At 57.6% G+C, this 57,671-nt stretch carries 45 protein-coding genes and 1 tRNA gene (1 of these 46 running past the window's edge); 26 read left to right on the top strand and 20 right to left on the bottom strand.

Annotation, left to right across the window (positions count from 1 at the left end):
- From LIO64_RS02925 to LIO64_RS02890, 8 genes are all read left to right on the top strand, one after another.
- Positions 1-2,020, top strand: partial view of a sulfatase-like hydrolase/transferase gene (locus LIO64_RS02925; RefSeq protein ID WP_290547955.1) — the 3' end only. The gene continues 2,333 nt to the left of window position 1, outside the view; only the last 2,020 of its 4,353 coding nucleotides appear in the window; its start codon lies beyond the left edge, outside the window; it ends in the stop codon at positions 2,018-2,020.
- Between the two features lie 112 nt (positions 2,021-2,132).
- A complete protein-coding gene (gene purC, locus LIO64_RS02920) occupies positions 2,133-2,843 on the top strand; it encodes a phosphoribosylaminoimidazolesuccinocarboxamide synthase (protein WP_290547954.1) in 711 nt (236 codons plus the stop codon).
- Positions 2,844-2,917: 74 nt separating this feature from the next.
- The gene (locus LIO64_RS02915) at positions 2,918-3,364 is read left to right on the top strand and encodes a hypothetical protein (RefSeq protein ID WP_290547953.1); all 447 of its coding nucleotides are present in this window, start codon (positions 2,918-2,920) and stop codon (positions 3,362-3,364) included.
- A 23-nt stretch (positions 3,365-3,387) separates the two neighbouring features.
- The gene (gene purL / locus LIO64_RS02910; RefSeq protein ID WP_290547952.1) at positions 3,388-5,790 is read left to right on the top strand and encodes a phosphoribosylformylglycinamidine synthase subunit PurL; all 2,403 of its coding nucleotides are present in this window, start codon (positions 3,388-3,390) and stop codon (positions 5,788-5,790) included.
- A gap of 48 nt (positions 5,791-5,838) precedes the next feature.
- Positions 5,839-6,546 (top strand): phosphoribosylformylglycinamidine synthase subunit PurQ, encoded by a 708-nt coding sequence (locus tag LIO64_RS02905; protein ID WP_290547951.1) that lies wholly within the window; start codon positions 5,839-5,841, stop codon positions 6,544-6,546.
- A 36-nt stretch (positions 6,547-6,582) separates the two neighbouring features.
- A complete protein-coding gene (locus LIO64_RS02900; protein ID WP_290547950.1) occupies positions 6,583-7,362 on the top strand; it encodes a hypothetical protein in 780 nt (259 codons plus the stop codon).
- A 367-nt stretch (positions 7,363-7,729) separates the two neighbouring features.
- The gene (locus LIO64_RS02895; RefSeq protein WP_290547949.1) at positions 7,730-8,374 is read left to right on the top strand and encodes a PEP-CTERM sorting domain-containing protein; all 645 of its coding nucleotides are present in this window, start codon (positions 7,730-7,732) and stop codon (positions 8,372-8,374) included.
- A gap of 140 nt (positions 8,375-8,514) precedes the next feature.
- The gene (locus LIO64_RS02890) at positions 8,515-9,594 is read left to right on the top strand and encodes a M42 family metallopeptidase (RefSeq protein WP_290547948.1); all 1,080 of its coding nucleotides are present in this window, start codon (positions 8,515-8,517) and stop codon (positions 9,592-9,594) included.
- A gap of 545 nt (positions 9,595-10,139) precedes the next feature.
- Here the strand turns inward: LIO64_RS02890 and LIO64_RS02885 are convergent.
- Entirely contained in the window at positions 10,140-10,610 is a 471-nt protein-coding gene (locus LIO64_RS02885) for a MauE/DoxX family redox-associated membrane protein (RefSeq protein ID WP_290547947.1), read from the bottom strand.
- Between the two features lie 15 nt (positions 10,611-10,625).
- Positions 10,626-13,364 carry a glycoside hydrolase family 2 TIM barrel-domain containing protein gene (locus LIO64_RS02880; protein WP_290547946.1) on the bottom strand — a complete coding sequence of 913 codons (2,739 nt, stop codon included), beginning with the start codon at positions 13,362-13,364 and terminating at the stop codon, positions 10,626-10,628.
- Positions 13,365-13,638: 274 nt separating this feature from the next.
- Between LIO64_RS02880 and LIO64_RS02875 the strand changes: the two genes are divergently transcribed.
- The 4 genes from LIO64_RS02875 (at position 13,639) to LIO64_RS02860 (ending at position 19,432) form a co-directional block, all read left to right on the top strand.
- A complete protein-coding gene (locus LIO64_RS02875) occupies positions 13,639-14,670 on the top strand; it encodes a rod shape-determining protein (RefSeq protein WP_012419593.1) in 1,032 nt (343 codons plus the stop codon).
- 194 nt (positions 14,671-14,864) lie between these two features.
- Complete coding sequence (locus tag LIO64_RS02870) at positions 14,865-16,460, top strand: Rne/Rng family ribonuclease (RefSeq protein WP_290547945.1); 1,596 nt, start codon at positions 14,865-14,867, stop codon at positions 16,458-16,460.
- Positions 16,461-16,519: 59 nt separating this feature from the next.
- A complete protein-coding gene (locus LIO64_RS02865; protein ID WP_290547944.1) occupies positions 16,520-17,641 on the top strand; it encodes an Lrp/AsnC family transcriptional regulator in 1,122 nt (373 codons plus the stop codon).
- A gap of 129 nt (positions 17,642-17,770) precedes the next feature.
- Complete coding sequence (locus LIO64_RS02860; protein WP_290547943.1) at positions 17,771-19,432, top strand: hypothetical protein; 1,662 nt, start codon at positions 17,771-17,773, stop codon at positions 19,430-19,432.
- A 784-nt stretch (positions 19,433-20,216) separates the two neighbouring features.
- Here LIO64_RS02860 and LIO64_RS02855 read toward each other — a convergent pair.
- From LIO64_RS02855 to LIO64_RS02825, 7 genes are all read right to left on the bottom strand, one after another.
- Positions 20,217-21,197, bottom strand: a complete 981-nt coding sequence (locus tag LIO64_RS02855; protein ID WP_290547942.1) for a hypothetical protein — start codon at positions 21,195-21,197, stop codon at positions 20,217-20,219.
- Positions 21,198-21,279: 82 nt separating this feature from the next.
- A complete protein-coding gene (locus LIO64_RS02850) occupies positions 21,280-24,513 on the bottom strand; it encodes a tetratricopeptide repeat protein (protein ID WP_290547941.1) in 3,234 nt (1,077 codons plus the stop codon).
- Between the two features lie 419 nt (positions 24,514-24,932).
- Positions 24,933-25,391: a biopolymer transporter ExbD gene (locus tag LIO64_RS02845; protein WP_290547940.1), complete on the bottom strand. Its 459-nt coding sequence runs from the start codon at positions 25,389-25,391 to the stop codon at positions 24,933-24,935.
- A gap of 12 nt (positions 25,392-25,403) precedes the next feature.
- Positions 25,404-25,910, bottom strand: a complete 507-nt coding sequence (locus tag LIO64_RS02840) for a biopolymer transporter ExbD (protein ID WP_290547939.1) — start codon at positions 25,908-25,910, stop codon at positions 25,404-25,406.
- Between the two features lie 78 nt (positions 25,911-25,988).
- Positions 25,989-26,780 carry a MotA/TolQ/ExbB proton channel family protein gene (locus LIO64_RS02835; RefSeq protein WP_290547938.1) on the bottom strand — a complete coding sequence of 264 codons (792 nt, stop codon included), beginning with the start codon at positions 26,778-26,780 and terminating at the stop codon, positions 25,989-25,991.
- Positions 26,781-26,873: 93 nt separating this feature from the next.
- Complete coding sequence (gene nth / locus LIO64_RS02830; RefSeq protein WP_290547937.1) at positions 26,874-27,512, bottom strand: endonuclease III; 639 nt, start codon at positions 27,510-27,512, stop codon at positions 26,874-26,876.
- Positions 27,513-27,610: 98 nt separating this feature from the next.
- On the bottom strand, positions 27,611-28,282 hold the full coding sequence (locus LIO64_RS02825; RefSeq protein WP_290547936.1) for a 3D domain-containing protein: 672 nt from the start codon (positions 28,280-28,282) through the stop codon (positions 27,611-27,613).
- 1,122 nt (positions 28,283-29,404) lie between these two features.
- Here LIO64_RS02825 and LIO64_RS02820 point away from each other — a divergent pair.
- The 3 genes from LIO64_RS02820 to LIO64_RS02810 all read left to right on the top strand — a co-directional run bounded on the left by LIO64_RS02820 (position 29,405) and on the right by LIO64_RS02810 (position 33,695).
- A complete protein-coding gene (locus LIO64_RS02820; RefSeq protein WP_290547935.1) occupies positions 29,405-30,379 on the top strand; it encodes a uracil-DNA glycosylase in 975 nt (324 codons plus the stop codon).
- A gap of 3 nt (positions 30,380-30,382) precedes the next feature.
- Positions 30,383-31,168 (top strand): glycerol-3-phosphate responsive antiterminator, encoded by a 786-nt coding sequence (locus tag LIO64_RS02815; RefSeq protein ID WP_290547934.1) that lies wholly within the window; start codon positions 30,383-30,385, stop codon positions 31,166-31,168.
- Positions 31,169-31,316: 148 nt separating this feature from the next.
- Complete coding sequence (locus tag LIO64_RS02810) at positions 31,317-33,695, top strand: heavy metal translocating P-type ATPase (protein WP_290547933.1); 2,379 nt, start codon at positions 31,317-31,319, stop codon at positions 33,693-33,695.
- Here the strand turns inward: LIO64_RS02810 and LIO64_RS02805 are convergent.
- From LIO64_RS02805 to rpsN, 5 genes are all read right to left on the bottom strand, one after another.
- Positions 33,690-34,115 (bottom strand): YraN family protein, encoded by a 426-nt coding sequence (locus LIO64_RS02805; protein WP_345779563.1) that lies wholly within the window; start codon positions 34,113-34,115, stop codon positions 33,690-33,692. The genes LIO64_RS02810 and LIO64_RS02805 overlap by 6 nt on opposite strands.
- Positions 34,075-34,713: a ribonuclease HII gene (locus tag LIO64_RS02800; protein WP_290547931.1), complete on the bottom strand. Its 639-nt coding sequence runs from the start codon at positions 34,711-34,713 to the stop codon at positions 34,075-34,077. The genes LIO64_RS02805 and LIO64_RS02800 overlap by 41 nt, the downstream gene beginning before the upstream one ends.
- A 3-nt stretch (positions 34,714-34,716) precedes the next feature.
- Positions 34,717-36,129, bottom strand: coding sequence for a hemolysin family protein (locus LIO64_RS02795; protein WP_290547930.1), 1,413 nt, complete (start codon positions 36,127-36,129; stop codon positions 34,717-34,719).
- Positions 36,130-36,183: 54 nt separating this feature from the next.
- Positions 36,184-36,444, bottom strand: a complete 261-nt coding sequence (locus LIO64_RS02790; protein ID WP_290547929.1) for a zinc ribbon domain-containing protein — start codon at positions 36,442-36,444, stop codon at positions 36,184-36,186.
- A gap of 72 nt (positions 36,445-36,516) precedes the next feature.
- Positions 36,517-36,786: a 30S ribosomal protein S14 gene (gene rpsN / locus LIO64_RS02785; RefSeq protein WP_290547928.1), complete on the bottom strand. Its 270-nt coding sequence runs from the start codon at positions 36,784-36,786 to the stop codon at positions 36,517-36,519.
- Between the two features lie 342 nt (positions 36,787-37,128).
- Here rpsN and LIO64_RS02780 point away from each other — a divergent pair, with 342 nt between their 5' ends.
- The 10 genes from LIO64_RS02780 to LIO64_RS02735 all read left to right on the top strand — a co-directional run bounded on the left by LIO64_RS02780 (position 37,129) and on the right by LIO64_RS02735 (position 47,629).
- On the top strand, positions 37,129-37,272 hold the full coding sequence (locus LIO64_RS02780; protein WP_290547927.1) for a hypothetical protein: 144 nt from the start codon (positions 37,129-37,131) through the stop codon (positions 37,270-37,272).
- An 80-nt stretch (positions 37,273-37,352) separates the two neighbouring features.
- Positions 37,353-37,508 (top strand): hypothetical protein, encoded by a 156-nt coding sequence (locus LIO64_RS02775; RefSeq protein ID WP_290547926.1) that lies wholly within the window; start codon positions 37,353-37,355, stop codon positions 37,506-37,508.
- Between the two features lie 150 nt (positions 37,509-37,658).
- Positions 37,659-38,951, top strand: coding sequence for an argininosuccinate synthase (locus tag LIO64_RS02770; RefSeq protein ID WP_290547925.1), 1,293 nt, complete (start codon positions 37,659-37,661; stop codon positions 38,949-38,951).
- Between the two features lie 100 nt (positions 38,952-39,051).
- Positions 39,052-40,617, top strand: a complete 1,566-nt coding sequence (locus LIO64_RS02765) for a sulfatase-like hydrolase/transferase (RefSeq protein WP_290547924.1) — start codon at positions 39,052-39,054, stop codon at positions 40,615-40,617.
- Positions 40,618-40,704: 87 nt separating this feature from the next.
- On the top strand, positions 40,705-41,943 hold the full coding sequence (locus LIO64_RS02760) for a transcription antitermination factor NusB (protein WP_290547923.1): 1,239 nt from the start codon (positions 40,705-40,707) through the stop codon (positions 41,941-41,943).
- Between the two features lie 52 nt (positions 41,944-41,995).
- Positions 41,996-42,760 (top strand): triose-phosphate isomerase, encoded by a 765-nt coding sequence (tpiA, locus tag LIO64_RS02755; RefSeq protein WP_290547922.1) that lies wholly within the window; start codon positions 41,996-41,998, stop codon positions 42,758-42,760.
- Positions 42,761-42,909: 149 nt separating this feature from the next.
- The gene (locus LIO64_RS02750; protein ID WP_290547921.1) at positions 42,910-43,593 is read left to right on the top strand and encodes a prepilin-type N-terminal cleavage/methylation domain-containing protein; all 684 of its coding nucleotides are present in this window, start codon (positions 42,910-42,912) and stop codon (positions 43,591-43,593) included.
- A 166-nt stretch (positions 43,594-43,759) separates the two neighbouring features.
- A complete protein-coding gene (locus tag LIO64_RS02745; RefSeq protein ID WP_290547920.1) occupies positions 43,760-44,332 on the top strand; it encodes a hypothetical protein in 573 nt (190 codons plus the stop codon).
- A 181-nt stretch (positions 44,333-44,513) separates the two neighbouring features.
- Positions 44,514-46,085, top strand: coding sequence for an arylsulfatase (locus tag LIO64_RS02740; protein WP_290547919.1), 1,572 nt, complete (start codon positions 44,514-44,516; stop codon positions 46,083-46,085).
- 653 nt (positions 46,086-46,738) lie between these two features.
- Complete coding sequence (locus tag LIO64_RS02735) at positions 46,739-47,629, top strand: hypothetical protein (protein WP_290547918.1); 891 nt, start codon at positions 46,739-46,741, stop codon at positions 47,627-47,629.
- A gap of 33 nt (positions 47,630-47,662) precedes the next feature.
- Here LIO64_RS02735 and LIO64_RS02730 read toward each other — a convergent pair whose 3' ends face one another.
- From LIO64_RS02730 to LIO64_RS02710, 5 genes are all read right to left on the bottom strand, one after another.
- Complete coding sequence (locus tag LIO64_RS02730; protein ID WP_290547917.1) at positions 47,663-48,562, bottom strand: hypothetical protein; 900 nt, start codon at positions 48,560-48,562, stop codon at positions 47,663-47,665.
- 206 nt (positions 48,563-48,768) lie between these two features.
- A tRNA-Lys gene (locus LIO64_RS02725) sits at positions 48,769-48,844 on the bottom strand.
- 85 nt (positions 48,845-48,929) lie between these two features.
- A complete protein-coding gene (locus LIO64_RS02720; RefSeq protein ID WP_290547916.1) occupies positions 48,930-49,352 on the bottom strand; it encodes a thioesterase family protein in 423 nt (140 codons plus the stop codon).
- Positions 49,353-49,399: 47 nt separating this feature from the next.
- Entirely contained in the window at positions 49,400-50,149 is a 750-nt protein-coding gene (locus tag LIO64_RS02715; protein ID WP_290547958.1) for a ComF family protein, read from the bottom strand.
- Between the two features lie 30 nt (positions 50,150-50,179).
- Positions 50,180-50,482, bottom strand: coding sequence for a hypothetical protein (locus LIO64_RS02710; RefSeq protein ID WP_290547915.1), 303 nt, complete (start codon positions 50,480-50,482; stop codon positions 50,180-50,182).
- Positions 50,483-50,568: 86 nt separating this feature from the next.
- On the opposite strand from LIO64_RS02710, the gene mazG reads away from it, so the two are divergent.
- Positions 50,569-51,378: a nucleoside triphosphate pyrophosphohydrolase gene (mazG, locus tag LIO64_RS02705; protein ID WP_290547914.1), complete on the top strand. Its 810-nt coding sequence runs from the start codon at positions 50,569-50,571 to the stop codon at positions 51,376-51,378.
- 107 nt (positions 51,379-51,485) lie between these two features.
- Here mazG and LIO64_RS02700 read toward each other — a convergent pair whose 3' ends face one another.
- The gene (locus LIO64_RS02700) at positions 51,486-57,392 is read right to left on the bottom strand and encodes an autotransporter-associated beta strand repeat-containing protein (RefSeq protein WP_290547913.1); all 5,907 of its coding nucleotides are present in this window, start codon (positions 57,390-57,392) and stop codon (positions 51,486-51,488) included.
- Positions 57,393-57,671 lie beyond the last annotated feature (279 nt).

The following is a 57,671-nucleotide window of genomic DNA, read 5'->3' as shown; positions in this document are numbered from 1 at the left end:
AGGCCTGACGGGGTCCTATGCCAAGGACAGCTATATTTACCCGGAACTTTCTTCCTATTCTGCCATAGAAAGCCGCCATGCCACCATGATACGCCGCGTGGACGACACCATTGCGGACGTGATCCAGACGCTCAAGGATCTGGGCATTGACGACAACACCATGATCGTCTTCACCTCCGACAACGGCCCCCACCACGAGGGAGGAGCCGATCCGAACCACAACCACGGCACGAAGAATCCCGCCTATTTCCAGGCTTACGGCATGATGGACGGCATTAAAAAGGATACGTGGGAAGGCGGCATGCGCATGCCCACCCTGGTGCGCTGGCCCAAATACATCAACAAGGGAGGCATTTCCCTGAACGCCTCCCAGTTCCAGGACTGGATGGCCACCTTTGCGGAGGCGGCCGGGGTGCCCGTGCCCGCCCGCTGCGACGGCGTTTCCCTGCTGCCCACGCTGGCAGGCGTTCCCGAACGGCAGAAGAAGAGCAACATCTACGTGGAGTACTTTGGAGACCTGGTCACTAGCGGATTCTCAGACTTCCTTCCCGCCCACCGGAATGCGGCCCAGGATACGGACATGCAGCAGGTGGTTTACGCGGAAGGCCTGAAAGGGGTGCGCCGCCAGGGAGGAGGAAACAATAACAACAGGATCCTTGATCCGTTAAAGGATTTCATGATTTTCAACACCCTGACGGACCCCCAGGAAGCCGCAGACCTGGCTTCCAGTCGTCCGGATCTTCAGGAAAAGCTGAAAATTCAGTCCGCCCGCACACGCCGTACCTCTCCCTTCCAAACCGTCCAGAAGCTGGATGACGCCATGGTGCAGCCGGTCGAAGCCCCCTCCGGCCTGAAAAGGGGAGGCCTGCGCTGGCGCGTATGGAAACGCGGATTTGACTGGGTGCCGGATTTCCGGCAGATGGAAGCGCCGGACGCCACGGGAAAAACTGCCGGAGTGACTGTGCAGACCATTCCCTCCCTGACACGGAAAGGAGTGGAGCTTTCAGGCTATCTGGAGGTACCGGAAGACGGAGAATACACATTCTACCTGAAAACGGACGCCGGAGAAGGCTCCAAGGCCTTCGTTCACTTGCACGGCATGCAGCTCGTGGATGCGGATTTCACGTATGTTCCCGGAACGGAAGCAGACTCCCGCGCCATAGACGGGGTGTCGGAGGAAGTGATTGCCAAGGCGGATAAAAACGCCCTTGCGGGACAGAAGGTGAAGCTGAAGGCGGGGCTGCACCCCATCCGCATCGGTTACGTGGGGAATACGGCCGCCTCCTCCCTCTCCCTGGAATGGGAGGGAACGGGAACCGGCGGCAGGGAAGCCGTTCCCTCCACGGCCCTGGCCTACGAGTATGTGAACCCGGTCAGCCTTGACAAGACGGAGGAAGCCGCCGGAAGCGCCGCCACCGCCACCACGCTGACCGTGCAGACCCAGTTGCCCTGGACCGCCTCCAGCGATCAATCATGGGTCACGCCGGACGCCTTGTCCGGCGCGGGAACCGCCACGCTGAATCTGGCGGTGGAGTCCAACAGCTCGGAAACGCCCCGAACCGCCGTCGTCATCGTCTCCTGTGACGGGGAACAAAGAACCTTCACACTTACCCAGGAAGGGGCTCCTCCCCTGGCCGGATACGACGCATGGAAGAAAGACAACTTTGATGACAATACTCCGGACAACCTGACGGCTCCGGACGCCTGCCCAGCCGGGGACGGCATTTCCAACCTGATGAAATACGCCACGGGGCTCCCCGCCGGGAAGCCCTGCGGAAGCGTGACCAGCCTGAGCGTGGAAGAGAGGAACGGCAATCACTTCCTGCTGCTGGCGTGGCCGGTAAATCCCCAGGCCAGGGACGTCACCTTCAGCGTGGAAAGCTCGGAGGATCTTGAAACATGGACGGATGAAGGGACGATCACCCCGGAAGGCAGCCGCGGCGAATACCGGGATACGGCACCCATGGACGACGGAGCGCCCCCGCGCCGCTTCCTGAGATTGAAAGTGACCAGGATTTGACCCGGAAGGCCTCCGCAGAAAACGGGGGCCTTTCCATCCAGTTGCGGCTTGACCGTGCAGGGAGGGTGGCGTAACATCCCCGCACGCATTCAACCCCTGCGCAACACGTATCATGGAACCTATTTACGAAGGCAAGGCCAAACGGCTTTACACGACCGACAATCCCAACGTCCTCCGCATGGAATACAAGGACGACGCCACCGCCGGCAACGGCGCCAAAAAAGCCCAGTTTGAAAACAAGGGCCGGATGAACAAGGCCATCACCCTGGTCATCTACCGCATGCTGGAAAGCAAGGGCGTGAAGACCCACCTGGTCGCTGACGTGGACGACATCAATATCGACGTGAAAAAGGTTTCCATCCTTCCCCTGGAAGTGATCGTGCGCAACATCGCCGCCGGCTCCTTCAGCCGCCGCATGGGCGTCAAGGAAGGCACTCCCTTCAAGAAGCCGATTGTGGAATTTTCCTACAAGGACGACACCCTGGGCGATCCCTTCATCAATGACGACTACGCCCGTGAAATGAACGCCGCCACGGAAGAGGAATGCGCCTTCCTGAAGGACCAGGCCCGCATCGTGAATGACGTGCTGATCGACTTCTTCAAGCAGGTAGGCCTGACGCTGGTGGACTTCAAGATCGAGTTCGGCCGCCTGGCGGAGGATCCCTCCCAAATCGTGCTGGCGGACGAGATTTCCCCGGACACCTGCCGCCTGTGGGACATCAAGACCGGCGAGAAGATGGACAAGGACCGCTTCCGCCAGGACCTGGGCAACGTGATGGAAGCTTACGAGGAAGTCCTCTCCCGCCTCCAGAACAAGGCCTGAGCCTCTTACCCCTTCATGGGAGCCGGTTGTCCAACCGGCCCCCATTTTTCATTTTACCACCATTCTTGAGCGATATGACCCTCCACTTTGAAGTTATCAGCCGATTCCAGGCCGCAGCCAACGCCGACGCCCTGCTCTACACCCCCCTGAACGCCGGGCTCACCTTCCGCCGCAGCCGCGTTTACACCGTAGAAATCAGCGGGGACGAACAGAAAGCCCGCGAATATCTCCTGAGTGTGCTGGTGGACCCCATCGCCCAAGAATGCAGCGAGCAGGCCGCCCCCATCCTGAAGGATGCCCTGTTCACCATTGACTACGGCATGAAGGCCGGCGCCCTGGACCTGGAAAAGGAAGCCATCCTGCAAAACTACCGCGGCCGCAGGAACATGGGCTTTACCCTGGACGCCCTGAAAATCACCCAGCGCGTGTACGTCTTCGGGCAGGGGGACAGGGAATCCCTGGCGGCGCTCTTCGCCAAGGACGTCTGCAACCCCGCCATCCATAACTGGACCATCGCCTAACCCTTTCCCCCTTCCTCAGCAACATGTCCGCAAAAACCTACCGCACCGTTCCCGTGAGGAACCTGAGCAGCGACGAACTGCTCGAACTCAGCAAAAAGCAGAAGCTTTCCCTGTCCCGCGAGGACATGGAAGTGGTTCAGCAGATCTTCCGTGAAATCGACCGCGACCCTACCGACGTGGAACTGGAAGTGATCGCCCAGACCTGGTCCGAGCACTGCAAGCACCGCATCTTTTCCGCAGACATCAGCCACAGCGTAAACGGCGGCGCTCCGGAAACCGTCAAAAGCCTGTTCAAGACTTACATCAAAAAGCCGTCTGAAAAAATCATGGAACGCAAGCCGGGCTTCGTGCTCAGCGCGTTTGACGACAATGCCGGCTTCATCGCGCTGGACGACAAGCTGGCCGTCTGCCTGAAGGCGGAAACGCACAACCACCCCTCCGCCATTGAACCCTACGCCGGAGCCAACACCGGGCTGGGCGGCGTCATCCGCGACATCCTGGGCGCAGGCAAGGGCGCCAAGCCCATCGCCTCCCTGGACGTCTTCTGCTTCGGCGCCCCGGACACGGACCCCGCATCCATCACCGCCCCGGACGTCATCCATCCGCTGGGCATCATGCGCGGCGTGGTGCGCGGCGTGCGCGACTACGGCAACCGCATGGGCATTCCCACCGTGAACGGCGCCATCCAGTTTGACCCCACTTACATTTACAACCCGCTCGTGTTCTGCGGCACCGCCGGCGTCATCCCCCGCGGGGACATCCTGAAGGAAATGCGCCCCGGCCTCAAGGTGATCGTCATCGGCGGACGGACGGGACGGGACGGCCTGAAGGGGGCCACCTTCTCTTCCGCGGCCCTGGACGAAGCATCCCATGAAGAAGACTTCACCGCAGTGCAGATCGGCAACCCGATTGAAGAAAAGAAAACGCTGGACTTCATTCTGGAAGCGCGGGAACGCGGCCTGATCGTCTTCATCACGGACTGCGGCGCGGGCGGCTTCTCCTCCGCCGCCGGGGAAATGCTCTCCGTCACGGGCGGGGAAATCTTCCTGGACAACGCCCCTCTGAAGGAACCGGGCCTCATCTCCTGGGAAATCTTCCTGTCCGAATCCCAGGAACGCATGGTCATGGCCGTGGAAGAAAAGGACCTGCCGGAACTCCAGAAGCTGGCGGACACTTTCCAGACGGAACTGACCGTGCTGGGCCATTCCGACGACACGGGCATCCTCAAGGTCTGGCACCATGGGGAACTGGTCTGCTGCCTGGACAACTCCAAACTGCATGACGCCCCCATCAAGAAACTGGAATCCGTCTTCACCCCCGGCAAGGCGCTCACGGGCCAACCCCTCCCGGACAAGGACCTGAACAAGGCCATGGAAACCGTCATGGGGGACTTCGCCATCGTCTCCCGCGAACCCATCATCCGGGAATACGACCATGAAGTGCAGGGCAACACCATCCTGAAGCCCCTGGCGGGCGCGCAGGCGGACGCTCCGCAGGACGGCTCCGTGGTGGACATTGACGGTTCCGACAAGTGCATGGCCATGGCCTGCGCCATTCTCCCGGAATGGGGCAAGACGGACCCCTACGCCATGGGAACCGGCACCGTGGACGAATGCGTGCGCCAGCTGATCCTGGTGGGTTCCAACCCGGACAAAATCGGCCTGCTGGACAACTTCTGCATGGGCAATCCGGAAGATCCCCAGGAACTCGGCCGCCTGGTGGAATGCGTGAAGGCCATCGCCCATGCGGCGGACGCCTACAACGCCCCCTTCATCTCCGGCAAGGACTCCTTCTACAACTACTTTGAAACGGAAGACGGCCCCATCAACGTGCCCGTCACCTTCCTCTGCTCCGGCTTCGGCGTGGTGGAAAGCCCGGACCACGCCACCGGCTCCTCCCTGCGCCGGAACGACAGCCTGCTGTACCTCATCGGCAACACGGAAGACGAAATGGGCGGCTCCGTCTTCGCCCGCACCCACGGTGTGGAAGAAGCCAGGGTCCCCCAGACGGACTGCGCGGCCAACATGGCCCTGTACAAGGCCTATTACAACGCCCTGACCTCCGGCCTGGTGCTCTCCGCCCACGACGTCTCCGAAGGCGGCCTGGCCGTCACGGCGGCGGAAATGGCCTTCTCCGGCAAGGGCGGCATCCGGCTGGACCTCACGAAAGTTCCTACCGCTCACGGATGGAAGTCTCCGGCGGTTCCCCTGTTCAGTGAAAGCACGGGCCGCATCCTGGTGGAAGTGGATCCGGAATTCGCCGCGGACTTTGAAGCGGCCATGGACGGCTTCCCCTGCGCCTGCATCGGCCGCGCCACGGAGGAAAAACGCCTCACGGCCACCTGCTGCGGCGGGGAAAAGGTGCTGGACTGTGAAATAGCCAGGCTCAAGAAACTCTGGAAGGACGGACTCACCCCCTACTATTGATCTCCAGAACCCGGGACCTAACCATACCAACGATTCATTGCTACCAATATGCCTCACGCACTTTTATTGAAATACCCCGGCACCAACTGTGATGTGGAAACGGAACGCGCCCTGCGCGCAGCCGGCTTCTCCACTCAAATTCAGCCGATTGCCACAGCCACGCCGGAACACGTCGCTAAATCCCAGCTCGTCGTTCTCGGCGGCGGATTCAGCTACGGGGACTATGTCACCAGCGGCCGCCTGGCCCAGCTGGAAACGGAACGCTTCCTGGGAGACGCCCTGCATCGGCACCATGCCGGCGGAGGACTGCTCCTGGGCATCTGCAATGGCTTCCAGATACTCACCAAACTGGGCATTCTGCCCGATTCCAGCCTCATCGACAACAAAAAGGAACGCTTTGAATGCGTCTGGGCCAAACTGGTGAAAGTGGCCAAAAACTCCCCCTTCCTGCAGGGTCTTCCCGATGAATTCGAACTGCCGTCCGCCCACGCGGAAGGCCGCCTGGTCACCAGGCCCGGAGACGCGGAAAAATACCTGGCCGCCGGAAACGTGGCCCTCCAGTACGTGGACAACCGCGACGGCTGCGAATGCAGCATTGCAGGCCTTCAGGACTCCACCGGGCGCGCCATGGGCCTGATGCCCCACCCGGAACGCTTCCTGCTGCCCCGCCACCACTACGACAGGGACTGGGCCGGCCATGAAGACTGGGGCTGGGGATACTTCCTGTTCAAATCCGCCTTTGACGCCCTGAAATAACGGCTCAAATCCATTCACCGCCCACCCTCCGCACGCATGACAGACACGGCACTCATCGGCTCCTCCTCCGCCCTCGGCGTCTTCTGGTCCTCAAAACGGTACTTCGACTACCTGATTGATGAAACCAACCTGCCCCTCCTGCGCGGCAAGGAATTCGGCCAGGTCGTGATCATCTGCCCGTCTCTCCGGGAAGGACGCAGGGCCATCCGCGGGAACATGGGCTCCTTCCTGGCGCAGGTTAAAAACCTGATCGACCTGCTGCATGAAGTGAAGGCGGAGCGGGTGACCTACGTCACCTGCATTGACACCCAGCCGGAAACGGGCAATGAAGAATCCCCCCTTCTCCGTGAATCGGAAGATGAATGGCTGGCCGCGCTGGTGGAACTGAAAGCCTTCATCAACCTGCGGTTTGGCCGCGTGCTGAACGTCTACCTTCCGGAAATCACCGGAACGGGAGCGGACATGAGCGTGGCGGACCTGCTGGCAGCCCCGCCGGAAGGAACGGGGGAACTGGAAGTGGCCCTGCTGGAGCGTCACCAGCTCTATCCCATGCACCGCCTGGTCCGGGACGTGGAAAAGGCATGGGAATGCGGCATCTTCTCCGTCAATCTGGTTCCGGAACCCATCACCACCTTTGAACTGGTGGAACACTGCTTTCCCTCCCTCACGGACCGCCTCCCCACCGCCCGGGAAACGGACCCCTGCGGGAGCTCCAGAACTTCCGTTTACTCCACCCAGTACCATGATCCGGACACCGGCTACATCATGGACAAGCAGGAAGTCATCGCCGGCCTTTCCCCGGAGAAAAAGGCCTGACGATCCTTCCGCATCCGCGGGAGCAAGGAATAGTTGCGCCTGAATTTCCTGTTTCCAATCAAACAGGATGCTTCCTCTTTGGGGCCTTTTTCTTGTTAGAAAACAGGGCGGATTTGTAATCCGGTGTCAACGAAAAAACCAAAAATTAAATTACTCCTCCATCACTGTAAGTGCATTAAGAAAATGGAGCGGCATTGATAAGTCCAGTCCTATTCTCAACCAATAGTCGTCTTTTCAAGAACCAGGAAAATAAAACGCTTCATGATAAGCTTCATAGATGGAATATATTCCTGAAGTTTTTCCCAATCTGTACCGGATTACAAATCCGCTACATGGGACATCTATGAAGTATACTTCCATTCTTTTAATGACAGTGTCTTTGCTCTCCATGACCGCCCATGGAGCCATTACTGTTCCCTATACCGTGGAAAGCCTTACTGAAGGCAACCTTCAAATTAATCCCGGTACCACCTCCAATACCAGCTGGGCTGTCTCTTTCAACATGGAAATCAACCCGGACTTTTCCCTGGAAAACGCCCTTCCCGTTTATTCCGCGAACTACAGCGGCGCTAACCCCACGGGAAATGTCTTTTATCTTACGGGTTTTGACCACGGCGAATGCACGTTCGCCGCTGAAAAACCGCTGCCAAACCCTGCCTCCTCCTGGTTCACCAACGCAACGCTGACGCTGGACGCCAGCCCGCTGACGCTGATTTACCGGCAGGACCTCTCCGGAGGAGGAAGCACCATCAGCCTGTATCAGGGCACGCAGCTTATCATGAGCGGAACGAATGCTGCATCCCTGTTCCCGCTCAACAATAACCTTTCCACCCTGTGGACCAACAACGGAAACATCCAATACAGCAACATCCAGGTTAGCTATTTTGACAAGGATCCCGGCATTGACAGCGATATGTCCATCCTGAGCGCCCTGAACATCCCGGAACCGGCCACGGCCTCCATGGGATTGCTGGGACTGGCTGTTCTTGCCATGCGCCGCCGGCGCTTTTAACCCCTGCCGTATCACGGCAGCACGCTTTTTTCAGGCCGTCTCTCCTGTCCTTCAGGTCAGACGGCCTTTTCATGTCCCGGTAGATTTCCGCAAAAGCTTTTCCAGTTGAGCGCGACCGGGAACGGTGGTACAAAGGAGTCATGAAGATCAGCGACGACAGTCTTGAATTTTTAACGGAACTTCTGGAAACGCCCAGCCCGTCCGGCTTTGAGATAGACGCCCAGCGCATCTGGGCGGATGAAATGCGCAAGTACACGGAAGATGTCCAGTGCGATACGTATGGCAACACCTGGGCTACCTTCCATGCGGAAAAGGAGGATGCCCCTACCCTGATGATTGAAGCCCACGCGGATGAAATCGGGTTCATGATCCGCCACATCACGCCGGAAGGGTTTCTCTATGTGGAACGCGTGGGCGGCACGGACACGGCCATTGCCCGCGGACGCCGCGTCCGCTTCCTGGGCAGCCAGGGTGAAGTGATGGGCGTCACCGGAAACACCGCCATCCACCTGAGGGAAACCGGAGAAAAAGAACCCAAAATATGGGAAATCTACATTGACGTAGGTACCTCCTCCGACAAGGAAGTGGCGGAACTAGGCCTGCGCGTGGGCCATGTGGGTGTCTATTGCGACGGCCCCATGCTGATGAACGAGGACAAGCTGGTGTGCCGTGCGCTGGACAACCGGTTGAGCGGCTTCGTCCTTTCGGAAATAGCCAAGCGCCTGTGCAAGCTGAAAAAGCCCATATCCTGGAACGTAGTGCTCGTCAACGCCGTTCAGGAGGAAGTGGGGTGCATTGGCGCTGGAATGATCACTCACCGCCTGTGTCCGGATGCCGCCATCTGCATTGACGTGACGCACGCCACGGATTCCCCCGGACTGGACAAGGGCAAATTCGGAGACATCAAACTGGGCGGCGGTCCTGCGGTCATCCACGGCACGGCCAATCATCCCAACCTGGTGGCCCGCCTGGAAATCGTGGCGGACAAGAACAAAATTCCGCTCCAGCATGAAGCCGCCGGACGCCGCACCGGAACGGACACGGACAGTATTTACGTCTCCCGCAACGGCGTGGCCTCCGCCCTGGTCTCCCTGCCTCTGCGCTACATGCACTCCCCCGTGGAAACGGCAGCCCTCAGCGACGTGGAAGACACGATCAAACTGCTGCTGGAACTGATCAAGTCCCTGAAGCCGGGTGACGCCTTCGGCCACAAACTGTAACGGCCGGCAAGACGCCATGGGCAGAATTCATTACCAGGCGCCAGCTCACGTCGCTCTCCACAACGGCATCTCACTGGGGTTCATCTTGGGAACAAGGGCCTCCCGGCCCTTGTAAAAGAATTCTCTCACCCAACGACGGTTCCACCAAACTGCTTAGACCCACGCACAAAAAACAGCCTGAATCAAATTCCAAGTCGATTGGTCATCCGGAGCTATGAGGGCCGGAGGCCCTCATTCCCAGGCTTCAGCACACATCCCGTTCCAGGGACGGACAGACATAACGGCATTCCACCAGGGTTCTCCTGGGAGCAAGGGCCTCCAGGCCCTTGTACCTTCAGCAACACTCACCCTCCCCTTTTCAACCTCTTCCCTCCATCCAGCCAATTCCCGGCCACCCCTTCCCGTGACGGAATTTCTCCATAAGGCAAACCAGCCAAACAACAAGGAGAAGTTGGAAAACAGGAAGAAGCCCCGCAAAAAGCCTCTCACGCACTATTGCCGGAAAAGTGTTGCCATCCTAACCCGGCCCTCCCGTTCCTGAAAAGTCACATTTCGCTGAAATCCAGCCGGGTCACGTTGAAATACGTCTTCCCCTTCCGGCAGGAGTTCCACAGGATCACCAGCATCAGCAGGAACAGCCCCAGCCTCCACGCCACTTCAAAGGGATAGCTGGTCACCTCCCTTTCCACGCCGATGCAGTTGCAGGAAAGGGAAAGCCCCCTGATCCAGCCCTGCACGAAGAGGGCCACAAACGTAAACGTCAGGGCGCTTCCCAGCAGGGCCGCTCCGGCGCAAGTTCTGCGGAACAGGAGCCCCAGGCCCACCACCATTTCGCACGCCACTCCCAGGCAGGCCAGGGGATGCCCCCAGGCCTCCGGAAAAAGGGCGAACCGGTCAATGGTCGCCTGGAGCTGGTCCAGATGAAACAGCTTGCGGCCGGCCACGAAGAGAAAAAAGCCCCCCATCCCCAGCCGAAGCAGGAGCAGGCAGATACGGATTATTTTTTCTCTCAGCATGCCGGCGGATTCCGCTTATTCAAAATGGGTTTGCTGCGCGCTCACCTTGTCATTGCGCAGTTTGTTAAGTTCATGGCGGACCTTTTCCAATTCCAGTTGAAGGGATTTCTCCCGTTCGGAAGCGGCATCCGGAGCGGAAGACTGGCCTGTCGGCCCCTTCTTCGCCTTGCCCACGGCATCTTCCATGAAGAGCATGTTCATCCCCGGAGCCTTCGTGTCAAACTTCAAGACGCCGGAAACAGGCTTTTGTGAACCCGGATGCTTCACGGAGGCTTTCACCGTCACTGTTCCGGGCTTTGTTCCCAGGCGCACCAGCGCCGGAGCGGAGCCCCATTTGACAGGCTGGGTCAAGGTGCCGTCCGGGGAATCGGTCAGCAGCTCGGCAGGGCCTTCCACGGAGAAGACAAGCTCCTCATCATTCAGCCGCTTCACCGTTCCACGGCCATCCGTGACTTCCGCCACTACTGCAAACACGTCGGAACCGTTGGCGCACAAATCCACGCCTTCTTCCTGATCCAGGCGGAGGCGGATTTTTTCCGCCCTCCGGGAGGGCCGCACTTCATGCCTGGTCACCACCTTCCCGCCAATGATGCCTTCCGCCACCAGCTTCACGGCTCCTTCCTTGCCGGCGCGGGAGAGTTTTTTGTTTTCCATGAAATCCCAGGCTTTCGGGAACACGACGGGCACGCGCTTGAGGCCGTTGGGGTAGGAAGCCACCTTCTTCTCCACCGGGGCGCCTCCGTTGACGCTCAAGCGGACGGAATCACAGTTGGAAAAAACCGTAACGTCTTCCGGAGAGAAAGGAGTGCACTCGTTGGCGATGTAAACGACTGGGCCGGAACCCAGTTCATTGCGCGTCTTCTGGGGCCGCTGGGACATGAACGCGTAATAGGACGTCTTGGGCTGCCGGAAGGCATCCAGAATACCGCCGTAGAAGGGATCCGGATGGTAGCCGCGCTGGTGGTCGAAGGGGTGCCAGAGACAGCCGCCGAAGTGGTAGGCGGGAGCGGCGTTCAGGGTGTCGTACGTGGTGTACGGAAATGACGTTTTAAGGTAGTGGAGCGCCTGCACCATCATGGGGTATTCCCCCCACTGCCGCGCTACGCGGGACGAGGAATTGTGGGCGGACCAGGTATCCACATTATCACCGAATTCACGGGTGAAGTACGGCTTGTTGTTTTTCCGCTCCTTGATGGACCAGTGCTTGTCCCCTGTGGCCGGATGGGCGTACATCACTTCGTAATACTGGTTGCCCTGGGCCACGGCGTCACAGGCGGTGTAGCAGCCCGGATAGGGATATTCCTCATGCACCAGGTCGCGTGCCTTCTTGGCAAAATCAGCCGGATAGTGGGTCTCATTCAAAATAGGCTCCCACATCATCACGGAAGGATGGTTCCTGTCACGGCGCACCATCTGCCGGATGTCGTCATACACCCGGTCCGCAAAAGGCCCCTTGCCCCAGAATTGCCAGCCCGGCGTGGCGACGATGACAAACAGCCCCAAACGGTCGCAGGCGTCCATAAACGCCGGATCCTGCGGATAATGGGCGCTGCGGATGATGCGCATGCCCGCCTTCCTCAACTTCACGGCATCCTGCCACTGGAGGTTGTTGGGAACCGCATTCCCCAGCCGGGCGAAGTCCTGGTGCCTGTTGCCGCCAATCAGCTTTTCCGGAAACAGGGAACCGTTCAGCACCAGCCCCTTTTCCGTAATTTCCACCGTCCGGACGCCCACCCTCATGGAACGGTTGTCCAGCAGATGGGCCGGGTTCTTGGAATTGCCGCTCCCTGCGGCGTTCCAAACTTCCACGCTCAAGGTGTACAAATTGGGATTATCCGGGGACCACGGCTTGACATTGGAAATGACCAGGGGAATATCCACCTCCCCCGTAGAATGGGGAGGAATGGAAAGGGGAGCCGTTTCTCCCACGGGATCCACCCCCTTGGGATCCGTCATCAGCGCCTGCACGCGCACCTTCTGTTCCCGGTCCGTCTGGTTGGCCACCTGCACCTTCACTCCCACCTTGCCCTTCCGGGTGCGGGAATCAAGGGATTCCGTCCGGAAAAAGACGCCGCCGCCAGCAACAGTCCCGGCCTCATTCGGGTCCGTGATGTAAACAGGCCCCGTGGAAATCAGATACACATCACGGTAAATCCCCCCGAAGTAGGCAAAATCCAGGCTTTCCTGGGGTTTGCCGGGAGGGTACGCCCCGTCGTTGGAATTGTCCGCCTTCACGACGATGACATTCTTTTGCCCCGGTTTCAGCCACTTGTCCAGGTTCACAATGACGGGAAGATAGCCGCCGAAGTGTTCCGCGGCCTTTTCACCGTTTACCCAAATCTCGCTCTTCCCCATGATGCCCTCAAAATACAGGGTATTCCTCTTCCCTTTCAGCTGTTCAGGCGCCGTAAACGTCTTCCGGTACCACACCGGCCCCTGGTAATTGGAGCAGCCGCTGGCCTCCTCCGGCAGTAGATCAATGCCGTTGGGAAGATTCACGGACTGCCAGGAGGAATCGTCAAAATCCGGACGGGTCACCCCCTCCGGCGCATTCTTCCCCTTAAACAGCTTCCAGCCCACATTCATGCCGTATACGCTGCGCTTGGTCGTATTTTCAGGCAGGCGCAGAGCCCCCGCCACGGAATAGGATCCGGTGGATGACGCAGCTTCCTCCTTGTCGGAAACCGGATCGGCATAAAGAGGGAAAGTTCCGGCCAGGCACGCAGCCGTCATCAGAATCATAGTGACTTTCATAAATGGAATTGGTGAATGCGATTTTGATATACGGAGAAACCCTGCCGTCATCTTTCAACCGTATAGTACATCCTTGTAGATAATGCAAATACATATGTCATCCGGCATCTTCCGCTTGACCTGGCAGGCATGTTTTTTCATAGTCAATTCGTCCTGTATGGGATTATCCCACAGCCCCGGTTCGGGTGCCAGGCTTTCAGTCCCGTGAAAAGGAAAAAGTGCGGCGTTCCTCCCCCGGCTGGTTCAGGACTACGCCTTTATCCACTAGTTTTTTATGTCATCTTTCTTTCAGAAAATTGTCAAACTGTTCTCCTATGACATTGGCATTGACCTGGGCACAGCCAACACGCTGGTCAATGTCAAGGACCAGGGCATCGTCCTGCGCGAGCCTTCGGTCGTGGCCGTCAAGGGGGACAAGGTTCTGGCCGTGGGGGACGAAGCCAAGCGAATGCTGGGCCGCACCCCCGGCTCCGTTACGGCCATCCGGCCGCTGAAGGACGGCGTCATCGCCGACTTCTACATCACGGAGGAAATGCTCCGTTACTTCATCAAAAAAGCCACCGCCAGGTATTACCTGATCAAGCCGCGCGTCCTCATCGCCATCCCCTCCGGCATCACGGAAGTGGAGCGCAGGGCCGTCAAGGAATCCGCTGAGGCGGCAGGCGCACGCCGCGTGCATCTGATTGAGGAGCCGATGGCCGCCGCCATCGGCGTGGGCCTTCCGGTTCAGGAAGCCGCCGGCAACATGATCGTGGACATCGGCGGGGGCACCACGGAAGTGGCACTTATTTCCCTCTCCGGCATCGTTTACAGCCGTTCCGTCCGCTGCGCCGGGGATGAGCTGGATGACGCCATCATCTCCTACATGAGGAGAACCTACAATCTTATGGTCGGGGAACGCACCGCCGAGGACATCAAAATCCGCATCGGCTCCGCTTATCCCCTGCCCCAGGAACTCTCTATCGAGGTCAAGGGCCGCGACCTGGTCGCGGGCCTGCCCAAGACAGTGACGATCCGATCGGAAGAAGTGCGTGAAGCGCTCACGGAACAGCTCAACACCATTGTTGACGCCGTGCGGACGACGCTGGAACGCTGCCCCCCTGAACTGGCCGCCGACCTCGTGGACCGAGGAATCGTTCTGGCCGGAGGAGGCGCCCTGCTGCGCGGCCTGGACCAGCTCCTTCATGAGCAAACCGGCCTGCCCATCCACATTGCGGAAGATCCGCTGAGCGCCGTAGCGGAAGGCACTGGAAAAGCCCTTCAGGAACTGGACTTCTTCACTAATGTTACTGACGCGGAAGACTGAAGACGAAAGACCGGAGCCTTCGCTCCGGAATTTCCCTGACGTACTGCCGCATCACCTCCACGCATCTGCCTGCATGATTCCTTTCCGGCCCTCTCCACAGCTTGAAATCCAGCCGCTCCTGACGGAAGACGGCCCTCCGGGAACATTGCGGGCAATAGCACACCCTAGCTTATTCACACCCCGTGTTTACAAAAATGCTTAAAAAAATCAAACGGGCCTTCGGCTTCGGATCCTGTGATCCCATGGAAGGCTCCACCATTATCATCAACGCTGAAAAACTCGAACGCCGTGTGGCCCTCATGGAAAACGGCGTACTGGAAGAATACACCATTGAGCGCGAAGGCGAAGACAACATCGTAGGCGGCATCTTCAAGGGCCGCGTCAAAAACATTGAGCCGGGCCTCAAGGCCATGTTCGTGGACATCGGCCAGGAAAAGAACGCCTTCCTCCACTTCTGGGACGCCCTGCCCGCCGCGCTGGACTCCAGCCTGGAAGAAATCGAACGCGAAGGACGGCCGAAGAAGCAGCAGCGCAAAATCACCTCCAAGGACATTCCGGACATCTACCCCATCGGCTCTGAAATCATGGTGCAGGTCACCAAGGGGCCCATCGGCACCAAGGGTCCCCGCGTCACCACGAACGTCTCCCTGGCGGGCCGCTACCTGGTCCTGATGCCCTTTACGGACCAGTTCGGCATTTCCCGCAAGATTGAAGATCCCAAGGAACGCCTGCGCCTGCGCCAGATCATGCAGAAGCTGAACGTGCCGGACGGCATGGGCATCATCATGCGCACGGTGGCCCAGGGCCAGCGCTACCGCCACTTTGTCCGCGACCTCGCCATGCTGCTGGAGCAATGGTACGGCGTGGAGGAAAAGAAGGAGGCCAACCCCGCCCCCGTCTGCGTATACAAGGAACCCGACCTGATTGAACGCACGGCGCGGGACTTCCTGACGGACACCGTGGACAACATCATCTGCGACGACGCGGAAACCACGGAGCACATGCGCGCCATTGCAGGAAAAATCTCCCGCCGCGCCAAGCGCCACATCCAGCACTTCCCCGTGCGCACGCCCATTTTTGAAGAACTGGGAATTGAAAAACAAATCAATGAAGCCTTCCAGCGCCAGGTGCTCCTGCCCTGCGGCGGCTACCTGGTGATTGACGAGACGGAAGCCCTGATCGCCATTGACGTCAACACAGGGCGTAACAAGGGCACCAAGGACCTGGACAAGACCATTCTGGACACCAACCTGGAAGCCGCTTATGAAATCGCCCGCCAGCTCCGCCTGCGCAACATCGGCGGCCTGGTGGTGGTAGACTTCATCGACATGCGCCACCGGAAGGACCAGCAGGCCGTGTACAAGGCCATGAAAGACCGCCTGAAGCGTGACAAGGCCAAGACCCAGGTACTGCAGATCACCCCCATCGGCCTGATGGAAATGACCCGCCAGCGGCTCAATGAAAGCCTCCGGGAATCCGTCCATGACCCGTGCCCGTATTGCGGTGGCCGCGGCCGCGTCAAATCCGTGATGACCATGAGCGTGGAAATCCAGCGGCAGATCTACGCCTGCATCCAGAAATACCGGGAAACCATCGGGGACATGGTCATCGTCGTGAACTCGGAAGTGCTCTCCCGCTTCAAGAATGAAGACGCCAGCCTGCTCATGGAGCTGGAACGCCAGCACAGCGGAAGGCTGATCTTCCGCGGCGACCACAACCAGCACCGCGAATCCTTCGCCATTTACGATGCCCGGTACGATAACAAGCCCCTGTACCAATCCGGGCAGTAACAACCCATTCCGGCTTTTCCGGCCGGGCGACACAATCGCCCGGCCTTTTTTGACCTGTCATGAACAGCATTCCCTCCTCTCCGAACGATCCCGTCAACACGGATATCCTGATGGTGGCGGAAGACCGCGTCAAGGGCTTCAGGCGCCTTCCTTTCCATGCCGTTTCCGAGCAATGCGGCCATCCCGTCCCGGTAGTTATCGAACGCCTGAAAGCCATGATGGAAGCCGGAGTGGTGCGCCGCGTGCGCCAGACGCTGCTGGCGACCAAGCTGGCCCAGGGCGCGCTGGTGGCGTGGTCCCTGCCGGAGGAAAACCTGGACGCGGCCTTTGACTGGATGAAGGATCACGACCCTTTCACGGGCCACGTGGTGCTCCGCAACACGGACCCGGCCAATCCCGGCGCCGGCTACCGCCTCTGGACCACGGTCAAGGTCCCCGTGGGATGCGGCACCCTGGAGGAACACTGCGACATTCTGAAACGCCACATCGGCGCGGACAATTACGTTCTTCTGCCTGCCCGCGGCGTTTTTGCGCTGGGAGTGGGGCACATGCGCCGCAGGGGTCTCCAGCCCGGAGACAAGACCCCGGAACCGGCCTCCATGCAGGAAACGAAAACCGTCTCCCTTTCCGATCTGGAATGGAAGGTGCTCCTTTCCGTGAAGGAACAGCTCAAGCCGGAGGAAATGGTGGAAGATCCCTGGTCCCTCCGCGCCGCACAGCTAGGACTGGAAACGGAAGAATACTGCCGCATCGCGGAAGAACTGGACCGGAAGCAGGTCATCGGCCGCTTCGCCACGTTCCTGGAACATGTACGGGCCAGGACGAACGACGGCCCCGTCACCAAATACAACGGCCTGTTTCACTGGACGGTTCCCGCCGGCATGGAAATCCGGGCGGGAGCGGAATGCGGCCGCCACATCTGCATGACCCACTGCTATTGGAGAACCGGCGGAGACATCTTCGGAGGGGCGCAGATCATGGGCGTGGTGCACGGCCTGGAAAAAAACGCCGTGCTCGAACACAAGGCGGCGATCGACCGCCACCTGGACGCTTCAGGCATCCCCGTCCTGCACACGGCCGTCTTCTGGGGGGAACGCTCGGAAATCAAGCCCTCTGAAATTTCTCCGGACCTGTACAGGAAATGGAAGGAGGAAGTGAAAAACGCTCCCGTTCTGCGGTAGCCCCCTTGCTCCGTCTTCCCCATCCCAGGCCATACCCCGTGGCAAACTTGTTTCACAAACGGGGTTCCCTGCCGCGTGCCCGTTCTGGCATGGTGGCGACGCTCCCATCAACCTACGGAGCATGTCACCATGAAGGCACACCATCTTTACTCAACAGCCATGACGCTGGCCGCGGCCGCCCTGCTCACCACGCAGTCCTTTGCGGACCAGACCGTCAGCGGCACGCAGACCAAGGCCGTCAACATGACGAAAGGCAGGCTGACCGTCACGGAAACCGGTTTCCTGAACGTCGTCAAAAACGCCGTCAATCTGAAAGACCCCATCCAGTCCGTTCTCAATATCCAAGTAATGGAGGGAGGAAGAATTTCCGGAAAAAGCGCCCTCGTCCTGGACCAGAATATGGAAAACGCCGTAACGGGGCAGCTGATCAGCCTGACCAACTCCGGCACGATGACAGGAACGGAAAAGCAGGCCATCGACCTGCGCTACATGCTCCAGACCTCCGCAACCATCACGAACAATGGCACCATCTCCGCCAGCCAAAAAGGAGCCGTCAAACTGGGCAATAACGCCACCGTAATCAATAACGGCACGATTGAAACCACGGCTGCAGGAGAAAACGGCATCACCGCCAAAAATTATGATCCGGCAGACGACGGCATCAATACCTTCGCCCATGGGCTTGACCTTGCCAACAACAGCGGGGGAAAAATCATCGGCATGAAACATGGGGTTACCGGAGAAGGGGAAGCCAGCATCAGCAACGACGGCCGGATTGAAGGCAGGGGAGGTTCCGGCTTGAACTGGGACTGGGACGCCACCCTCCAGCAGGACGACAAGTACGTGGTCACCGTAGTCAACGGAAAAGACGGGATCATCACCGGCACCGGAGACGCCGCCTCCCTGGACGGCGACGGCGTGGACGTGGATTATATCGTGAACCTGACCAATGCCGGCACGATTATGGCAAAAGACTCCTTCGGCAGTGCGGACGGCCTTGCCATAGGCGGAGGCACCGTCACCAATACCGGGACCATCACGGCTTCCAATTCCAATGCGAACGGGCAGGCCTACGGCATTCTGGTGGATGATTCCGACGGGAGCAACGCCTTTGAATCCATCCGGATCACCAACAGCGGGACGATTGAGGGAACAGGAGCCAACGGCACGGGCATCAGGATTGTCAGCGACAAGGAGAATTACATTTCCATGGAGGGTGGAACCATCACCGGAGGCAGCGGCCAGGCGGTCATCATGGGCTCCGGCGACGATGTTTTCTCTTATTCCGGAGGTACTGTCAACGGCAGCGTGGACGGAGGCGCGGGATTCAATACCATGGTCTTCCAGCTGGCAGAAACGGACCTTGTTTTTTCAAGTGATTTGAAAAACTTCAATTCCATCCACATCCAGGACTCTTCCCTCTCCCCGGGAGCCTCCGTCACCCTGGAAAACCTGACCATTACCATGGATATGGCCTCCCTGAACGGAGAAACTCCCCTGTTCAGCCTGGAAGGAGCCGGCTCTCTTCAATTCAACAGCGTCATCCTTCAACTCATGGGGACTCCGGACACTGTTCCGCTGGATGGCTCCGGCACGGTTTATTTCAAACTGGCAGGAGACGGCATCAGCCTGGAAGGGCTGGAAGTGCGCACGGAACTGGGGTATGAGCTGGACATGAGCAGGGACGGCTACGTAGGCATCAACTTCAGCACGCCGGAACCGGCAGCCGTTACCCTGGGCCTTCTCGGCTTCTCCCTGTCCATGCTGCGGCGCAGGCGGCACGCGGCTTGACGAGCTTCTGCCGGACCGCCCGAACCTTCTTAAAAAAGAAATGTCCCTGCCTTGGGAGAAAGGCCTCCTTCCGGAGAACTTCATCCATCCCATGCAGGGGCGTTCCGCACCATAGGCAACGGAATGGGAAAGAATTTCCCTGAAGGAATCTGGATCATCAGCGGCAGAGCCCCTTTAGACTCTCTTTGTCCCTCCTTCCCGCACCGGCACGCGATGATCTGGCCAGCCCGCCGTTCATGGCGGGATTCTTTGTCCGCAGCTTCCTGCGTGGAAATGGCGGGTCTTCACCCGTCATCGCAACTGTAAATAGCCTCTCCGGCGTTCCTGATCCAGTCCTCCTTATAAAAAAGGACGGGGCCTGCGGCCATGCGGGCCAGGGCAGGACATACTGGCAATGGCTTTCCTGCTTTCACCGCTCACCCGCTAAGGATCGCATTATCTGCGTAGAAAAGCTGCCCTTCTTCATCATTAGCCGTGTGGTCAGGCCCTCCGCTCCATTTTCTTCCGCAAGTTTCCGGTCAAGGGTGGCCTTCATACGGTGATTCCTACTTTTCTTATCCTTCCTGTTTTCTTTCCCTTTAACGATTGCCCGTTTTCCTTCCATCAAAATTCCAGGGAAAGAACGTGCCGGACTCCATGCGGCGTGGCGGCCATACCGGACAACCGGGATGCAACTCCATTGTCCGGAAACGAAGGAAGCATGAAAAAAGGGCTGCCCTCCTTGCAGGAAGGCAGCCCTTCTGGAATGGGAGACAGCGGGCAGAAAACCTGCCGCGGCAGCCCGTTACTGCTTTTTCTCCGCCTCCGGCTGGGCGGGAGCCTTGGCCGGAGCGGCTGAGGAAGGATGCATATAGGAAACCGCAAAACCGTCGTACTTGGCCGGCAGCTTCTTGTCCGGGAGCATCAGTTCATGCAGACGGTACAGGGCTGCCGCTTCCTTGACATTGGAAGAACGGGTCTTCATCTGTATGTCGGGAATCACGGTTTCAGGATTGTGCTTTCTGGCTTCTACGGCAGCCGTTACGGCAGGCTCTCCGAGGAATTTGGCTACATCCGGCATGTGCATGTAGGCGTCCAGGGAACGGACCACACAGGCGGAGGCCAATTCTTCATCCGAACCATGCAGCAGCACCAGGGCTTCCGCAAAATAGTCCAGGGCCTTGTTCCAATCCTGGGCAACCATGGCGGCGGCGCCCAGAGCGTACTTCATCCGCGCCTGCTGAAGACGGGTGGCGTTCTTCTTGGTTGCCAGGAAAGAAGAGGCACGGCTTTTCAGGCCGTTCCAATCCTTGTCCGGAATCAGGGCCATGATCCTGGCTATTTCCAGGTCATCCTGGGCGGAGGGGGACAGGTTGGAGGTCTTCACGGGGAATTTGGCCACCAGCCCCTTGACGCCTGCCCAGTCCATCATGCGCATGGCGCACTCCAATTCATAGACGGCCGCCCGGGCGGACAGGCTGTCCTTGATGGAAAGCGTGGAGGCATACTTGTTAACCAGAGCGTGGAATTTGTTGCGCGCATCATGATACTTGCGGTTTTCCATGGCCACCTTGGCATCCACAAAGTCATCCGTTTCAAAAATGTACAGCGTCTTGAAGGCGCTGGCCATCTGCTGGAGGATTTCCTGGGACTCCCTGGTTTCCACAAACTGGACCGTGGGACCATTGGCGGAAAGAATGAAAATATCCGTCGGGCGGCCATTCTTGATGCCCTGGGAGGACACCCTGGCGCGCAAACGCGGGGTATTCTGAACATTCTGAGCCATGGCCGGAACCAGGGTGGATAAACCGGCCAATACCATTATTACTGAAAGAGCTTTCATCTTGTTGATTGCTAAACCTTTGTTATTATTTCTGGCCCTTGGCGGCGCGTATGGCGGCTTCATGAGCGGCGATGTCCGCCCGTTCCTGGCTGACGGCGGGATCGGAGCCGAACCTGGCCGTCTTATCCTTGACCTCATTGATCAGGGCGCTGTCTTCCGCAGTCATCTTCTTGCGGTTGGCGGGAGTATCCAGCAGTTGCACATACTGGCTGCCTGCCTTCCAGGCAACGTACCTGTCGGAAGGCTGCCTGCCTGCCCCCTGGGACATCGTGTTTCTCTTCCACAGCGTATCCATCTGGGCCAGAACGGCGGGAGCGGACCATTTCACAAGTCCCTTGTAGGTACCTGTGATGTTCATGAAGTTGATCAGAGCCTTGTCCAGCTCATTCTGCTTCAGGTAGGCTTCACCCTGCAGGAAGAGGACTTCCGGCAGATTCTTCTTGTAGGCCTTGTTCTGACGGTACTTGTCAGCGGCGGCAATGACAGCCGGCCAGTCCTGGCGGGCGGTGGTGAACTTGACCAGGTTGTACTGGGCGTCTTCCATGGCCTTGCGGTCCGGATTGGCGCTGGATTCTTCCTTGCTGAGTTCATCCTTCATCATCTTGATGGCGGTGTCCACCTTGGCGGTATCCTTGCTGCGGCCCAGAGCCACGGCCTTCCCGAAGATCGCATTCTTGCGGTACTTGGACATGCCGTTGATGCGGGCCCTCTTGCGCACCGGATCAGGTTCCGACGGCTCCAGGATTTCATCAAAGTAAGCGATGCTTTCTTCCGGCTGGGACGTGTTGGCCAGGTGCATCCCCAGCTTCACGAGCGTGTACGGAGGCAGGTCGGAAGGCTTGAAGTCGCGCTTCAGCTCCACAAAGAGCTGCTTCACCAGGCCTTCCAGGGCGGCTTTCTCGGCACGCTGTTCGTCCGTCTCCGTAGGAGCCTTTTCATAACGTTCCTGCGTCTGGGCAATGATGGCCATGCGGAGCATGGCGCTCAGCGTCTTGTCCTTGTCATTATCCACGCCGGGGAAGCGGTAGAAATGGTTGCGCAGAGCGTTGGCATCCAGATTGCGGCCAAGCGCGTCGTTGCCGGCCATGTATGCCTTGGTGTAGGAGTTGACGGCTTCCTCCAAGAGAACGGTCATCCTGGGGTCATCCTTCTTGCCTTCACGCACAATGACTTCCTGCATCTTGACGGAGGCAGGGTCAAACATCTCCTTGTCATCCTTGAAGAAATCCATGGCGGCGGCAGCCAATTGGAGGCTGTAACGGCTCCCGGGCTGGTCGCTGTTCTTCCAGTACTCGTCATACCATTTCTTGACCTCGTCCCGGCGCGCCGTCTTGGCAGCCTCCACGGCTTCCTTCGGTTCTATAGGAAGTGGTTTCTTGGTGGCATTGATAAACAGGTTGTAAACAGCTTCCGCGGCAGGCCGCTTGTCTCCCAGTTTCTTGGCGGAATCCAGGGCGGCCAGGAAATAGCCTTCCGCTTCCTGTTCATGCTCCTTGCTGCCGGCGCACAGGTTCGCCAGCAAGTTGTTGGCATACGGGAACAAACGGTGATCCTTGAAGTTGTCTACAATCTCCTTCGCGTCCTTCATGGCAAGTTCCTCGTCTCCGGGATTCTTGCGATTCAGGTAATTGAAGGCCCGGTCATAAAGCACGGCAGCCATGTTGGCGTCATTCTTGTCCGGGAAACGGGCAATGTAATTAGTGAAAGCCTGGATGGCTTCATCCGTATTGCCCAGGTTCGTGTAGGTTTCACCCAGCAGGTACATGGCCGTTTTCAGATAGGTGCTGTCGCGGTATTCCTTTACGAAGCGTTCCAGCACGGGCACGGCTTCCTTGTAACGGGCGGCGTCCGCAGAACCCAGGTTGAACAGGGAGGCGCCTTTGCAGTACAGGGCCAGTTCATAGAACTTGTGGGTGGGTTCTCCCTTGTGCAGTTCCATGACTTTGTCCGCCTGCTGGACGCAGAGATCGAATTTCTTGTCCTTCAGGAGTCCTTCCAGAGACAGCGTGTTCAGCATGGGGGCATACTTGGAATTCGGGAATTCCTTCAAATGCTGCGCCACAAGTTCGCCGCCCTTGTCCGTCTCACCCAGCTGCCATGTGGTCATGGCGAGGTAATACAGGTTGTCCTCCCTGCCCGGAGCGTCCGGATAGGATTCATTGATGAGCTGGTAGGCGGCGCGGGCGACCCTCTGGGAGCCATGCACCAGGGCCTGGTTACCCATGAAGCTGAACGTGAAGGCGTCCAAGACCTTTCCTTCCTCCTTCATCTTGTTGAACTGCTCCATCAGGGCGGTCACCTTCGTCCTGTCCAGCGTGTGGGAAAGGTCCGTCACGCCGGCCACCGCTCCATTGGCGCGGCCCAGGCGATCCAGGGAATAGTTGGCATCCGCCAGCACGCCGGCCTGGTCGGGCAAAAGCCCCATCAGCACCAGGGCCAGGGAAGCATAGTCTTCAGACTCCTTCTGCTTTCCTTCCTGGAGAAGCGAGCTGGATTTTCCCAGCACTTCCGCAATGTAGCTTACCAGCCGGGGGGCATACAGCGCCACGCGGGTGGGACTGATGTTCATGACGGAAGGATGGGCTTCCACAAATTTCACCGTTTCCTGGCATTTGCCCGTCTTGATCGCGGCTTCCACCATCGCCAGGAAGCCGTTGGTAATCACGGCATCCGTAATGCGGCGGCCCTTGTAGCGGGAAGTGACACAGGCGGTAAGGTTTTCCAGCCCCTTTTCAAAAGAAGGTGGATCCATCTTGAAATAGCACTGGGCCAGCAGCCCCTGCACTTCCCCGGCGTTGACATTCTTGGCGACAGGATCGCTGCGGTATTCCTTCAGGAATTTCTCCAGCAGCTCCGCGCCCTTGGCAAAATCTCCAAGGCGGCAATAGTTTTCCCCTTCACGGAACAGGGCCATTTTCACCAGCTGGTTCTTGGCGCTCGGGAACTTGGTATAACATGCCTTGAACGCTTCCACAGCTTCATTGTATTTCTTCAACTGGGCCAGGCAGACGCCTTTCTGATAATAGAACCAGCCAAAGCCGTCATCCAGTCCCAGGGTCTTGATACGGGGTTCATAAACGCGGATGCAACGGTCCACGGCATCCAGGGCTTCCTGCCACTTACCCTCCTTCATGGCTTCCAGGGCCGTGCGCTGGTAATCGCGCGGGCCGTGCTGGGCACTGGACGGCAGCGCCGCTCCGATGCTTACCACGGAAACCAGGCCGACAGCCAGTGCAGTAGTATAGTTTGATTTGATCATGTGTTTAAAATTCGTTGAAACAGAAGAGATAATAGAACAGGTACAATATCTGCGCAAATGCGCGGAATGCACCTATATGTAATGGATTGCGTCATTCTAACAGGATGAGGCAAACTCTAAAGAAGAAAGTTTTATCTTTTTAGTCATCCGCGCAAGAAAGTTTCCGCCAGCTGCGTTTCCCTAGTGGGAAGTTAGACTGTAGCCGGATGAACCGGGGAAGGATAAGCCAGCACGCATCAATTATTTCTAACAAATCTCTGGAAATCTTAAAGCACAAAACCCAGAGCCTTGGCTGGCTGCGCGGAAAAGCTTCCTGTCCGTCAACGCATTTATTATCCATTCATCTGGCAATAAAAAGCTTCCGGCGCCCCAAAGGCAGCCGGAAGCTGAAAATCAATCAAAAGATGACCGTGAACCGCTTAATCGTCCTTGAGGTCCGTCAGGGCCACCGTGGTAATCCCGGCTTCCGTCAAAGCGTTCATCACGTCAATGACGCGCTGGTGGGGGACGTCTCCTTCCACCCACAACTGCACCACCGGCTTGGTTCCCACCGCGCTGGCTTCCTGCTTCTTAGCTTCCAGCTGCTGCACGAGGGTCGCCAGGTTGTGGTTGTTCATGTCATTGTCGATCATCAGGCTGTTGTCCTTGCCCCAGTAAATGGTGCCGTCCTTGATGATCCGGATCAGGGCCGGTTCAATCTGGGAGGCGGTATCGCTCACGGACTGGCCCGGCATGGACATGTCCAGCTTGCGTTCCTGAATAAGAGAGGTCGCCACAATGAAATAGATCAACAGAAGGAAGCACACGTCAATGAGGGAGGAAATATCCAGCTTGGGATCTTCATCCTCAATAGCCTCCAATTTTTTATGTCTTGCCATGGTGCGTAATGGTTATTCAGCCTTGGTTGCAGCGGAGGTGTTTTTAGAGGGCAATACGGCAAAGATGACCTTGACCACGCCGCATTCCGCAGCTACGCGGATCACTTCCCGGGAGCCCTTGAACAGAGCCTGCTGGTCACCGCGCAGATAAAGGCGCGTTTCAAAGTCCTGCTTGTCCTTGAAGCGTTCCGCAAGGTTTTTGATATATTCCTTCAGTTCATCCGCAGAGTTGAGCGGCGTACCCACGTCGGAGGACCAGCGGACGCTGGGATCCACGCCGGGAGGACGCTTGCCTTCCCCTTCCCCGTACACATTCACTACGATGCAGCCGTTGGCGGATTTCACTTCGCCGGAACTGCTGGCCGTAGGCATTTGAATGTTCTTATCCTTTTTAACGGTAATGGCCGTAGCGTTCACCACGAAGAAGATCAACAGGAGGAATACCATGTCGATCATGGGGGACATATCCATTTCCCCACTCTCTTCTTCGGGAGCTACATTGGCTTTTTTCTTACCCATAAGCTACATTTGGTTGAGATTTTCCGGCCCGCCTCCGCCTGGGCGGAAACTTCCGGGCCGGACCATCTGCCCCGGCGATCAGGCCAGGCCTTCGGGAATGCGGGCAAGCTGTGCTTCAGCGTTCACCACGTTGATGGAGGTGTTCACCATTTCCTGCACGGTACCCACGCATTCGGCAATCTGGGCGTTGGCAATGCCCTTCTGGAAGAAGAAGAACGGCGTGGCGATAATAGCGTTGATCAAGCCCCAGAAGGTCGTCAGAAGAGCCACGGAAATGTCACCGGCAAGCTGGGTGGGGTCCGCCTGGCCGGCGGTAGCCAGCGTACCGAAGGCGCCCACCATCCCCTGCACCGTACCGAAGAGGCCGAGCATCGGGGAAATCTGCGCGCAAAGGGCAAGCATGTTGATCCACTTGAACACGGAACGGCTTTCATTGGCCGTAAAGTCGGCCACGGCGTCTTCAATGGCGTCCTTGCCCAGGTCCTCCGGGCGGGTGGCGTCCACATTCGGCAGGGCATACGCAACCAGGCGGCCCAGATAGGTGGGGCTGCCGGCAGCCACTTCAATGGCGGAGCGGATGCGGCATTCGGCCATCAGCTGCAACAGGGTGACTTTAAGGTCTTCCGGACAGAACTTTTCCTTTTTCAGAGCAACCATGTTATAGATCACCAGGAAAACGATGAAGGCTTCCACCAGCATAATCGGGACCATGGTCCAACCACCGGCAATGATCCATTTGTCAAGCATGGTCTGTTCCTGAGGAACAGCGGCTTCGGCAGCTTCCTGAGCAAACGCGGATGTAGAAAACGCGGCCAGCAGGACGGAAGCAAATGCGGCGAAACGGAAACCCAGTCTAAAAAGGTTCTTCATAATTTAAGTTATATGGTTGTTCGAAAAGATACTGGTGTATTAAAGCACGCAAATTCAGACTTGCAAGCATTCATTTTGGACCCTGTTAAAAATTCAGATGCCCGCGGAACCGTCTTCCCGGGCCAGGCGGCTGCAGATCGGGCAGCTCCCTCCGCATCCCCGCGCAGGGCAATATTCACGTCCGTACAAGACGATGCGCAGATGAAGATCACCCCATGTATTTTCAGGGAAAAGGCTCTTCAAGTCACGCTCCACGGCTTCCACCGTCTTGCCCTTACTCAGCCCCCACAGCCGGGAAAGGCGGAAGATATGCGTGTCCACCGGAAAGGCGGGAACGCCGAATGCCTGCGTCATGACGACGGAGGCTGTTTTATGCCCCACGCCGGGGAGGGATTCCAGCGCCTGGAAGTCACAAGGAACCTGCCCGTGGTATTTTTCCACCAGGATGCGGCTGAGGTTCACGATGGCGGAAGCCTTCCTTTCCGAGAGGCCGCAGGGGCGTACAATTTCCCGGACAGCCTCCACATCCTGCCGGGCCATTTCCTCCGGGGTGGAAGCCAGGGCGAACAGGGCCGGCGTTACCAGGTTCACGCGCTTGTCCGTGCACTGGGCGGACAGAAGGACTGCCACCAGCAGGGTGTAGGCGTCACGGTGCGCCAGGGGAATGGGAGGGTTCCCATACAGGGACATGAGTTCCTCCCGGACAATGGAAGCCCGTTTTTTCGTATCCATGCCTCCAGACTACCACTCCGGCCGCATGGCGGAAAATAAAAAAGCGCCGCCATCGTTCACGAATGGCGGCGCCTTGGGTTAAAGGGTTCGAGATACGGTCAGTCAGCCTTGGCGTAAAGCCCCTTGGACACGCGGTGCTGCAGGGCTGCATACATGGTACGGCAATGCCTGTAGCCGCGGCGGCTGCCGAGCACTTCCAGGCTGTTGGCGGGATCTCCCCAGCGGACGATGGTCAGTTCCACATAACGGCGGCCCCATTCCTTCATCAGCTTTTTGTTGGGCTGGTAAATATCAATGGTTCCGGTACCGACCAGGGCGCTTCCGTAGTCGTCAACAACGTACAAATAGGGCTGGCCCTTGATGCGGAACGTCGTTCCCAGCGGGTAAACGGACCAGTCCGCAGCGGCGCTGCGCACGGAAGACGTGTATTTCAGCGTCGTGCCAACGGCATTGCGGGGCCCGTAGGCCAGATGGTCGCGTTCGGAATGGGTGTAAGCCGTGGTGCGTACCACGCGGGTGCGCTGGGCTGGATGGTAAAACGGCATCTTGTGTTTGTCGCGCCCCAGGCTGGGGAGCTTGGAAGAAGGCACTGCCGAACGGCTCGGCGCCAGGGGCTGAACAAAACCTTGGGCGGTTTCACCTACACGGGCCAAAACAAGGGCGTCACTACTGGATTTCCCCATGCCGGTTACAGCGCCGTTCGTCGAGCAGCTGCTGACAAACATCGCCGCGAGGGCACAAGACAGGGTGGCAATTATTCTTAAATTCATGCGGTATGAGGTTAGGCGCCACACACACGGCAATCACTCCGGCAGAACCTTCAGGCCATGTGCGGAAGCCGAAAAATCGGCAACGGCGGCTCTTGGTTACGAAATAATTTCTACCTTGGCAATCCTTTTTTTTCACCCACTACCTCCCAAACAAGGAAAATCTATTAATACAAATCACTAAAAATAAGCAATATACAAAACATGCCGCATTTTTGTCATATCATGACAAATAATATACTTCACGAAACCTATTTTTCTATCACATTACGACACACTTTTTTATTTTCAATATATCTTATTTAAAATAAATAAGATATAAACATACACAACCTTAAATCCTTCAAAAGATTCCCTAAAAAAGTTCAACGGGACAGTCTCCGGAAGGCCGTCATTGGCTGGAAAAATCACGTCTCCTGTTGAACGAAATTCCCTTTGTTTTTCAGGCCTCCAGAAGAATTTTCCTTCCCAGGGCGCCTCTCCTGCCATTCCAGACTCCAAACAGTCCGGCATGCAAGCGGCGAAATAGAACGGACCTCCGCTTTGCGGCAAACGGATGTTTCAAGAATCCCGGCGCTCATCCATGGAGGCTCCGTCCACGGGTAACCGGGCGGAACACAGGCTGGTTAAAAAAGGTCGCAACATCCCTTGAAACGGTTTTTCCAAGGAATGGAGTCACACGCCGTTTGACATCTCTATCCTCTTTGTCCGCTAACTCTTCCCTGTTTTTCAGCCACAGCAAGGCTTGCTGCTCTCCATTCCGTTTCCGGTCCTGGTCTTGCAAGGGGAGGAAAAACGGAAAAGTCCGGCGGAGAGGAAAAGGAATCCTGGAACTCACGGGAAAAGGTAACCTGGAAAGCGAATGGAACGATCTTTCCCCCGGCAAAGCAGCTCCGGAACAACCTATCCTCCCTTCAACAGGAATTTTGCTTTTATTGGACAGGATGCACTGGTTTAGAAGAGGAATTTGGTGACGCTCCCTCCTTTTTTTCTCCTTTTATTCCCTTCTGTGGCGCTTTCCAATGAATGCTAGGAACTGACGCCGGACATCCTTCTCCGGTGAAAGGACGCGCACCCAATGGGCTGTTGCATCCCTCCGGAAATAGATTACACTCCGGAACGAACATGTCTGCCGGCCTGCCCCAACACCTCACGCTGGATTATCTGCGCGCCCTGTTATCCCGGGGCGTGGAGAAAACCGCGGTTACGGAAGAGGCCAGAACGGTATTGAGGAAATGGGTCATGGACGCCCGCCGGATTGCCAGGGGGGAAATCCCCTCTTCCGTTTCCTCTCCCCCCGCTTCCGGAGAAACACGGCTGCAGGCGGAGGTTCAGGACCGGACGCTGCCGGGCTCCGTGGATGAAGTTTCCTTCGGCAATGAACTCCGGGCCATCCTCAGTGGAGTGCAGCCCGGCAACACAGAGGAGGAAGCCCCCGTACCGCGCCATATCACCTTTGATCTGGAAGGAGAAACGGAGGAGGAAAAACTGGCCTCCCTCCGGGAACTGGTAATAAACTGGCCTCCTCTCCGGAAAATGGAGTCCCTGCGGGACACGCCCGTTTTTTCCTCCGGAAGCCCCAGGGCGGATATCATGATGGTGACGGACGCTCCCGGCCTGTATGAAGAAAAACAGGGCATTCCCCTGGCGGGGCCTTCCGGAGAGAAGCTGGATGCCATGCTGAAAGCCATGGGACTTTCCCGTTCAGACATTTACCTGACCCATCTGGTCAAGTACCGCCCCGCCCTGCCAAGGCAGCTCACCAACAACCGGCCTCCTACAGACCGTGAAATAGAGGTTTCCCTTCCCATCCTCCGGGAGGAAATCATGCTGGTGCGTCCCAAAGTGGTGGTGGTCCTGGGAGCCATCGCGGCCAGGGGCATTCTCCAATCCGGGGAAACGCCGCTTTCCGCTCTGCGGGGGACATTCCACACGGCTTTCGATACGCCTGTGCGCGTCACCTACAATCCCAGCTACCTCCTGCGCACGGAGGATATTTCAGAAAAACGAAAGGTCTGGGAAGACATGCTGTGCGTCATGGAACAGGCCGGCCTCCCCATCTCTGAAAAACAGCGTTCTTATTTCCTGCCCAAAAAGTAACATATGGACTATTTAAACACGATGTTGGAGCGCAAACGCGCCGACTTGAAAAAAATTCTTCCCCTGGAAGGGAAATTGCGGGCTTCCGCGATCCAGAGAAACGACTATGCGGGATTCCGCACCGCAGTGGATCTAGGGGAAAACCGTCTTTCCGTCGTCCCGGAGATCGCCAGGGTCCATCCCGTCCTCAACTTCCGGGATGCAGACCAGGACCTCCGGCACCAGTACGACATGTTCATTCAGGGAGGTGCGCAGGGCATTTCCATCGCCGTGGAACCGGAAGTGTACGGCGGTTCCTGGGATATGGTTTCCACCATTTCCAGAATCAGCACCGTCCCCGTCATGGCGCGCGACGTATTCATTCACCCGGCCATGATCTGCCAGGCCATCGTATCGGGCGCAGATGCCATCAACCTGGTGGCCGCCGCACTGCCGGAAAAGGATCTGGAAGACCTGTACCGCATGGCCTCCGGCCTGGGACTGGACGTGATGATGGAGGTCCATACCCTGAAGGAGCTTGAAACCGTGATGGACCTGGAAACGGATTTCATCTGCATCAATAATGCTGATCCGCACACCCTCCAGTCCAATCCGGCAGTTACGGAAAAACTGATTGAAGAAATTCCTGCCTCCGTCACCGTTCTGGCTGCGGGAGGCATCCGTACCGTGGAAGACGCGCGGCGCATGCTGGACGCAGGGGCCAACGGCGTCATCCTTCAGGATGAACTGGCGCGCATGGATATTCCACAGGACTTCATGGACGCTATCCTGGCGCTGAGGACGGACTGATTTTTCCGCTTTCACTATATATAATATAGGGAGCTATCTTCTTCCGCATGGGACCATGCGGGCGTGGCGTTGTTTTCCAGGGTTGCCGCCAATCATGGATATCCCGGAACGGAAAGGGGCCCGGAATTGTCTCACTTTCCGTATGAACATGACTCACAGCCCACATGACCCGCAGGACGTTTCCGGACACATTGATCCCGTCTGTGGAGCAAAAGTCGGGGATGACACCCCCTGGAAGGCTGACTATGAAGGGAAAAGCTACTTTTTCTGTAGCCGTTCCTGCCGGGATCAATTCACGGCAACCCCGGAAAATTTCCTTGCCCATCCTCCGGACGCCGCCCATGGCATGAATATGGAAGGCATGGACATGCACCGCCATGCGGACATGGCCGCTTCCTCCGCCATGGCGCCTGCGCCATCCGCCGCCCCCGGCACTGTGTACACGTGCCCCATGCATCCTCAAATCCGGCAGGACCATCCGGGCGCCTGCCCCATCTGCGGCATGACGCTTGAGCCGGTGCTTCCTTCCGCAAACGTCCTTGACAACGGAGAACTGAATGACTTCCGCAAACGCTTTTACTTCTCCTTGCCTTTCGTCGTCCTGATCTTCATCATTTCCATGAGCGGACACCTTGCCGCCTGGATCAACGCAGGAGTCCAGAACTGGGTGGAGCTGTTCCTGGCCATGCCCGTAGTCCTGTGGGCCGGAGAACCCCTCCTGATCCGGGGCTGGGATTCCATCAAGACCCGCAATCCCAACATGTGGACGTTGATCGGGGCTGGAACCTCCATTGCCTTTCTATACAGCCTGGCGGCTACTATCGTGCCCGGCTGGTTTCCTGCCGTTTTCGTCCATGACGGACACGTTCCCGTTTATTATGAGGCAGCGGCTATCATCATTTCCCTCAGCCTTCTGGGCCAGGTCCTGGAGCTGAAAGCCAGGTCCCGCACGGCGGAAGCCATCCGGTCCCTGATGAATCTGGCCCCTTCCACCGCCCATCTTGTTCTGCCTAACGGGGTGGAAAGCGATATTCCCCTGAAAGACGTACAGCCCGGCGACGTGCTGAGAGTGAAACCGGGAGAGAAGGTCCCCGTGGACGGCATCCTGAAAGACGGGGAAAGCGACGTAGACGAGTCCATGCTGACCGGCGAACCCATCCCCGTCTCCCATGTCCCCGGAGACAAGCTGATCGGCGCTACGCTGAACACCACGGGCACCTTCACCATGACGGCGCAGGAAGTGGGAAATGGTACCGTCCTGGCCCGCATCGTCAACCTGGTGGCCCAGGCCCAGCGGACCAAGGCGCCCATGCAAAGGCTGGCAGACAAGGTAGCGCGCTACTTCGTCCTTGCCGTGGTGCTCGCCGCCGTTCTTACGTTTTTTGCCTGGGGGTTCTGGGGACCGCAGCCGGGCTGGACCCACGGCCTCGTAAACGCCGTCTCCGTCCTGATCGTAGCGTGCCCCTGCGCCCTTGGCCTTGCTACGCCCATGTCCATGATGGTGGCTTCCGGAAAAGCGGCCTCCCTCGGCATCCTTTTCCGGGACGCGGCCTCTCTGGAAACCATGCACAAGGTCAATATCCTGGTCATGGACAAGACGGGCACCCTCACGGAGGGAAAGCCCTCCCTGGTCAACGTGACCACGGTGAACAACATCAATATGGACACGCTGCTCGCCCAGTGCGCCTCCCTGGAACAGCGCAGTGAACATCCCATTGCACGCGCATTCATCCAGAAAGCCAAGGAAGAAAATCTCACCCTGTCCCCCATTGAGGATTTTCAATCCTTCCCGGGCGGAGGCGTGGCCGGAACCTTCCAGGGCAGCAAAATCTACGTAGGCACGGCGGACATGATGCAAAAGCAGGGTGTGGATACTTCCCCGCTGGCGCCCTGGGTGGAGGAACAGCGCAAGCAGGGCCGCGTCACCGTCTTTGCCGCAGTGGACGGACAGGCGGCGGGGGCGTTCTCCCTGGCGGATAAAATCCGGGAAAACACGCGCCAGGCCCTGGCGGATCTGGCCACGCGCGGCATCCGCATCATCATCGCTTCCGGGGATGCTCCGGCAACTGTGGAAGCCGTGGCGAGGGACCTGGGTATTTCCGAATTCCACGGAGGAATGACCCCGGCGGACAAGCAGACGCTGATCGCCTCCCTGAAAAGCGGGAACGCCGTGGTCGCCATGGCGGGAGACGGCGTGAACGATGCCCCTGCACTGGCGGAAGCGGACGTAGGCATCGCCATGGGAACGGGATCGGACGTAGCCATGCAGAGCTGCGGCGTCACCCTGGTGAAAGGGAACCTGATGGTGATTTCCAAAGCGTTCGCCCTTTCCTCCGCCACGGTAAAAAATATGAAATCCAACCTGGGATTCGCCTTTGTGTACAATGCCCTGGGCATCCCCATCGCCGCCGGCATCCTCTATCCCTTCTGGGGTATCCTGCTTTCTCCCGTCATTGCAGCAGGCGCCATGTGCCTGAGCTCCGTATCCGTCATCCTGAACGCCCTGCGCCTGCGGCGCTTTTCATGAGCCGGACAAATCCTTCTCCCCGAACGCTCCACGGATACGCCTGCATTCCGGCGGCTGCCCCTCCCGGTACAAGACTTCTACAACATCGTAACGGGAGGGAACCGGTTCCGGAAGCTGGCGCATCCATTCCGCCGCAGCCTGGCGGATCAACGCTCTTTTGCGGGCATTCACGGCCCGCCGGGCTCCCCCATATCCCGTCCCCGTACGGGTTTTCACCTCCACAAAGACGAGACATTCCCCGTCCCGGCACACGATGTCCAGTTCCCCGCCCCTCACAGGCCGCCAATTTCTTCTTAAAATGGAACACCCCTCCGCACGCAGGAAGGAGGCGGCCGCCAGCTCCCCGTATATCCCCACCCATTCCGTATTTCGCTCCGCCCTATTCAGGGAGGGACAGTTCCAATTGTGAAACCGGCGCAAACGAGCGGCGATGGAGCGGACAAGGCCCATGCCTCCGCAGGGCCTCCATGTGGGCTTTCGTGCCATATCCCTTGTGTTTTGCAAAACCGTACTCCGGATAGGAGGCATCCGCCTCCGTCATCATGCGGTCCCTCGTCACCTTGGCCAGAACGCTGGCGGCGGCGATGGACAGGCTTCTGCCGTCTCCCTTCACGATAGCGCGGTGCGGAACGGAAAGCCCCTTCACAGGAAGTCCGTCCACCAGGCAGAAATCCGCAGGCAGGGCCAGCCCCTCCACGGCGCGCGCCATGGCCAGATGGGTGGCACGCAGAATATTGAGGCGGTCGATTTCCTCCACGGAAGCCACCCCCACGGAACAGGCTGCCCCTTCGCACTCCAGCAGGGCCAGAAACAGACGTTCCCTCTTTGCCGCGGTCAGCTGTTTGGAATCATTCAGCTCCGCTAATTCTTCCGGCAGCTCCGGCAGAATCACGGCTCCCGCCACCACCGGACCGGCCAAAGGGCCGCGGCCGGCTTCATCCACCCCGGCCACATAAAGAAAACCGGAGGAGCGCGCCTCCCTTTCAAAGCTCATATCCGGGTGTGACTTTTCCGCCATGCTTTATTCCTCCTCCTGTTCTTCCGGAAGCCGGGTCAGCAGAACCTGCGTGATTCTTCTGCCGTCCGACCCCGTCACGGCGGCCCGGTAGCGGCCAATCTGCAATTCTTCCCCCTCTTCCGGAATATAGCCCATCCTGCTGATCATGTAACCGCCCAGCGTCGTGACGCCCGGACAATCCAAATCCATTTCAGGCAGGTAATCCGCCAGGTCAAACAGGGTAACGGAACCACTCACGGCATACGTATCCTTGCCGGTCTTGACAAACTCCCGCATTTCCTCCTGGTCGAACTCGTCCTGAATATCATCCCCCACGATCTGTTCCAGCACGTCGTCCAGGAACACCAGGCCGATGGAATCTCCGAATTCATCCACCACCAGGGCAAAATGGGCATGCTCTTTCAGGAAGAACGTGAGAAGGCTGTCCAGGGGCATCGTATCCGGAACCACGCGCAGCTCACGCCGCACGCTCATCAGGTCCGGATTTTCCTGCCCCACCAGCTTGAGCAGGTCCTTGACATGCACCCACCCCTTCACCTCGTCCAGGTGGTCGCCTTCCACCAGGGGAAAACGGGTGTGGCGGGACTTCCGGGCAAGCTCCCAGTTCTCTTCAAAGGGGGCCGTCAGATCCATCACGTCCACTTCGGAACGCGGGGTCATCACGTCCTTGACGCACATATCGTTCAATTCAAGGGCATTCTTGGAAATCTCCGCCTCCTGTTTCGTTAATTCACGGGAGCGTTCGCTTTCCTCCACCAGATACATCAGCTCGTCCGTACTGTGAACCGTGCACGCCGTGGATTTGGGATCAATGCCCAAGATGTACTTCAGCACAAACCGGGCAATTCCCCCGGTCAGGCCAAGGATGCCCGTATACCGGAATACCGTGTAAAAGAAATGCAGCAGCGGAACTGTCGCCAGAGCGGCCTTGTCCGGCTGGCGCACAGCCATGGCCTTGGGAATGAATTCCCCAAAAACCACCTGGCAGCAGGCAAAGAAAATGAACGTAACGGCCAGAGCGGCGCCGCAAACGGCAACCGGACTGCCCAGCCCGAAGGAAGCCAACAGGGGAGCCGCCAGCTCCGCTACGAAAAACGTGCCCAAAAATCCCAGGGCCAGGGAGGAAAGGCTAATGCCCACCTGGCAGGCGGCCAGATACAGGTCAAGGTGCTTCACCGCCTTCCGCGCCCGGGCCAGCTTTCTCCGCAGCTTCTCCGGAACATCTTCCCCGGCGTGCAGCTGGCTCTCGCGGACCTTCATCAGGGCGAACTCACTCGCCACAAAAAACGCATTCAACAGTAAAAAAAGGATAAAGCAGGCAATCGCCAGCGTCATCCCACCCAGCGCCGGAACAGCGCCGGGCGCTTCAGCGGCCCCGAAGGCCGCAAGAATACTCAGAGGGTCCGGATCATTCATTCTGCTTCAAGTAATATACGGAAAAGGATGCCGGAATATTTCCCGGCCTTTATTTTACAATTTTTCATAAACTCCCTGGTCCCGGCGCTCCAGCACGGTAAATCCGGCTGCCTTGGCGTCTGAAACGGAGAGGGGCTTGGTCACCTCCGGCACATTGATGCGGCTGATCACCTTGCGCACCGGATGCTTGCACACCAGGCATTTTTCAAGCGGGGCACGATCCACGGGCCGCCGCAATTCGAAACCGCGGCGGCACACCGGGCAGGACTGTCCGGGGTCGTCAGGGTGTTCGGAAATATACTCGTATATGGGCATAGCAAAACGCTAGGCTAAATAAAAATCAGCCTAGCGTCAAAATCTTTATAAGGCTGCAACCTTTCTCCGCCCTTACCAGCTGGACTTGGTCACACCGGGGATCATGCCGGCGTTGGCCAGTTCGCGGAAGGAAATACGGGAAAGCTTGAAACGGCGGATAAATGCGCGGCGGCGGCCGGAAACAAGGCAGCGGTTGACCGTACGGGTCGGGCTTGCATTGCGGGGCAGCATGGTTAAACCGATATAATCCTTCTCAGCCTTCAATTGCGCACGCAGTTCCGCGTAGCGCTTGACGGTGTCAGCCTTTTTCTTGTCTCTTGCGATCCAGCTCTTCTTAGCCATAAGTTCGGCGGAATAAGTAGAGGCCCGGCGGCGAAAAATCAAGCGCTTTTTTTCAATTTCACCAAATTCAAGCCGTTTTCAATGTCATCCGGCCTGTTAAACAGCCTCCGCACATCGGCTTGAACGCCTGTTTCTTCCGCAAGCAGAGCACCATCAGGAGAAGCCTTAAAGACGTTCCGGCGGAACGGAGGCAGTCGATTATTTAACTCTTCCTAACCATTCCTTCTTCTGCGGAACGGGATCATAGCTGCAAGGCATGAGTATAAAATGGAAATTTCCTTAACATTGACCGCATTTTTTTGGAAAACCCTTTCAAGAATAATGTTTAAAAACATAGTTGTTATGAAGATCTTCGTCTTTGGCACGTTTCTTGCATGCCCCTGCCGTGTGGCGGCGGAAGAGGAGGGACCCATGCAGGGGCTGAAGATTGAATCGACAATGGAAGGATGTTCCGCGGACTACGACACCGCCAAGGAAGAAGGATAGAATCCGGACGAGGTTAAAAAAGAACCTGCGTGGGCATGGGCGGGAAGGTTATCTTGGCGTTGACGGGAAAGAAGGCGCTTATGGGAGAGGATAAGGACATCTACGAAGACCGGGAAATCAACGGACTGGTGGACCGGAATTTGGGACATACCAGGGAAACGGAATTTCTGTACGGAGGCGGCAAGAAAGAGAATGAAGAACAGCTTTCCGGATTTATACCGGAAACGGAATACTGATGAACGGTCATTTATTTTTTGTTCAGGAACTATTCCACGGAAGCCGGCCCGGGAAGCTCCGGCAAAAAGGCCGCGGGGAATCATGATTTTGTCCTTTCCTCCGGGGGGGGAATGGGGCATCATGCCGCCGCACACTCATCATTGACGTACATGAAAATCGTAGTTGCATACTCTGGCGGCCTGGACACTTCCGTTCTCCTGAAGTGGCTCAAGGAAAAGTACAATGCCGAAATCATCGCCTACTGCGCAGACGTAGGCCAGGCGGAAGAACTGGACGGCCTGGAAGCCAAGGCCCTGGCTACCGGAGCTTCCAAGTGCTTCATCGGCGACCTCAAGGAAGACTTCGCCACCAACTACATCTTCCCGATGATGCAGGCCAACGCTCTTTACGAAGGCCGCTACCTGCTGGGCACCTCCATCGCACGCCCCTGCATTTCCAAGGATATGGTGGACCTCGCCATCCGTGAAGGAGCGGACGCCATCGCCCATGGCGCCACCGGCAAGGGGAACGACCAGGTGCGCTTTGAACTGGCCGTCAATGCCCTGGCCCCGAACATCAAGGTCATCGCCCCGTGGCGCGACCCTGAATTCCGCAAGCAGTTCCCGGGCCGCACGGAGATGATCGCCTATGCAGAATCCCACGGCATCCCGATCCGCCAGTCCCTGAAAAAGCCTTATTCCATGGACCGCAACCTGCTCCACATTTCCTTTGAAGCGGGGATGCTGGAAGACACCTGGTACGACGGCACCACCCCCGCCGACCGTGAAATGTACAAGCTTTCCGTTTCCCCGGAAGACGCTCCGGACCAGGCCGAATACATCCAGCTTCTCTATGAAAAGGGAGATGTGATCGGCATCCGGTACGACGGCCTTGACGCCTTGCTGAAAGAATTGGACGTTACGCCCCGGGGCGAACGCGACGGATACACCCTGCTCAGCCCTCTGGGCGTCATGTACGTGCTGAACGCCCTGGGCGGCAAGCACGGCATCGGCCGCGTGGACATTGTGGAAAACCGTTTCGTGGGCATGAAAAGCCGTGGTATTTATGAAACACCCGGCGGCACCATCCTGCTGGCGGCCCACCGCGACATTGAAACCATCACCATCGACCGTGAAGTGCAGAAGGTGCGCGATTCCCTCATTCCGGAGTATGCCACTCTGGTCTACAATGGCTTCTGGTTCGCCCCCGAACGTGAGGCCATCCAGGCCCTGGTCACCAAGTCCCAGGAAACGGTGAATGGTGAAGTGCGCCTGAAACTCTACAAGGGCAACGTCATGTATGCCGGACGCCGTTCCCCGCAATCCCTGTACTCCGAAGAGATCGCCACGATGGAAGGCGGTCATGAAGAATTGTACAACCAGGACGACGCGGAAGGATTTATCCACCTTAACGGTCTTCGCCTGAAGCAGTTCAGCCGCGTCAACAAGCCTTACGGCAACTAAGGCTCCAACGACGGCATCGTTTTCAATCAACCGTCCGGAAGATATATTCCGGACGGTTTTTTCTTGTAATAATCTTTTCCTCCCTTACGTATTGCTTGTTATGAAATTTGTTTCACGCGTATTTCTGACGGCTGCTTCCATGCTGGCGCTCTGCCCGGTTTTAGCGGCCGCTGCCACTTCCAAACCCAACATCATCTTCATTTACGCGGATGACATGGGCATGGGCATGATGGGCTGCTACGGACAGGAAATCGTGAAAACGCCCAATATTGACCGTCTGGCCAACCAGGGCATCATGTTCACCCGGTGCTACAGCAGCCAATACTGCTGCCCGGCGCGCGCTTCCCTGCTCATGGGCGTTCATGACAGCCACTCCCGTTCCTACACCCAGACCCCCGGCGCCCTGGTCATCACGGCGGAACAAAAAGGCTGGTCCAATGAAGAATTTGAAGAGAAAGCAACCAAGGCAGCCGGAGTCAAGCCTTCCGAAGGCGAAGTCTTCCTGCCGGAACTGCTGAAAAAGGCCGGGTACGTCACAGGCCAGTTCGGCAAGCTGGACTGGGGATTCACCACCTGGCACGGAGAACTGAAAAGACACGGCTGGGACCATTATGTGGGGTACATGGACCACCAGCGGGCCCACGGTTATTACCCCTCCTTCCTCTGGAAAGACGGCGAACGCCTTCCCCTGGAGGGCAATACGCATGCCGATGGGGGAAAAACCCCGGAAAATTACAGCCCGGGAGCCACGGAAAAACGGAGAGGGAACCGGGACGGTAAAGTAACTTATGCGCCGGACGTGATGCTGGCGGAAACCCTCAAGTTCATGGAGGAAAACCGGAACAAGCCCATGTTCATCTTCTTTTCCACCAACCTGCCCCACGGCCCCGTGGATATTCCCCCCACGGAAAATACGTATGCCAACAATTCCGCCATCCACAAAGCCTACGCCAACGCCACGGGCGGCAACAAGGAATGCGCCCAGGCGGCGGAGGAATACGCCTCCATGGTGGACAAACTGGACAAGCAGGTAGGCGCTATCGTAGCCCAGGTGCACAAGCTGGGGCTGGACAAGCGCACCATCATCATCTTCGGTTCCGACAACGGGCATGAAATCTACTACCGCACGGACAAGGGCCGCGGCCGCGGACTTAACTACCACGGCGGCGTTCTGGACGATACGAAGGAACTGCTGGACGTTTTCCGCGGGAACCGCGGGCGCATCGGCCTGAAGAATGCCATGGTCAACATGGCCGGATTGAAATGGACCAACCATGAAGGGGGCATCCGCGTTCCCCTCATCGTCTCCTGGCCCGGCACCCTGCCGCATGGAAAAGTCTGCCACAGCCTGATAGCCAACTACGACCACATGGCTACCTTCGCCGATCTGGCAGGGGTACGCATGCCGGAAGGAAAAGATTCCGTCTCCTATAAAAACATGCTGTTCGGCAAACCTTCCAAGCAGCGGGATTATGTAGTGGTGGACCATACCGTCATCACGGGAGACGGCTGGAAACTTACGCACAAGCAGGGTAAATGGCTCCTCTTCCAGATCAGCAAGGATCCGGAAGAAAGGCACAATCTGGCGGAGACAAAGAAAGACCAGCTGGAAAGGCTTCAGTCCATTTACAACAAGGAAGTGGGAAGCCCGAGAAAGGACAAGTAAAGACCGAAAACGCTCCCGCGCTTCCTCTTTTTCCGCCCCATGCTTTTGCAGGTTGAAACTTGAACGTTCCGCATGTAGAGTCCCCCGGTGACCAACAATCTCTCATCCTCCCGTCAGACAGCCCTGACTTGCCTGATGCGCTGGCATGAAGGCCGTTCCTTTGCAGAAACTCTTGTGGACCGGGAATGTTCCCAGGCAGCGCTTTCCCAGGCAGACAGGCATCTGGTGCAGGCCCTGGTCTTCGGCGTGCTGCGCAACCAGACCTGGCTGGACCACGTGATCGACTCCCTCCGGAAAGGCCGGCTGGACATGCAAATGCGCCTCATCATCCAGCTGGGGCTGTGCCAGCTTTTTCTGCTCGGCATGGCGGACCACGCCGCCGTGTATGAAACCGTCAATCTGGCTCCCACCCGCCTGAGAGGGCTTGTCAACGCCATCCTGCGCAATGCGTTGCGCCGGGAAAAATCCATTCTGGACGAACGGGAAAGACTGCCTCTCCCCATTCTTTATTCCACCCCGGCCTGGCTGGTAAAACGGTGGACCCGGCAACTGGGCCCGCAAACAACCCGCGCCCTGCTTCACTGGAACAATACTACGCCGCGCCTGTATGTGCGCGGCAATCCCCTGATCCCCATGAACGGCATTCCAGCCTGCCTGGCACCGCTGGACCGCGCCCCCGGCTGGTTCTCCCTGGAAGGCCCCCTGCCGTTGGAAGAAATCAAATCGGGAGCCCTTTATGTGGCAGACCCCTCCACCCGTTACGCCATTGACCTGCTGGCCCCCCGGGCCGGAGAGGAAATCCTGGACGCCTGCGCCGCTCCCGGCGGCAAATCCGCCGCCATCATTGCCGCCACCGGAGGCAAGGCGCACTTGACGGCCACGGATCTTCACGAACATCGGTTGCCCACCCTGAAGGAAAATCTGGACAGGCAGGGCTCCACTTCCGTGAAGACGGCCCAGGCGGACTGGTCCCTCCCCTGCCCTCCGGAATGGGAACGCCACTTTGACGCGGTGCTTCTGGACGTTCCCTGTTCCAACACCGGCGTCATCCAGCGCCGCGTGGACGTGCGCTGGCGCCTGACCCCGGAGGAAATCCGCCGACTGGCAACCCTCCAGAAGACCATTCTGGAAAACGCCTCCCGGGCCGTCAAGCCGGGCGGCAGACTGGTTTATTCCACCTGTTCCATTGAGGCGGAGGAAGACGGCCTACTGGTCAGGGAATTTTTGCAGAACCACCCGGAATGGACCCTGAAAGAGGAAAAACTCATCCTTCCCCATGAGGAAAAATCAGACGGCGCCTATGCGGCCCTTTTGATCTGTGCTTGACCTCGGCCCCAATTTGGCAACAATGCGTGCTCCTGATTAATCTCATTCCACTATGTCCCGCAAACCCATCATTGCCGCCAACTGGAAGATGAACATCGGCCCCGCTGAAGGAGCCCAATTCATCGAAAGCTTCAAAAACCTCGTCAAGGGAAAAGACGTCGCATGCGACACGGTCATCATCCCTCCCTTCACCACCATCCCCTCCGTGCTGAACGCCCTGGGAGGCTGCTCCTGCGCCGCCGTAGGCGCCCAAAACGTTTCCCAGTATGACAACGGGGCCTATACCGGTGAAATCTCCACCAGCATGCTGAATGAACTGGGCCTCAAGTACGTCGTGCTCGGCCACAGCGAACGCCGCCAGTACTTTGGCGAAACGGACGCCATCATCAACTCCAAAATCAAGAAGGCCATCGCCGCCGGCATCACCCCGATTTTCTGCATCGGTGAAACCAAGGACGAACGCCTGGGCGGCATTCTGGAACCCGTTCTGGAAATCCAGCTCAAGGGTGGCCTCAAGGATCTTACCCCGGAAGAAGTGGCCAACCTGGTCATTGCCTATGAACCCGTGTGGGCCATCGGCACCGGCCTGACCGCCACCTCCAAGGAAGCCCAGGAAGCCCACGCCTTCATCCGCAAGGTCGTTGCCGACGTCTTCGGCGCGGAAACCGCTGCCAAGGTGCGCATCCAGTACGGAGGCTCCGTAAAGCCGGAAAACGTCGTGGAACTCATGGCCCAGCCGGACATTGACGGAGCCCTGGTGGGCGGAGCGTCCCTGAAGCCGGAATCCTTCGCCGCGCTGGTGACAGCCGCCAAGTAAACGGTACAAGCCACTTTCCTTTTTTCCAGGCCGGTTCCCCTGCGGGACCGGCCTTTTTCATTTCCTTCTTTCAGGAAAAACGCTTTTCATTCCCTCACGGAGTTTCTGCCTTTTCAAGCGGCGGCAATCATGCATAATGGAGAGAAATCATGAAAACCCGCTTACTCACCTCACGCAGCAAAGGTTTCACGCTTATCGAAGTTCTCGTAGTCATCGCCATCATTGCCCTGCTGGCAGGCGTCTCCTACAGTATTTACTCCCATGCCACGGAAACCGCGGCCAGAACGCGGTGCACGGACAACCTGCGCCGCATCAGTGACTGGGGCAAGGAATTCTCAGGCCAGAATGGCGGAAAACTGCCCTCCAGCGGCATGAAGGACAGCCTCCTGAGCGCCAGGGAATGCCGGAACTGGTGGGACGCCCTGGCTCCCATCGTGAATGCCGAACAGCCTGACCTGCTCGCCCGGAACGCCAAGGAGCCCAACCTGCTGCCGGACACCTTCCGCTGCAAGAATGACAACCGCCCGGAAATCCTTGCGGCGGAAGATTCCAACCTTCCCGCCAGTCCGGACACCATTTCCTACACCAGCTGGCTGGACAACAGGAAGGGCCGTCCCATGAACGTAGCGCGCGGGCAGGCTCTCAGAAACAAGCCGTGGATCAGTGACGGCATTCCGATTGACGGCCGCAGCGTGGTCACGGAACAGGACTTCCAGGAAATCGTGGTTCCGGCTCTGGAACGCCACCAGGGGGGCATCATGGTGCTTTATGCTGACGGAAAAATCAGCCCTGTTGAAGACCCCACCTTTGAAAAAGTCACCAAGGACTCCTGACCCCGCGTTTCTTTGTCCCCTGAAGGAAATTCCCCCGGTCTGATGCCGGGGAACCGGTGGAATTTTCTTCCCTCTTCCGCTGATTCGCCTTTACGAACCCGGGATAATCATTAAGGTTAGCGTTCAGATGAACCAGCACGCTCCTTTTCTGCATCCGTATGATGGAATGATCCCGCTGCATGTAGCGGGTTATGTCCTGGGCGCCGTTCTGCTGCTGGCCCACCTGTATGCGCTGGTAAAAAGGCAGCAGGTGCAGGCCTTTTTACTGGCCTCCCCGCGCAACCACCTGCTGGCCCAGGTGCTGCTGGCCGTCGGCCTGTTCTGGTTCTTCCTGCTGGTAGCTCCGGAAGGGCTGGGCGTCCTGAGTTACTTCCGGGTGGGACTGGCGGAATTTGAAGGCATCCGGTGGTTGCTTCAGCTCGCCTGTCCCGTCTTCCTGGTGCTGATGGTCACCCAGGTGAAAAACCTTCTCTTTCCGCGTGCGCTCGGTATCTTCGGCCTGATGGTGGCGGCACCCCTTCTCAGTGCGGCCTTCCTTCAGGACCCGGTCACCAGGCTGCTCATCCCCATCTGGTGCTACATCGTCATCTTCCTTTCCCTCCTGTGGATCGGCAAGCCGTACCTGTACCGTGACATGGTCAACAAAATCTGCTCCAAACCAGCCTTATGGACGCCTCTGTGCCTGGGCGGCATGGCCTACGGAGCCGCCATTCTGCTCTGCGCCATCCTGTGGTGGTAGCGGACACATTCCCCCGGCGCACTGCATCACATCCATCCCTGACCCGGCGCCCGGCCCCTTCTCTCCAGAGCTCTGTTAAAACCGCACGTACGGCCAATAAAAGAGGCATTCCCCTTTTCCATCTTTCCCTGCAAGAACCGGCCGCCTTTCCGTTTATATTATTACAACCGCCGTTCCTCTGATGCACCCCGCTCCATCTCCCTCCCTGCTGGCCTTCATCATCCTCTGGCTGTTTTCCCTTGCCCCCTCCCTGGCGGACAAACCTAACATCGTCCTCATTCTGGCTGACGACATGGGCTGGTCGGACCTGGGCTGCTACGGTTCTGAAATACCCACTCCCACCCTTGACTCCCTTGCCAGGCAGGGCATGATGGCCACACGGTGTTATACGGCCTCCCGCTGCTCCCCTTCCCGCGCCTCCATCATGACTGGCTGCGAACCCCATAAGGTGGATGTAGGACTGCTGGATGACGACAACGGCCGGCCCGGTTACCGCGGCCGCCTGAATCCGGATATCCCCACCCTGCCGGAACTCCTGAAAAAAGCGGGATACCGGACCTACCTTTCCGGGAAATGGCACCTGGGAAAAGTTCCGGGCACCTACCCGTGGAACCGCGGCTTCGACCGTTACCGCGGCCTCCTGGGCGGCGCGGCGGACTATTACAAGCCCATGCCGGACCGCCCCTTTGGAGAAGACGGCAAACTGCTCCAGCCAGACGACCTGCCGGATGATTTCTACATGACGGAAGACATCACCAAAACGGCTCTGTCCTACATTGAAGATGCGGCCAAAAGCAAAAAGCCCTTCTTCCTCTACGTGGCTTACACGGCGCCGCATACCCCTCTCCAGGCCCCCCGGGAGGAAATAGAAAAAATGCTGCCGGCATATCGAGGAAAATCCCCCTACGCCATCGCCGTCAACAGACTGGAAAAGCAGAAAAAGCTGGGTATCGTCCCCCCCACGGCCAAACTGGGCATGGGCAACAAATTCAACGCTGCCGGGTATGAAAAATCTACCGCAGAGCGCAAGGACTACGTCGCCAGATGCATGGCCATCTATGCCGCGCAAATCTCCATCATGGACCGGGGCATAGACCGCATTCTCGCATCCCTGGACCGCCACCGCCTCAGCGGCAACACGATCGTCATGTTCCTGTCAGACAACGGGGCAACGGCGGAAATGCCCCAGAACAACAGGAATAAGAAAACTGTTCTTCCCATCGGTCCGCTGGGGGAAGTAGGCTGCCGGGACGGTTACGGCCCCATGTGGGCGGCCGTGTCCAATACCCCCTACCGCCAGTATAAAATAGAAACCTTTGACGGAGGGCTGTCCGCCCCGTTCATCATACGCTACCCTTCCAAAATCCGGCCCGGTACGCGTTACCACTCCCCGTTCCTGCTTCAGGACATCGCTCCCACCTGCCTCACGTGGGCCGCGCTCCCGGTTCCTGTCCATATGGACGGCAAACCGCTCAACGCCTACTGGGCCAATCCCGGAAAGCTTCCTCCGGCCAACGTGTGGGACTATATTCCAAACACATGCCCGCCCCGCACCATCTTTTGGGAACACCAGAGAAACAGGGCCGCCCTGACCCAACAATTCAAGCTGGTGGCGCCCAACCGCGGGCCCTGGCAAGTGTACGACATCAGGGACAGGACGGAACAAAAAAATCTGGCGTCCAGGCACCAGCCGCTTATCGAACAGCTGTCTGCACAGTATAAAAAGTGGGCGGCGGAAAACCATGCCGAATAATACGGCCTGCAAAAAAGCAGGGCATGCTCGCGTAGCCACCGCCATGGCGTTTCCCTGCTCCAGAGCAGCCCTTGACCTTCCGGAACGGTAAATACCAAATCTGCGAACGGAAAATAATCTCCGGAGAAAAGAAGGGGAAAAATATGCCCCTCCGTTTACTGCCGCTCCTTCTTTTCCTGATCCCCGGGGAAATCATTCATGATTCCTATGTTCAAGCGGAATATCCACAGGAAATTCCGTAAAAAATCCGGTCTTCCGTCCGCAAAACGGCCCCAACTTCCCTACTTTTTACCCGGCAGGTAAAAACACTCCCTGAGCGGAAATGAAACACGGCAAACCACCGCGGTTCAACGCTCCATTTCCCAAACGGAAAATCCTTCATTTTTCCTAACAATTATTGGAATGAGAGAAGCCTTATCATTCAAAGAAATATCGTATTAGAATATTTCTAAATTGGCAAAAAACTCATTGATTGTAAATAAACTTAATTTAAACTTACATAAGAAAAAAACATTTTAACTTCCCAACCATTACGCCACATCACCTCAATTTTAAATATGGAATATTTTTGATAATCAACCTATAACACACCTTTAACAAGACTTATACAGCACCACCTTCTTTCCAATCAATCTTTCTCAAGCATCTTTTCCATGTCCAAAGAGAACTCCTTCATCGAGAAAGCAAACCTGTTCCAGCCTATTCTGGTTGTTGTTATCTCCATCATCGGAGGAACTCCCACGGAAGGCGCCAATACGGGAAAAATCGTCCTGCTGGTTATTCTGGGCGCCGCTTTCATTGTGTGGCATGTGGAATGCCAGAGGCTGATCAACAGGAGCAGGGAAGAAAAAGACCATGCCTGCTGCCTGAAAAATCGGAGTGCGGCCCTTTATAAAAAAACATACGCTTCCTTGAGCGGAGAATACGAAAACTTCGCCAATAAACTGAACGGCGGAGACTGCCGGGAGAAAAAGACAAACGATTCCCGGGAAATGGAGGAGAGCTTCAATGGCGCCTGCCTGTTCCTGTGCTCCACGATTGCCTCGGCACTGGCGGAATATAAAAATTCCCTCATTTTTGAAGTGCTCTACATCCAGGCGGAGCGGAAGGAGGGTCAAACCTTTCTCCGTGTAGCAGGCTATGCGCAGGGAGAACATAATAACGACACTCCCTCCCTGCTGGCCCAACCGCCCCGGCTTGTGACCGGAACCCCGGCCTTGCTGGACGAACAATTGTTCGCAGAACGCCACCTCAGTCCCCTGGTTCTCTCCAGCCCTGCGGAAGTCGGCCGCCGCTTCTTCCGGAAGCGCAACCAGCCTCCGGAGGAAAAATACATGCAATATCTCGCCATTCCCGTTCTGAGCAAAAAGAATGAAATCATCGGACTCATTGAAGTTGCCGTTAAAAAGGACCCGTTCATCTCCCCCGTGGTCATGCTGGAAGCCCATGAACTGGCCGACGTCAAATCATGGCTGTACCATTTGAAGGATCATTTCCTGCTGTTTCATGAAATAGAACGCGCCGTCCGGGATGGCTTTTCTTAAATATCACCTTCCGGGCCACAAGCCAGCCCCTTTTCAAGGCAGAGTTCCCAGAGCGTTTTGTTGGCGGATAAACTCCATGGCTTCCCCCGTATCCACAAAATCCAGAACCCAGAAATTCACGCGCCGCGCATAAAGACGCCGCAACACCTCCGAGCGGCCAAGCAGGACTTTTAACGCATTCGTCTTTTCCGCATTTTGAATCATGGGAACAAGCGTGGAAACAAAATGATTGACTATCAGCAGCCCATTATCGGAAAGCCCCCTGTTCAGCGTATTGGCCATCCGGTCTGCGGCAGCGGCCTTCCATGGAGTCTCCACGCAGTATTTCCAGACGGGCATGGGCCAGTTTTCTTCTCCGTCAGGCCTGTCCGTCATCACAACCAGGCGGCGCCCGGTCTTCCGCATTTCTCCCAGAGTGGGCCATTTCTGTTGTACAGGAGCAGGGGCGCAATACTTCGCCATCCCCGCCTTTTCAAATGCTCTCCTCACTTCCTTATTATCCACATAGGATTCCAGGATCAGAGTCACCACGGCACGGGGATGCCCTTCCAAATAAACGCGTACATGTCCCAGAGCGTCCTTCAAGGAGATGGAACCCGGGAAAAACAACTTCCCATTCCCGTGCCTGAGCTTCAACTCCCCGTCCACCTTCCAAACGTCCCACATCTGGGCGTGAACGCCTGCCTCCAACTGTTCCGGAATATTCCAATTCTGATTGGGGCACCACCAACCGTCCCGGCTGTTGCTCATGGCATTATGGGCGCAGAGCCAGGTCACGCCGTCGTACGGCACGTCATCCGGCAATTCCAGCGGCCCTGAATCGGCCCATGCCGCCAGGACCAGCATCCAGACGGCGGCAACCGTTTTCCCGCTCCATTTCCATGCCGTTCCGGCAGAAGCTAAAAACCTTAACAAGAATTTAAAAATAAACATGTTCATTCACTGAAAATGCATCTTCCCGCTTTCTTCCGGTATTTACACAACGGGAAGAGCGGGCAAGCCGTGGGGAATATAAATACCAGCATGAGCCGTTCCCATACGCATTCAACATGCACTCCCGACTACGAGTAAAAATACTCCGTAAAAGAAAACTCCGCAAGGAACTATTCCTCACGGAGTTTCAAAGGATGGAAAATGAATGGTACTTGGACCGGGACTCGAACCCGGGACCAATAGATTAAAAGTCTACTGCTCTACCAACTGAGCTACCCAAGCACTTACCCTTACTGGAAGGGCGGAGGCAGTAAACACCACGCCCCCTTCCATGGCAAGCGCAAAATGGAAGACGGACAAAAAAAGATCAGGATTCCATGCACGCCAGCCACCGGGCGCGCCACTCCGCCGGAATGCGTACGGGACGACCCTGGGGCATCTGAACGAATGCAAGCTGCTGATGAGCTCTCACCAGCAAATCGTTGTTGGAAGCGCGGCGCATCTCGAAATCACACCAGAAACTGGCTCTTTCCACGGATTGAAGCCACCCTGTCGTCACAATCGTATCCCCCAGCACGGCCGGACGAACGTAGTCGATTTCATGGCGCACCACTACGGTGAACTGCTGCAAGTCTCCCATGGTTTTATAATCCATACCCAGCTTAGCCCCCAGCTTGGTTCGGCACGCTTCAATCATGCGCAGATAGGCCAGGTTATGAACCACTCCGCCGCAGTCGGTATCATAAAACATGACTTCATCTTCCGTTTGAAATGCCAGCTCCGGATTCATGCTCCCATTGTAGGAAGGATGAAGAAGGCTTGAAAGAAAATTCCGGTTCAGCCCTGCCATGCATGGTGCGTCCGCGCCAGCGTCAGCACGCACACGGAAGCTGCTCCGGCACGGAGCAGCAGATGCGCGCAGGCGTCCGCCGTAGCCCCGGTCGTAAAAATGTCGTCCACCAGCAGCACGTCCTTTCCCGTGACAGGATGCCGTTTCAATCTTTTTGCATCCCCGGCATACATTTTGCGGGCATGGCGGAAGCGCTGCTCCCGCGCCAGACTGGCCTGGGGCAGCCGGTCCGGCAGGCGTTTCAGCACCCCACTGCAGGGCCAGCCAAATTCCCTGCCCAGCAGCACCGCCAGTTCCTGCGCCTGGTTGTACCCTCTCCGGACCAGCTTGCGGCGGTGCATGGGCACGGGAACAAGCAGGCGTTTCTTTCCTCCGAACCAATGGGGATTTTCACGCACGGCATCCGCCATCATCCCCGCGAAGGTTCCGGCCAGATGGAGGGCTCCAGCATATTTGAAGGCCAGCAGAAGATCCCTCAATGCCCCTTCATTCACATACACGGCACGGGCTTCCTCAAAGGAAGGCGCAGTCTCCGCACAGCGGGAGCATAATCCGGACGGAACGAAGGACCCATCCGCAGGTTCTCCGCAAACGGCGCAGCAGGGAGGCTCAATGCGTATGAAACGCCCGCGGCATTCCGGACAGACATGGCAGCCGTCCAGGCCGCCCCGGCCGCATAATTCGCAAACGAAGGGGTACACCCAGGAGAGCCATTCCCTGAATACCTCCTTCAGCATTTCCGGCACGGCAGAAGTTGCAATGCGCCCCTATTGCCCGTCCTCCTCACCGGGAGAACCGGCTTCCTCCTCTTCCGGCATGTCTTCCAGAAGCTTGTCTATGGCCTCAATAAAACGCCACGGGCAGCGCTTGCGCTGGTACTTGCGCCAGAGCACGTCACGCAGGGTTACCCAGTGCTCGCGCGTGAATTCCACGTGTTCCCATTCCACATCGTCACGTTCCGCACGGCCTACCTTGGGAGCGCATTCCAGCTTCCATTTGCTGGCATGGTGGCATGCCCGGTACACCAGGGTCCCTTCTTCCGTGCGTTCTTTCCACGTGTGAACTTCCATGGGGGCGAGTGTAAGGGAGAACCGCTCCGGGTAAAGAGGAATTTTTGCTAGTCATCCGCCCTTGCAGGATTAGTATGGCTCCTGTCATGAACGACACTGAAATGATCGAATGCCACGAGCCTGCCCGGCAAATGCAGCGCCTCATCGCCATCATGAAACGCCTGCGCGCTCCCCAGGGCTGCCCCTGGGATGCGGAACAGACCCATCATTCCCTGATTACCAACATGATTGAGGAAGCCTATGAAGTGGTGGACACCATCCAGCGGGATGACTGGACGCAGATGAAGGAGGAGCTGGGCGACGTTCTGCTTCAGGTGGTTTTTCATGCGGAAATCGCCCAGGAGGCAGGTCGTTTCGATTTCAATGACGTGGCTGCGGAAGTGAGTGAAAAGCTCGTCCGCCGCCATCCTCATGTGTTCGCCCAGTCCCAGGCGGATACGACGGACGCCGTGCTGACCCAGTGGGACAAGATCAAACGCCAGGAAAAAGGCGCGGAAGCCACTCCGTACCTGCACGGAACGGGCAAAGGGCTGCCGCCCATGCTCCGGGCGTGGAAACTCCAGAAAAAAGCCGCGAAAGTCGGGTTTGACTGGCCGGACGCCAAGGGCGCCCTGGATAAAGTGAAGGAGGAAACTGCGGAATGCGAGGAAATCCTCCCCGCGGCGGAGGAAGATCCGCGCGTTACGGAAGAGCTGGGAGACCTGCTGTTTTCCGTGGTCAACCTGTGCCGGAAAAAGGGAATTGATCCGGAAACGGCCATGGCAGGAGCGAACAGGAAGTTTGAACAGCGTTTCAATGAGATGGAACGGCTGCTCACCAAAGACGGCCTTTCCCTGGAAGAAGCCACGCTGGACGCCATGGAGGAACGCTGGCAGCAGGCGAAGTCCGCCCGGTAAGGGCCACCATTTTCCAGACCCGGCCAGGGCCGGATCTTCCGTTTTGCCTTTCCCGGCGCCCCAAATCCGGAAGGATACAGGACGCCGGAATGTTTTTACCAGTCGGTTCAGTTTCTGCGGCGGCGCAGCAGCAGCGCACCCAGGCCCAGCAGTCCCAGAGCGGCGGAGCCGGGTTCGGGAACCGTGCGCACCAGGGTCACCACTCCGTCATTCATCCAGGAATCCCCGTTTTCCAGGATGAATCCGGCATTTTTCAGAGCGGCGTCATACAGGACGGAGGCCAGGGAGGAATCTCCGTTGAACGTATTGGAGAGGGAGCCGTCATAAAGCACAAAGTGGATGGTGCTCACCCGGGATTCCACCAGTTGCTCAATCAGGGCGCTGGAACATTCCGTCAGCATCAGGTTCACACCGCCGGAGAAATCCACGGAAGCCTGCCCCGCTCCGGTAATCAGCGCGTTGGTCGTCCATGTGTCGGGAGCGGTCATGGAAAAGTTGCCATCCGCATAGCTGATGTTCAGGTTCGGCGTGGAAACGGAGGTGGAAACGGAAGAGACGGCCAGGGAGGAAAACTCGCCCATCCTGATGCCGGAATCCGCGGCATGAATGAGCATGTCCACCACACGGGCTTCCTGCCCTGCGGCCACCTCCAGCACGGAGGCGGAAAATTCCGTATGCGTCAGCGCCGCTCCGGTCCTGACATGGACGTTAACCCCGTTGAGCCGGGCACGGTCCTCAGGGCTTGTTCCCTGCAAGACTCCCTTTCCGGCGGAAGAGCCGAAGGAAGCGTGCTCCACCGTGGAAGAGGAAGCTCCGGTCCGCGCCGTCACCGCTACGGAAATATCGGACAGGGATGAAGAATTCAGCGTGTTGATGGAGGCTCCCTCTCCCGTCAGTTTCACGGAACTGGCGTAGGAAACCGTTTCCGCCCTGGCGTCCAGCCGGGAATCCATCCCGAGGAGCTCGACATCCGCTTTCGTATTAAGCGCTTCCGCATGGGCCAGTTCCAGAGCGGCATGATCCGTTACCTGGTAGGTGCCGTCCCAGGTGTTGGCTCCGCCCAGAATCACGCGGCCGTTCGCGCCTGCGTTGCCGTTTTTGACGATGATGGTTCCGGAAGTATCGCCGGGCTTGATGGAGCCGTTGAGCGTCATCACATGGCTGCTTCCGGAGGCTGTCATGGTATCCGGATCGTAACCGGTCGTATCCAGGACAAAGGCCTCGCTTCCAGCATTCACCACCATTTCATAATCATTGCTCCAGTCCGCATCCAGCATGCCCAGCAAACCGCCTCCGTTCAGCAGAATCGTATTGCCCAGCTTCTGCACGCCGCTTTCCGTATAAGGAGTGCCGGACAGGGAGCCAAACCCCATACCCAGACGCAGGATGCCCCCTCCGTTAACCTGCACGTCATAATCATACAGGCTCTGCCATTCATCCCTGCCTACTACCAGGTTGCCATCCTGCTCCACCTTCAGCGCTCCGGCCTGGAAAAGGGCTTTTTCCACTTTCACCGCCCCTTCCCGGATATCCAGCTCCGCCAGACGGGCGCTCCCCAGCGTCTGGGAAAAAACTCCCGTTTTGAGCAGGCTGATGTAGCCGGAAGCGTCTTTCCGGCCCGTATCGTTCATGTCGATGTATTGACCGAACCCCACATTCCCATGGTAAACGCGGTCTTCCGTATCGGCAGCCAGGTTCAGGACGGTGGAAGAATCCCTCCCGGCGCTGGACTCCGTCGTGACAAAGGAAGATTCATCCTGCCCTACCAGGCCTTCCAGCGTCACCTTATGTTCCTCTTCCGTGGAATCAAGATGCAGCACCGTCGTCCGCGCTCCGTTCAGGCTCAAGTCAAAGAGGGCAGCCCGCCACACATCCCGGTCCAGGCAGACCTGCACGATCCCCTTTCCGCTTTCTACGGAACTCATGCTGATTTTTCCATGGAAATTGGTCCCGTCGTCCAGCTGAAAAACGGACTGATCCCCGCTGTGGGCATGCTGAAGAACAAGGTTGGAGGTAGATCCGCCTCGGAGAGTGGAAATAACACCTCCTATCACCTTGTCGGTATGGGATGCCGTCACCACGGAATGATCCCCCACCGTAAGTAAATTGCCCAGGGAAGCCACCTTCTGGATAAATCCGGCGCTCTCATAATCCAGCACCAGGGAAGTTCCGTCAAACATCCGGATTTCCCCGGTTCCCAGCGCGGAAGCGTCCCTCATCACAATGGAACCTCCATTAACCACCGTGCCGCCGGAATACGTGTTGGCCGTTTCCATCACCAGAATACCCGCTCCATCCTTGGTCAGAATGGTCTTCCAGTCGCGGCTTTCATAGTCGTCAGGCAGTTTCCCATCCTCAATGAGTCCTCCGTCCGCATGAGCCCGGAAGATATAATTGACGTCATCCTTCACGCGGATGGATGCCGGACGGACGGTCCCCCTGATCAGGACAACATTGTAATCCTTTCCTCCTTCACGCTCCACTGCGCCCGTCTTGCCGTTCCCTTCCGCGCCAAAGGCCACATGGTAGGTATCCCGGTAAAAACCGTCCAGCCCCAGATTCTTGTCCAGGCCTTCCTGCCAGTGCTCACGGTCCGTGCCTTCCCCGTCAGGTGATGCGTTGGCAAACCAGATGTTATCCTTGCCCGGGACATATTCGTCCCCAGTCCGGTTCTCGCCGTTATACCATGTACGGGTGGGCGTATTGGTCACCGTCATCACCAGGTTCATGTTGTCTTCCGTGAGCCTGATAATGCCAAACCAGCCATTCCCGACGGAAATCGTGCGCGTCAGGAAGCCTCCCAGGCTTCCGTTGACATAAATACCGTTCTCGGTAGTAGCCAGATAGTATTTCTTGTTAACCGTTTCCGTCTCTCCGAAGTCATACCCTTCAAAATGAACCAGGATGTCCCCGTCCAGGTTCAGCCGGCCGGAATTTTCCAGTCCTTCCAGCCTCTTGATGGACAAGAGCGGATATTCTTCCAGCTCGGACGGCACCACGCTACAGTCAAAATCCAGGTACGAGGAATCGGAAACAGTCACGGAACCATACACTACGGCCGTTTCCGGAACCAGCTTCGCCCCATCCGCCGTATCCACGCTTACGGCATTGCCCGTCACTATATGAAGCGCATATCCGGGGTTGATCGTCATGCCGCCTTTGGCCGTTCCCCAGTCCTGAACATCTCCATTGGAAGCGATTCCGCTGGTTATCCCCAAATTAAGCGTGGAGCCGCCATACAGAACGGCAGTTGTTTTTACATCCAGATTATTAAAGCCGAGCGTTCCTTCCTGAAGAACCAGCTGGCGGACAACAGCCGTATGGATGTACTGGGCGCCGGATCCTGTCTTGGTCAGGGAAAGGGCTTCCTTGCTGGCAGCCGTCACCATGCCGGAAGTGGAGGAGCCGTACGTGGAAGCCGTCCCGAAGATCCCGGCAAAGTACAAATCCCTTTCATCGTTGACATTCAGCGTCAGGACACTGTTGGAGTTGGTCAGAACGCGCAATGTGTCCACTTCACCGGCCAGCGTGTATTCCTTTCCGTAATATTCGCTGTCCTGCGTTTTCCCGATCAGTTCCCCCTGGAGGCCGGCCAGAACGGAATCGCTCTGAACCAGCAGGATATGGTACAAATCCATGCGTTCCTTCCCTTCAAAAACAGTCCCGTTGTCGGCTGCATTCACGGCATGGTTCCGCGTCAGGTCCACCTTGGCGTTCCGCAGCGCATCGTCTTCAATGATGAGCTGCACGGCGCCGGGCTTGCGGATGGAGAGAAGGTCATTGTTCGCATCCGCGTTGCCGGGGTCCTGGGCGTTGGAATACAGGATGTAGTTATCCAGCTTGACCGTACCCGTAAAATCGGACTTTTCCCCCGCAGACAACCCCTCATCGCAAATATGAAACATGCTTACCCATTTGCTGGCCCCCCCCTGTGTGGTGGAGGTGTATCCCATCAGCGTCAATTCACCATAACCGGTCAGCTTGCCCGTCAGGGACAGCGTGCGCCAGTGGCGGGAAGTCAGGTAATCCCATTGGTAGCCGGAGGACGAACCGCCGGGCATCTCCTCTTTTTCCGCCAGGGACAGCGGTGAATAACCAATCACCACCTTTGCCGTGGCCCGCGGAGACGTGCCTATCTGAATATTGTTCCTGATGGACGGATTGCGGTAATGGGAATCCAATTCCGTGGCAAACGGATAGTTGACGTACAGTTCCGTGCCGTCCGCCATGCGGATATCGCCGGAGCCCAGGGCCCCCTCCCGGGCCACCAGAATACTGCCTTCATTGATTTCCGTGCCTCCGGAAAAAGTATTGCTGATCGCCAGGGTCAGCAGGCCGTTTCCCTCCTTGACCAGCATTCCCGGAACAGCCGCTCCGGCATCTGCAATACTGCCGGAACCGCCATCCGCCGCATGGAATATATAGCCATTCCTGCCATTGGCGTCCTTCTCCACAAACACCGTCATTTTGGACATCTGCACCGTCCCGTCAACGGTGACTTCAAAATTGTTCACGTTCCTGCCGGATAAATCCTGCATGCCGAAGAAGACTTCGCGCTCCCCGTTCCGGAACGTCAGGCTTCCCTCCCAGGGACTGCCGCCGCGGGAACCGTCGGACCAGATGCTGCCGTTCTCCACCCAGGGATCACTGCCCTGCCAGACGTAATAGTTGAACTTGTCCGCATCAAAATACGTGCCCTGCACGGAAGTGAAATCCAGCCCGGTCACCAGCATCTGCCACTTGTCATCCCCCTGAACATCCAGGGTAAGCCCGTTGTAAACGTCAATCACCCGGTAAATCCAGTTTCCATCCGTATCCTTTTCTCCGGTGGAGTACCTGACCTTCTCTACCTGGACATCATCGGCAAAGGACAGGGTATGGCCCTCCGTCACGGAAATCAGCTTCCGGGACTCTCCGGCATTGATTCCGGATTCAGGCATCACCACCGTCAGCAGGCTGCCTGCGGAAAAACGCATGGAAGAGTCCAGTTCAAACGTGCCGTCCGTATCCAACACCAATCCTTCATGGAACAAAAGGGTGCCGGCAGACTGGAAATTCATCCGGTCCAGCCGGGAAGCCGTTTCACGATAATCGAGGGCCAGTGTAGCGCCCGAAGCAATATCCAGCAACCCCGTACCGGAGACGGAGAGGGAATTCCCAAGCACCAGGGAACCATTCGGCCCTACCCGGAGCGTTCCGCCCTGAATATCCAGGGAGCCCAGGCTGCCCGTGTAAACGGTCTGTTCCCCGCTCCCTTTCTTGACCAGATTGATTACCCCGGTTCCATCCGCCTTCACCATCTGGTCATTACGATAGCTTTCCTTCTTATCCGTACCCTCATAATAGGCGCCGTCATCGCCCGCCCCGCCAATTACTCCCTTGAACTCATGGGTTCCCGCACCGTCAATGGTCAGCGTCGCTTCAACGCCGTTGCCCACCGTAACGCGGGAGGCAGAACCTTCCGTGGCTCCATCCAGGCCGGCAAGAAGCAAATCTCCTTCCAGTTTCAGAATAACGCGGGAGGGAGTTCCCGCGCCATTGGTCAGCCAGCCGCCGAGTTTTGCAGGATCCGTCCCGCCCTGGCGGATGAGGGACAGGTCCATGACCGTGGAATGCATGTCCCCCGCGGCCTGTATCTGGACAGGCGTATTATCCACGGAACGGGGAGCGGCTGTTTGAATCACTCCGCTGAAACTGCTCATATCCGCATGCGTCAGGTCAAAAATGCTTGCACGGGAGCGGCTGGTATTCTCAAGCACCATCGTTCCGCTTCCGGAAATGCTCCCCTCCAGGAACGCGGTGCGGGCCGTGGAGGACGTGAACCCCAGGTACACCTTGGAACCGGAACCGCCGTCCATCCGGATATTCAGACCGTAATGCTTCTCCTTGTTGCCGTCGTCGCTGACATTGACGCTGTCCAGGAAAATATCCCCGGAACCCTCCATCCGCACCGTTCCGTCGTATCCCTCCTCCAGGGAAACGCTGTCCCCCCCGGCTACCACAATGTCCTGCACCTCATGCGGTGCTGCCGCAACGCTGCCAAAACCGGAAACCGGGAAAACATTCGCCTCCGGCTGCCGGCCAACCTCCGGGACCAATCCGGCCCCATCGCTGCGCTCCTCTTCGTTATCCTTTTTTTCATCATCTTCCCCGTCTGAAGAAGCGGAATCTTTCTTCAGCGGGTCAGAAAGAAAGGGGGGGGGGGGGGGGGGAGGGACAATTATTATTAAAAAGTTTATAACCCATGGGCCAGCGTGTACGCGACCACAGGGGGTGTAGCCCCCCCCCACGCC

The organism is Akkermansia sp. (genome assembly GCF_020860705.1).
GTDB lineage: Bacteria > Verrucomicrobiota > Verrucomicrobiia > Verrucomicrobiales > Akkermansiaceae > Akkermansia.
The sequence above is the reverse complement of the archived record's forward strand: the minus strand, read 5'-3'. Positions and strand labels throughout refer to the sequence as shown.

What these genes read in the sequence shown, in the direction of transcription:
- LIO64_RS02865 (WP_290547944.1), top strand. Translation starts at nt 16,520, where the DNA reads ATGAACAGCATTCCCTCCTCTCCGAACGATCCCGTCAACACGGATATC.
- purL (WP_290547952.1), top strand. Translation starts at nt 3,388, where the DNA reads ATGTCCGCAAAAACCTACCGCACCGTTCCCGTGAGGAACCTGAGCAGC.
- LIO64_RS02770 (WP_290547925.1), top strand. Translation starts at nt 37,659, where the DNA reads ATGAAAATCGTAGTTGCATACTCTGGCGGCCTGGACACTTCCGTTCTC.
- LIO64_RS02800 (WP_290547931.1), bottom strand. Translation starts at nt 34,713, where the DNA reads ATGGCGGAAAAGTCACACCCGGATATGAGCTTTGAAAGGGAGGCGCGC.
- LIO64_RS02790 (WP_290547929.1), bottom strand. Translation starts at nt 36,444, where the DNA reads ATGCCCATATACGAGTATATTTCCGAACACCCTGACGACCCCGGACAG.
- tpiA (WP_290547922.1), top strand. Translation starts at nt 41,996, where the DNA reads ATGTCCCGCAAACCCATCATTGCCGCCAACTGGAAGATGAACATCGGC.
- LIO64_RS02730 (WP_290547917.1), bottom strand. Translation starts at nt 48,562, where the DNA reads ATGTTTATTTTTAAATTCTTGTTAAGGTTTTTAGCTTCTGCCGGAACG.
- LIO64_RS02900 (WP_290547950.1), top strand. Translation starts at nt 6,583, where the DNA reads ATGACAGACACGGCACTCATCGGCTCCTCCTCCGCCCTCGGCGTCTTC.
- LIO64_RS02775 (WP_290547926.1), top strand. Translation starts at nt 37,353, where the DNA reads ATGGGAGAGGATAAGGACATCTACGAAGACCGGGAAATCAACGGACTG.
- LIO64_RS02915 (WP_290547953.1), top strand. Translation starts at nt 2,918, where the DNA reads ATGACCCTCCACTTTGAAGTTATCAGCCGATTCCAGGCCGCAGCCAAC.
- LIO64_RS02870 (WP_290547945.1), top strand. Translation starts at nt 14,865, where the DNA reads ATGCTTAAAAAAATCAAACGGGCCTTCGGCTTCGGATCCTGTGATCCC.
- LIO64_RS02850 (WP_290547941.1), bottom strand. Translation starts at nt 24,513, where the DNA reads ATGATCAAATCAAACTATACTACTGCACTGGCTGTCGGCCTGGTTTCC.
- purC (WP_290547954.1), top strand. Translation starts at nt 2,133, where the DNA reads ATGGAACCTATTTACGAAGGCAAGGCCAAACGGCTTTACACGACCGAC.
- LIO64_RS02840 (WP_290547939.1), bottom strand. Translation starts at nt 25,910, where the DNA reads ATGGGTAAGAAAAAAGCCAATGTAGCTCCCGAAGAAGAGAGTGGGGAA.
- LIO64_RS02740 (WP_290547919.1), top strand. Translation starts at nt 44,514, where the DNA reads ATGCACCCCGCTCCATCTCCCTCCCTGCTGGCCTTCATCATCCTCTGG.
- LIO64_RS02895 (WP_290547949.1), top strand. Translation starts at nt 7,730, where the DNA reads ATGACAGTGTCTTTGCTCTCCATGACCGCCCATGGAGCCATTACTGTT.
- LIO64_RS02715 (WP_290547958.1), bottom strand. Translation starts at nt 50,149, where the DNA reads ATGCTGAAGGAGGTATTCAGGGAATGGCTCTCCTGGGTGTACCCCTTC.
- LIO64_RS02820 (WP_290547935.1), top strand. Translation starts at nt 29,405, where the DNA reads ATGTCTGCCGGCCTGCCCCAACACCTCACGCTGGATTATCTGCGCGCC.
- mazG (WP_290547914.1), top strand. Translation starts at nt 50,569, where the DNA reads ATGAACGACACTGAAATGATCGAATGCCACGAGCCTGCCCGGCAAATG.
- LIO64_RS02905 (WP_290547951.1), top strand. Translation starts at nt 5,839, where the DNA reads ATGCCTCACGCACTTTTATTGAAATACCCCGGCACCAACTGTGATGTG.
- LIO64_RS02815 (WP_290547934.1), top strand. Translation starts at nt 30,383, where the DNA reads ATGGACTATTTAAACACGATGTTGGAGCGCAAACGCGCCGACTTGAAA.
- LIO64_RS02720 (WP_290547916.1), bottom strand. Translation starts at nt 49,352, where the DNA reads ATGAATCCGGAGCTGGCATTTCAAACGGAAGATGAAGTCATGTTTTAT.
- LIO64_RS02875 (WP_012419593.1), top strand. Translation starts at nt 13,639, where the DNA reads ATGTCATCTTTCTTTCAGAAAATTGTCAAACTGTTCTCCTATGACATT.
- LIO64_RS02795 (WP_290547930.1), bottom strand. Translation starts at nt 36,129, where the DNA reads ATGAATGATCCGGACCCTCTGAGTATTCTTGCGGCCTTCGGGGCCGCT.
- LIO64_RS02765 (WP_290547924.1), top strand. Translation starts at nt 39,052, where the DNA reads ATGAAATTTGTTTCACGCGTATTTCTGACGGCTGCTTCCATGCTGGCG.
- LIO64_RS02845 (WP_290547940.1), bottom strand. Translation starts at nt 25,391, where the DNA reads ATGGCAAGACATAAAAAATTGGAGGCTATTGAGGATGAAGATCCCAAG.
- LIO64_RS02855 (WP_290547942.1), bottom strand. Translation starts at nt 21,197, where the DNA reads ATGGCTCAGAATGTTCAGAATACCCCGCGTTTGCGCGCCAGGGTGTCC.
- LIO64_RS02885 (WP_290547947.1), bottom strand. Translation starts at nt 10,610, where the DNA reads ATGCTGAGAGAAAAAATAATCCGTATCTGCCTGCTCCTGCTTCGGCTG.
- LIO64_RS02710 (WP_290547915.1), bottom strand. Translation starts at nt 50,482, where the DNA reads ATGGAAGTTCACACGTGGAAAGAACGCACGGAAGAAGGGACCCTGGTG.
- LIO64_RS02745 (WP_290547920.1), top strand. Translation starts at nt 43,760, where the DNA reads ATGATCCCGCTGCATGTAGCGGGTTATGTCCTGGGCGCCGTTCTGCTG.
- LIO64_RS02780 (WP_290547927.1), top strand. Translation starts at nt 37,129, where the DNA reads ATGAAGATCTTCGTCTTTGGCACGTTTCTTGCATGCCCCTGCCGTGTG.
- LIO64_RS02860 (WP_290547943.1), top strand. Translation starts at nt 17,771, where the DNA reads ATGAAGGCACACCATCTTTACTCAACAGCCATGACGCTGGCCGCGGCC.
- LIO64_RS02750 (WP_290547921.1), top strand. Translation starts at nt 42,910, where the DNA reads ATGAAAACCCGCTTACTCACCTCACGCAGCAAAGGTTTCACGCTTATC.
- rpsN (WP_290547928.1), bottom strand. Translation starts at nt 36,786, where the DNA reads ATGGCTAAGAAGAGCTGGATCGCAAGAGACAAGAAAAAGGCTGACACC.
- LIO64_RS02835 (WP_290547938.1), bottom strand. Translation starts at nt 26,780, where the DNA reads ATGAAGAACCTTTTTAGACTGGGTTTCCGTTTCGCCGCATTTGCTTCC.
- LIO64_RS02735 (WP_290547918.1), top strand. Translation starts at nt 46,739, where the DNA reads ATGTCCAAAGAGAACTCCTTCATCGAGAAAGCAAACCTGTTCCAGCCT.
- LIO64_RS02825 (WP_290547936.1), bottom strand. Translation starts at nt 28,282, where the DNA reads ATGAATTTAAGAATAATTGCCACCCTGTCTTGTGCCCTCGCGGCGATG.
- LIO64_RS02810 (WP_290547933.1), top strand. Translation starts at nt 31,317, where the DNA reads ATGACTCACAGCCCACATGACCCGCAGGACGTTTCCGGACACATTGAT.
- LIO64_RS02880 (WP_290547946.1), bottom strand. Translation starts at nt 13,364, where the DNA reads ATGAAAGTCACTATGATTCTGATGACGGCTGCGTGCCTGGCCGGAACT.
- LIO64_RS02890 (WP_290547948.1), top strand. Translation starts at nt 8,515, where the DNA reads ATGAAGATCAGCGACGACAGTCTTGAATTTTTAACGGAACTTCTGGAA.
- nth (WP_290547937.1), bottom strand. Translation starts at nt 27,512, where the DNA reads ATGGATACGAAAAAACGGGCTTCCATTGTCCGGGAGGAACTCATGTCC.